At 73.4% G+C, this 57,141-nt stretch carries 49 protein-coding genes and 1 tRNA gene (1 of these 50 only partly in view); 23 read left to right on the top strand and 27 right to left on the bottom strand.

Annotated features, from left to right (window positions below):
• Together aroA and rsgA are read left to right on the top strand one after the other, a co-directional pair.
• Positions 1-685: the 3' portion of a 3-phosphoshikimate 1-carboxyvinyltransferase gene (aroA, locus tag E4622_RS20260; RefSeq protein WP_134742040.1), read on the top strand. 581 nt of this gene lie to the left of the window's left edge; only the last 685 of its 1,266 coding nucleotides appear in the window; its start codon lies off the left edge, out of view; it ends in the stop codon at positions 683-685.
• The gene (gene rsgA, locus E4622_RS20255) at positions 682-1,671 is read left to right on the top strand and encodes a ribosome small subunit-dependent GTPase A (protein ID WP_134742039.1); all 990 of its coding nucleotides are present in this window, start codon (positions 682-684) and stop codon (positions 1,669-1,671) included. Before aroA ends, rsgA begins: the two co-directional genes overlap by 4 nt.
• Before the next feature lie 97 nt (positions 1,672-1,768).
• Here rsgA and E4622_RS20250 read toward each other — a convergent pair whose 3' ends face one another.
• The gene (locus E4622_RS20250; protein WP_134742038.1) at positions 1,769-2,218 is read right to left on the bottom strand and encodes a DUF2231 domain-containing protein; all 450 of its coding nucleotides are present in this window, start codon (positions 2,216-2,218) and stop codon (positions 1,769-1,771) included.
• Positions 2,219-2,253: 35 nt separating this feature from the next.
• On the opposite strand from E4622_RS20250, the gene E4622_RS20245 reads away from it, so the two are divergent.
• From E4622_RS20245 to E4622_RS20230, 4 genes are all read left to right on the top strand, one after another.
• Complete coding sequence (locus tag E4622_RS20245) at positions 2,254-3,144, top strand: inositol monophosphatase family protein (protein ID WP_134742037.1); 891 nt, start codon at positions 2,254-2,256, stop codon at positions 3,142-3,144.
• 52 nt (positions 3,145-3,196) lie between these two features.
• On the top strand, positions 3,197-3,628 hold the full coding sequence (locus tag E4622_RS20240) for a CBS domain-containing protein (RefSeq protein WP_134742036.1): 432 nt from the start codon (positions 3,197-3,199) through the stop codon (positions 3,626-3,628).
• Between the two features lie 45 nt (positions 3,629-3,673).
• Positions 3,674-4,042, top strand: coding sequence for an FKBP-type peptidyl-prolyl cis-trans isomerase (locus tag E4622_RS20235; protein WP_209022030.1), 369 nt, complete (start codon positions 3,674-3,676; stop codon positions 4,040-4,042).
• Positions 4,043-4,179: 137 nt separating this feature from the next.
• Positions 4,180-4,554 carry a fructosamine kinase family protein gene (locus tag E4622_RS20230; protein WP_245156124.1) on the top strand — a complete coding sequence of 125 codons (375 nt, stop codon included), beginning with the start codon at positions 4,180-4,182 and terminating at the stop codon, positions 4,552-4,554.
• 139 nt (positions 4,555-4,693) lie between these two features.
• On the opposite strand, the gene E4622_RS20225 is transcribed toward E4622_RS20230, so the two are convergent.
• Entirely contained in the window at positions 4,694-4,939 is a 246-nt protein-coding gene (locus tag E4622_RS20225; RefSeq protein ID WP_134742034.1) for an RNA-binding S4 domain-containing protein, read from the bottom strand.
• Between the two features lie 5 nt (positions 4,940-4,944).
• Positions 4,945-6,216, bottom strand: coding sequence for a DUF445 domain-containing protein (locus E4622_RS20220; protein WP_134742033.1), 1,272 nt, complete (start codon positions 6,214-6,216; stop codon positions 4,945-4,947).
• A 66-nt stretch (positions 6,217-6,282) separates the two neighbouring features.
• On the opposite strand from E4622_RS20220, the gene E4622_RS20215 reads away from it, so the two are divergent.
• From E4622_RS20215 to E4622_RS20205, 3 genes are all read left to right on the top strand, one after another.
• Complete coding sequence (locus E4622_RS20215; RefSeq protein ID WP_134742032.1) at positions 6,283-6,693, top strand: adenylyltransferase/cytidyltransferase family protein; 411 nt, start codon at positions 6,283-6,285, stop codon at positions 6,691-6,693.
• A 90-nt stretch (positions 6,694-6,783) separates the two neighbouring features.
• Entirely contained in the window at positions 6,784-8,325 is a 1,542-nt protein-coding gene (locus tag E4622_RS20210; protein WP_134742031.1) for an MXAN_6640 family putative metalloprotease, read from the top strand.
• A gap of 96 nt (positions 8,326-8,421) precedes the next feature.
• Positions 8,422-8,985: a cysteine dioxygenase family protein gene (locus tag E4622_RS20205; RefSeq protein ID WP_134742030.1), complete on the top strand. Its 564-nt coding sequence runs from the start codon at positions 8,422-8,424 to the stop codon at positions 8,983-8,985.
• Here the strand turns inward: E4622_RS20205 and E4622_RS20200 are convergent.
• The 6 genes from E4622_RS20200 to E4622_RS20175 all read right to left on the bottom strand — a co-directional run bounded on the left by E4622_RS20200 (position 8,955) and on the right by E4622_RS20175 (position 16,703).
• Positions 8,955-9,908 (bottom strand): lysylphosphatidylglycerol synthase domain-containing protein, encoded by a 954-nt coding sequence (locus E4622_RS20200; protein WP_167736175.1) that lies wholly within the window; start codon positions 9,906-9,908, stop codon positions 8,955-8,957. The genes E4622_RS20205 and E4622_RS20200 overlap by 31 nt on opposite strands.
• Positions 9,901-10,617 (bottom strand): class I SAM-dependent methyltransferase, encoded by a 717-nt coding sequence (locus E4622_RS20195; RefSeq protein WP_134742028.1) that lies wholly within the window; start codon positions 10,615-10,617, stop codon positions 9,901-9,903. Before E4622_RS20195 ends, E4622_RS20200 begins: the two co-directional genes overlap by 8 nt.
• Positions 10,614-12,680, bottom strand: a complete 2,067-nt coding sequence (locus E4622_RS20190) for a hypothetical protein (RefSeq protein WP_167736174.1) — start codon at positions 12,678-12,680, stop codon at positions 10,614-10,616. Before E4622_RS20190 ends, E4622_RS20195 begins: the two co-directional genes overlap by 4 nt.
• Positions 12,681-12,685: 5 nt before the next feature.
• Positions 12,686-13,606, bottom strand: a complete 921-nt coding sequence (locus tag E4622_RS20185) for a glycosyltransferase family 2 protein (protein WP_134742026.1) — start codon at positions 13,604-13,606, stop codon at positions 12,686-12,688.
• The gene (locus E4622_RS20180) at positions 13,603-15,660 is read right to left on the bottom strand and encodes a hypothetical protein (RefSeq protein ID WP_134742025.1); all 2,058 of its coding nucleotides are present in this window, start codon (positions 15,658-15,660) and stop codon (positions 13,603-13,605) included. The genes E4622_RS20185 and E4622_RS20180 overlap by 4 nt, the downstream gene beginning before the upstream one ends.
• An 86-nt stretch (positions 15,661-15,746) precedes the next feature.
• The gene (locus E4622_RS20175) at positions 15,747-16,703 is read right to left on the bottom strand and encodes a YafY family protein (protein WP_134742024.1); all 957 of its coding nucleotides are present in this window, start codon (positions 16,701-16,703) and stop codon (positions 15,747-15,749) included.
• Positions 16,704-16,773: 70 nt separating this feature from the next.
• Between E4622_RS20175 and E4622_RS20170 the strand changes: the two genes are divergently transcribed.
• Positions 16,774-17,463, top strand: coding sequence for an alpha/beta hydrolase (locus E4622_RS20170; protein ID WP_134742023.1), 690 nt, complete (start codon positions 16,774-16,776; stop codon positions 17,461-17,463).
• Here E4622_RS20170 and uvrA read toward each other — a convergent pair.
• Positions 17,456-19,825, bottom strand: a complete 2,370-nt coding sequence (uvrA, locus tag E4622_RS20165; RefSeq protein ID WP_348537016.1) for an excinuclease ABC subunit UvrA — start codon at positions 19,823-19,825, stop codon at positions 17,456-17,458. The genes E4622_RS20170 and uvrA overlap by 8 nt on opposite strands.
• A 252-nt stretch (positions 19,826-20,077) precedes the next feature.
• Here uvrA and E4622_RS20160 point away from each other — a divergent pair, with 252 nt between their 5' ends.
• Both E4622_RS20160 and E4622_RS20155 read left to right on the top strand, forming a co-directional pair.
• Positions 20,078-20,752 carry a GntR family transcriptional regulator gene (locus E4622_RS20160; protein ID WP_134742021.1) on the top strand — a complete coding sequence of 225 codons (675 nt, stop codon included), beginning with the start codon at positions 20,078-20,080 and terminating at the stop codon, positions 20,750-20,752.
• Position 20,753: 1 nt separating this feature from the next.
• On the top strand, positions 20,754-21,794 hold the full coding sequence (locus E4622_RS20155) for a 1-aminocyclopropane-1-carboxylate deaminase (RefSeq protein ID WP_134742020.1): 1,041 nt from the start codon (positions 20,754-20,756) through the stop codon (positions 21,792-21,794).
• A gap of 82 nt (positions 21,795-21,876) precedes the next feature.
• On the opposite strand, the gene galE is transcribed toward E4622_RS20155, so the two are convergent.
• Entirely contained in the window at positions 21,877-22,830 is a 954-nt protein-coding gene (gene galE, locus E4622_RS20150; RefSeq protein ID WP_134742019.1) for a UDP-glucose 4-epimerase GalE, read from the bottom strand.
• A 160-nt stretch (positions 22,831-22,990) separates the two neighbouring features.
• On the opposite strand from galE, the gene E4622_RS20145 reads away from it, so the two are divergent.
• The 3 genes from E4622_RS20145 to E4622_RS20135 all read left to right on the top strand — a co-directional run bounded on the left by E4622_RS20145 (position 22,991) and on the right by E4622_RS20135 (position 28,265).
• On the top strand, positions 22,991-25,834 hold the full coding sequence (locus E4622_RS20145; protein ID WP_167736173.1) for a BTAD domain-containing putative transcriptional regulator: 2,844 nt from the start codon (positions 22,991-22,993) through the stop codon (positions 25,832-25,834).
• A gap of 81 nt (positions 25,835-25,915) precedes the next feature.
• A complete protein-coding gene (locus tag E4622_RS20140) occupies positions 25,916-26,440 on the top strand; it encodes a GNAT family N-acetyltransferase (RefSeq protein ID WP_134742017.1) in 525 nt (174 codons plus the stop codon).
• A 175-nt stretch (positions 26,441-26,615) separates the two neighbouring features.
• Entirely contained in the window at positions 26,616-28,265 is a 1,650-nt protein-coding gene (locus tag E4622_RS20135) for a hypothetical protein (protein ID WP_134742016.1), read from the top strand.
• 84 nt (positions 28,266-28,349) lie between these two features.
• Here the strand turns inward: E4622_RS20135 and E4622_RS20130 are convergent, their stop codons facing one another.
• The 3 genes from E4622_RS20130 to E4622_RS20125 all read right to left on the bottom strand — a co-directional run bounded on the left by E4622_RS20130 (position 28,350) and on the right by E4622_RS20125 (position 32,114).
• Positions 28,350-31,415, bottom strand: a complete 3,066-nt coding sequence (locus E4622_RS20130) for a BTAD domain-containing putative transcriptional regulator (protein ID WP_134742015.1) — start codon at positions 31,413-31,415, stop codon at positions 28,350-28,352.
• Positions 31,412-31,549: a hypothetical protein gene (locus tag E4622_RS22945; RefSeq protein WP_167736172.1), complete on the bottom strand. Its 138-nt coding sequence runs from the start codon at positions 31,547-31,549 to the stop codon at positions 31,412-31,414. Before E4622_RS22945 ends, E4622_RS20130 begins: the two co-directional genes overlap by 4 nt.
• A 121-nt stretch (positions 31,550-31,670) precedes the next feature.
• A complete protein-coding gene (locus tag E4622_RS20125) occupies positions 31,671-32,114 on the bottom strand; it encodes a DUF4406 domain-containing protein (RefSeq protein ID WP_209022029.1) in 444 nt (147 codons plus the stop codon).
• Positions 32,115-32,297: 183 nt separating this feature from the next.
• Here E4622_RS20125 and E4622_RS20120 point away from each other — a divergent pair, with 183 nt between their 5' ends.
• The 4 genes from E4622_RS20120 to E4622_RS20105 all read left to right on the top strand — a co-directional run bounded on the left by E4622_RS20120 (position 32,298) and on the right by E4622_RS20105 (position 35,934).
• Positions 32,298-32,714 (top strand): hypothetical protein, encoded by a 417-nt coding sequence (locus E4622_RS20120; protein WP_134742014.1) that lies wholly within the window; start codon positions 32,298-32,300, stop codon positions 32,712-32,714.
• Between the two features lie 29 nt (positions 32,715-32,743).
• Entirely contained in the window at positions 32,744-33,745 is a 1,002-nt protein-coding gene (locus E4622_RS20115; protein WP_134742013.1) for a proline dehydrogenase family protein, read from the top strand.
• Between the two features lie 219 nt (positions 33,746-33,964).
• On the top strand, positions 33,965-34,537 hold the full coding sequence (locus E4622_RS20110; RefSeq protein WP_134742012.1) for a DUF4865 family protein: 573 nt from the start codon (positions 33,965-33,967) through the stop codon (positions 34,535-34,537).
• The gene (locus tag E4622_RS20105; protein WP_134742011.1) at positions 34,534-35,934 is read left to right on the top strand and encodes an MFS transporter; all 1,401 of its coding nucleotides are present in this window, start codon (positions 34,534-34,536) and stop codon (positions 35,932-35,934) included. The genes E4622_RS20110 and E4622_RS20105 overlap by 4 nt, the downstream gene beginning before the upstream one ends.
• Positions 35,935-35,985: 51 nt before the next feature.
• On the opposite strand, the gene E4622_RS20100 is transcribed toward E4622_RS20105, so the two are convergent.
• The 10 genes from E4622_RS20100 to E4622_RS20055 all read right to left on the bottom strand — a co-directional run bounded on the left by E4622_RS20100 (position 35,986) and on the right by E4622_RS20055 (position 50,866).
• The gene (locus E4622_RS20100; RefSeq protein WP_134742010.1) at positions 35,986-38,505 is read right to left on the bottom strand and encodes a polynucleotide kinase-phosphatase; all 2,520 of its coding nucleotides are present in this window, start codon (positions 38,503-38,505) and stop codon (positions 35,986-35,988) included.
• Positions 38,498-39,910, bottom strand: a complete 1,413-nt coding sequence (locus E4622_RS20095) for a 3' terminal RNA ribose 2'-O-methyltransferase Hen1 (protein WP_134742009.1) — start codon at positions 39,908-39,910, stop codon at positions 38,498-38,500. Before E4622_RS20095 ends, E4622_RS20100 begins: the two co-directional genes overlap by 8 nt.
• 59 nt (positions 39,911-39,969) lie before the next feature.
• Positions 39,970-44,754 carry a DUF4132 domain-containing protein gene (locus tag E4622_RS20090; RefSeq protein WP_134742008.1) on the bottom strand — a complete coding sequence of 1,595 codons (4,785 nt, stop codon included), beginning with the start codon at positions 44,752-44,754 and terminating at the stop codon, positions 39,970-39,972.
• A 1-nt stretch (position 44,755) separates the two neighbouring features.
• A complete protein-coding gene (locus tag E4622_RS20085) occupies positions 44,756-45,157 on the bottom strand; it encodes a hypothetical protein (RefSeq protein WP_134742007.1) in 402 nt (133 codons plus the stop codon).
• A gap of 116 nt (positions 45,158-45,273) precedes the next feature.
• Positions 45,274-45,350, bottom strand: a tRNA-Met gene (locus E4622_RS20080).
• Positions 45,351-45,412: 62 nt separating this feature from the next.
• Positions 45,413-48,394: a UPF0182 family protein gene (locus tag E4622_RS20075; RefSeq protein WP_134742006.1), complete on the bottom strand. Its 2,982-nt coding sequence runs from the start codon at positions 48,392-48,394 to the stop codon at positions 45,413-45,415.
• Positions 48,391-48,996: a PPA1309 family protein gene (locus E4622_RS20070; RefSeq protein ID WP_134742005.1), complete on the bottom strand. Its 606-nt coding sequence runs from the start codon at positions 48,994-48,996 to the stop codon at positions 48,391-48,393. Before E4622_RS20070 ends, E4622_RS20075 begins: the two co-directional genes overlap by 4 nt.
• Complete coding sequence (locus E4622_RS20065; RefSeq protein WP_134742004.1) at positions 48,993-50,072, bottom strand: S16 family serine protease; 1,080 nt, start codon at positions 50,070-50,072, stop codon at positions 48,993-48,995. The genes E4622_RS20070 and E4622_RS20065 overlap by 4 nt, the downstream gene beginning before the upstream one ends.
• A 48-nt stretch (positions 50,073-50,120) precedes the next feature.
• Positions 50,121-50,402, bottom strand: a complete 282-nt coding sequence (locus E4622_RS20060; RefSeq protein ID WP_167736171.1) for a hypothetical protein — start codon at positions 50,400-50,402, stop codon at positions 50,121-50,123.
• 35 nt (positions 50,403-50,437) lie between these two features.
• Positions 50,438-50,866 (bottom strand): molybdenum cofactor biosynthesis protein MoaE, encoded by a 429-nt coding sequence (locus tag E4622_RS20055; protein ID WP_134742003.1) that lies wholly within the window; start codon positions 50,864-50,866, stop codon positions 50,438-50,440.
• A 42-nt stretch (positions 50,867-50,908) separates the two neighbouring features.
• Between E4622_RS20055 and E4622_RS20050 the strand changes: the two genes are divergently transcribed.
• Both E4622_RS20050 and E4622_RS20045 read left to right on the top strand, forming a co-directional pair.
• Positions 50,909-52,240 carry a zinc-dependent metalloprotease gene (locus tag E4622_RS20050; protein ID WP_134742002.1) on the top strand — a complete coding sequence of 444 codons (1,332 nt, stop codon included), beginning with the start codon at positions 50,909-50,911 and terminating at the stop codon, positions 52,238-52,240.
• Positions 52,237-52,845, top strand: a complete 609-nt coding sequence (locus E4622_RS20045; protein ID WP_134742001.1) for an NUDIX hydrolase — start codon at positions 52,237-52,239, stop codon at positions 52,843-52,845. The genes E4622_RS20050 and E4622_RS20045 overlap by 4 nt, the downstream gene beginning before the upstream one ends.
• On the opposite strand, the gene E4622_RS20040 is transcribed toward E4622_RS20045, so the two are convergent.
• From E4622_RS20040 to E4622_RS20030, 3 genes are all read right to left on the bottom strand, one after another.
• On the bottom strand, positions 52,782-53,318 hold the full coding sequence (locus E4622_RS20040) for a M48 family metallopeptidase (RefSeq protein WP_134742000.1): 537 nt from the start codon (positions 53,316-53,318) through the stop codon (positions 52,782-52,784). The genes E4622_RS20045 and E4622_RS20040 overlap by 64 nt on opposite strands.
• Positions 53,319-53,327: 9 nt before the next feature.
• Positions 53,328-54,362, bottom strand: coding sequence for a PHP domain-containing protein (locus E4622_RS20035; RefSeq protein ID WP_134741999.1), 1,035 nt, complete (start codon positions 54,360-54,362; stop codon positions 53,328-53,330).
• Between the two features lie 355 nt (positions 54,363-54,717).
• The gene (locus E4622_RS20030) at positions 54,718-55,512 is read right to left on the bottom strand and encodes an enoyl-CoA hydratase/isomerase family protein (RefSeq protein WP_134741998.1); all 795 of its coding nucleotides are present in this window, start codon (positions 55,510-55,512) and stop codon (positions 54,718-54,720) included.
• A gap of 203 nt (positions 55,513-55,715) precedes the next feature.
• On the opposite strand from E4622_RS20030, the gene E4622_RS22940 reads away from it, so the two are divergent.
• Entirely contained in the window at positions 55,716-55,874 is a 159-nt protein-coding gene (locus E4622_RS22940) for a DUF5679 domain-containing protein (protein WP_091026547.1), read from the top strand.
• Positions 55,875-56,002: 128 nt separating this feature from the next.
• Positions 56,003-56,893, top strand: a complete 891-nt coding sequence (locus tag E4622_RS22935; protein WP_167736170.1) for a hypothetical protein — start codon at positions 56,003-56,005, stop codon at positions 56,891-56,893.
• Positions 56,894-57,141: the final 248 nt, after the last annotated feature.

Here is a 57,141-nt window from a genome sequence, read left to right as displayed (position 1 = left end):
GCCCTCGCTCCCCCACATCGACATGACCGTGGCGATGCTGCGCGAGCACGACGTGGCCGTCGACGACGCCGACGCCAACCGCTGGTCGGTGGCCCCGGGCCCCGTGCAGGCGCTCGACCACCTCATCGAGCCCGACCTGTCCAACGCCGCGCCGTTCCTGGCGCTCGCCGCCCTGTCCGGCGGGTCCGTGACCGTGCGCGACTGGCCCCGCGCGACCACCCAGGCCGGCGACGCCCTGCGCGAGATCCTGACCCTGATGGGCTGCGAGGTCGGCTTCGTCGAGGAGGGGCTGCGCGTGCGCGGACCCGAGCGTCTCCAGGGCATCGACCACGACCTGCACGACGTCGGCGAGCTGGCGCCGGCGGTCGCCGCGCTCTGCGCGCTCGCCGAGACGCCCTCCCACCTGCGCGGCATCGCCCACATCCGGGGCCACGAGACCGACCGGCTCGCCGCCCTCGCCACCGAGCTGGGCGCGCTCGGCGCCGACGTCACCGAGCACGCCGACGGACTCTCGATCCGTCCCGCCCCGCTCCACGGCGGCGTCTTCCACACCTACGCCGACCACCGCATGGCGCACGCCGGCGTGATCGTGGCGGCGGCCGTCGACGGCGTGCTCGTGGAGGACGTCGACACGACGGCCAAGACCTTCCCCGACTTCGCACGGTTCTGGGCCTCCCTGCTGTGACCAACCGCTACTCCGTCGAGGACCAGGAGCACTACGAGCGGCCGCGCCGCCGCACCCGGCCGCGCACGAAGGACCGCCCCACCTACGACGACGCCGTCGAGGGGGTCGTCGTCACCGTCGACCGCGGGCGCTACACGCTGCTGGTCGACGGTCGGAAGGTCATGGCGATGCAGGCCCGGGCCCTGGGGCGCAAGAGCGTCGTGGTCGGCGACCGGGTGCGCGTCGTCGGCGACGTGTCCGGCGACGACGGGGCGCTCTCACGCATCGTCGAGGTCACCGAGCGGCTCACCACGCTGCGTCGCACTGCCGACGACGACGACCCCGTGGAGCGGATCATCGTCGCCAACGCCGAGCAGCTGGTGGTCGTCACCGCGCTCGCCGACCCCGAGCCGCAGCCCCGGCTGATCGACCGGGCCCTCGTGGCGGCGTACGACGCGGGGATGCAGCCGCTGCTGTGCCTCACCAAGGCCGACCTCGCCGACCCCGAGACGCTCCTGCGCACCTACCGCTCCCTGGGCGTGCCCTGGGTGGTGACCAGCCGCGGCGGCGACCTGACCGCCGTACGGGAGAGGCTGCGGGACCGCACCAGCGTGCTCGTCGGCTCCAGCGGCGTGGGCAAGTCGACCCTGGTCAACGCGCTGGTCCCCGAGGCGCACCGCGACGTGGGGATCGTCAACGCCGTCACGGGACGGGGGCGCCACACCTCCACCTCGGCCTACATGCTGCCGCTGCCCGACGACGAGGGCTGGATCATCGACACCCCCGGGATCCGGTCGTTCGGGCTGGCCCACGTGCGGCCCGAGAACCTCATCGAGGCGTTCCCCGACCTCGACGAGATGACCGAGGACTGCCCCCGCGGCTGCACGCACGGCGAGGACGAGCCGGAGTGCGGCCTCGACGTGGCCGTCACCGAGGGCCTGGCCGACCCCGAGCGGGTCGAGTCGTTCCGGCGCCTGCTCGCGGCGCGGAGCGTGCCGGACTACTGACGTTTCACCAAGGTATGCAGCCGAAGCCGCACTTCCTGTGCGAGGCACACCGAGGGAAGTGACACGCGAGCGACATACCTTGGGGAAACGCCGCCGGTCAGCCCTCGATGCCGTACCAGGCGATCTGCGCGCCGGCGTCGCCGGTGAGGTAGACGTAGACGAGGGTGACCACGCCGGAGACGGCGACCAGGCCGCTCATCACCAGGCGGACCGGGCCGGTGCGGGTGTGCCACCAGGCGGCCAGGAACGACAGCAGGGCGAACGCCGTCACGGAGATGCGCAGGACGCCGGCGCGCTCCTCGTGGGTCTCCACGAGCGCCGCGAGCGGACCGCCGTACGTGTTGGCCTCCTCGAGGTCCTCCCCCGAGAAGTAGGCCACCCAGATCGCGACGAAGGCGATCGCCACCGTGGCCACCAACGGCCACCTCAGCCGGTCGCGCCAACGCGGCACGAGGGCGTAGAGCACGCCTGCCAGCGCCGACAGGGGCCCGAAGATGACGGCCGCGTGGACGACGAGCGCGTGCAGAGGCAGTCCGTTGAACTCCATAGATGAACGCTAAACCACTTTGCTGAAAGTAGCCTGTGCGTGTGGCGACCGATTTCACCGACGACCTCCGTCTCGCTCACGTGCTCGCCGACGACGCCGACTCGCTCACGACCTCGCGTTTCAAGTCGCTCGACCTGCACGTGATGAGCAAGCCCGACCTGACCCCCGTGACCGACGCGGACCAGGCCGTCGAGGACGGGATCCGGCGCACCCTGTCGCGGGTCCGCTCCCGCGACGCGATCACCGGTGAGGAGACCGGGTCCACCGGGCACAGCCAGCGCCGCTGGATCGTCGACCCCATCGACGGCACCAAGAACTTCGTCCGCGGCGTCCCCGTCTGGGCCACGCTCATCTCGCTCGTCGTCGAGGAGGAGGTCGTGCTCGGGGTGGTCTCCGCGCCGATGCTCCAGCGCCGCTGGTGGGCCTCGGTCGGCAACGGCGCCTGGACCGGGCGCTCGCTGCTCAAGGCCACGCAGTGCCAGGTCTCCGACGTACGCCGCCTGGAGGACGCCTCGCTGTCCTACGCCTCGCTCCACGGCTGGGACGAGCGCGAGCGCCTCGACGACTTCCTCTCCCTGATGCGGCGCTGCTGGCGCACGCGCGCCTACGGCGACTTCTGGTCCTACATGCTCATCGCCGAGGGCGCCATCGACCTGGCCGCCGAGCCCGAGCTGGAGGTCTACGACATGGCCGCCCTCGACATCATCGTGCGCGAGGCCGGCGGGCGGTTCACCTCCCTCGACGGCACCGACGGGCCCTGGGGCGGCAACGCGCTGGCCTCCAACGGCCACCTGCACGAGGCGGCGCTGTCGTTCCTGGGCTCGCTGCCCGACCACAGCGACGACCCCGAGTGGCGCACGCCCGGATCGGCGTCGGTCTCGGACATCTCCGCCCACCGACGCCCCGACGGCCCGCCCCGCGACTGAGCCCCGGCCGGCACCCTGGTCAGCAGGTCGCGGCGGCAGTAACGTCCGCCACATGCATATCGGCGAGATCCTCCAGGCCAAGGCCTCCACCGAGGTCATCACCATCAAGCCGGACGCGGGTGTCCGCGAGCTGCTGGCGCTGCTCGCCGAGCACAACATCGGTGCGGTGATCGTCAGCGGCGACGGCACGAGCCTCGACGGCATCGTCAGCGAGCGCGACGTCGTGCGCCACCTGCACAGCGACGGCACCGTGATCAACAACGACGTGGGCTCGATCATGACCGGCGACGTCGAGACCTGCGCGCCCGACGACGACCTCGACGGCGTCATGCAGACGATGACCGAGCGCCGCTTCCGCCACATCCCCGTCTGCTCGGAGGGGACGCTGGTCGGCATCATCAGCATCGGCGACGTCGTCAAGCACAAGATCGGGCAGCTGACCTTCGAGCGCGACCAGCTCGACAGCTACGTCCACCAGACCTGAGCCGGCCTGTCGGCGGCGCGGCCCGTGCGGGCTAGGCTGGTCGGCATGGACAAGCCTGAGATCGACTTCTTCGACCCCGAGCCCCCGACCGACCTCGTCGTCACGGACGTGACCACGGGCGAGGGTGCCGAGGCCACCGCCGGCAGCACCGTGTCGGTGCACTACGTCGGGGTCGCGCACTCCACCGGTGAGGAGTTCGACGCCTCCTACAACCGCGGCGAGCCGCTGCAGTTCCGTCTCGGCGTCGGTCAGGTCATCTCCGGATGGGACACCGGCGTGCAGGGCATGAAGGTCGGCGGCCGCCGCCAGCTCGTCATCCCGCCGCACCTCGGCTACGGCGACCGCGGCGCCGGCGGTGCCATCAAGCCGGGCGAGACCCTGATCTTCGTGGTGGACCTGCTCGAGGTCCGCTAGCCCCCCGCTCACCTTCTCCTGCGGAACGACCCCGGCCACCCGTGGTGGCCGGGGTCGTCCTGTATCGGCGGGGTCGCGCCCGGTCGTGTGCCGCAGCGTGCGCCGTGGCGCAGGCTCCGGCACACGACCGTGGGGCCGTGACCGACGAGGAGGCCGCCACCGTGGAGTCGCTCGTGGGTCGGCTCACCGACCTGCTGCCCGACGAGCCCCCCTCCCGCGTGCACGGCGACCTGTGGAACGGCAACGTCCTGTGGGGCCAGGACGGGCAGGTGTGGGTGATCGACCCGGCGGCGTACGGCGGTCACCGCGAGGTCGACCTCGCGATGCTGGCGATGTTCGGCCCGCCCCACCTGCCCCGGGTGCTCGACGCCTACGACGAGGCCGCGCCGCTGGCCGACGACTGGGAGGACCGGCTCGGCCTGCACCAGGTCTTCCCCCTGCTCGTCCACGCCTGCCTCTTCGGCGGCGGCTACGGCGCCCGCGCCGCCGAGACGGCGTCCCGCTACCTCTGAGCACCGCCTCTCGCCGTCCCGGCGGCGGGAGGTTCTGGGCCTTTCCTGTCGCTTCTGGGGCGGAATTTCGGCCCAGAACGTCAGGTTTTTCAGCATCTGCTGAAACCCCTGCAGCGCTCAGCCGCGCAGGCTGGGGGGGCTACCAGGGCAGGTTGTCGGTCGCCTCGCCGTGGGCGACGCGCGCGCTCTGGCCGGCGAGGGTGACCACGTCGCCCTGGGCCAGCTGCCGGCCGCGGCGGGTCTCGACCTCGTCGTTGACGCGGACCGTGCCCGAGGCGATGAGGGGCTTGGCCTCGGCGCCGCTCTCGACGAGGTTGGCGAGCTTGAGGAACTGGCCGAGCCGGATCGACTCGTCGGTGATGGGGACGTCCTGGGGCTCGCTCATGGTGCTCAGTGAACCAGGACCGAGACCGTGTGGATCAGCACCCCGACCAGACCGCCGACGATCGTGCCGTTGATGCGGATGAACTGCAGGTCGCGCCCGACGTGCAGCTCGATGCGGCGCGCGGCCTCCTTGCCGTCCCAGCGCTCGATCGTGTACGTGATGACCGCGGTGACCTCCTCGCCGTAGCGCGAGACGGCGAAGACCGCGAGGTCGCTGGCCCGGGCGTCGATCCGCGCGCGCAGGGAGGCGTCGGTCGAGAGCCGCTCGCCCAGCCCCGAGAGCTCCTGCAACAGCCAGCGGCGTACGGCGCCCTGCGGGTCCTCGAGCGAGCCGGTCAGCACCCGGCGCAGCGCGTCCCACAGCGAGATGCTCGAGCCGAGCACCGACGGGTGCTCCAGCAGGCGGTTCTTGAGCCGCTCGGTCCGGTCCTGGGTGTCGGGGTCCTGGAGCAGGTCACCGGCCAGCTGACGCAGCATCGAGTCGAGAGCCTGTCGCGCGCGGTGGTCGGGGTCGGTGCGGATGTCGCCGACCCAGCGCACCATCTCCAGGTGGATGCGCGAGCTCACCCTCTCGTTGACCCGCTCGGGCGCCCACCACGGCGCCCGCTCGAGGAGGACGTCCTGCACGGTGTCGGGGTTGGCCTCCAGCCAGTGGTGGAGCTCCTCCAGCGCCAGGTCCACGAGACCGTGGTGCAGGTCGTCGTTGAGCGCCTCGGTGAGCAGTCCGCCCAGCAGCGGCGAGATCGGCTCCTCACGGAAGCGCGGGACCAGCACCTCGTGCACCAGGGCCTCGACGTGCTCGTCGCGCACCTGCGCCAGCGCCAGGCGGGCCAGCTCCGCGACCTCGTCCACGACCCGCTGTGAGTTGGCAGGGTCAGCGAGCCAGACACCGGCGCGCTCCGCGACCCGGGCCGAGGCGATGCGCTCGCGGATGATGTCCTCCTGGAGGAAGTTCTCCCCCACGAACTCCTCCAGGCCCTTGCCGAGGTCGTCCTTGCGCTTGGGGATCAGCGCGGTGTGCGGGATGGGCAGCCCCAGCGGGTGCTTGAACAGCGCGGTCACGGCGAACCAGTCGGCGATCGCGCCCACCATCGACGCCTCCGCCCCGGCGTTGACGAACCCCAGCCAGCCGTCCTCGTCGAGCGTCAGGACGTAGACGGCGGCGGCGAACAGCAGCAGCGAGACCGCGACCGTCCGCATGCGTCGCAGCGCGCTGCGACGCAGCGCGTCGGCGGCGGGGTCGCCGACGGCGAGGGCGGGGGCGGCGGGAGTGCTCATCGACACCATCCTCACCCACACCCCGGGTCCGCGGCGGACGCGCCCCCGCGTGCCAGAATCGCGCCCATGTCCTCCCCGGCACCGCGCACGGTCATCACCTTCGGCACCTTCGACGTCTTCCACGTCGGGCACCTCAAGGTGATCGAGCGCGCCGCCGCCCTGGGCGACCGGCTCGTGGTCGGGGTCTCCGCCGACGAGCTCAACCTGCGCAAGAAGGGCCGCGAGCCCGTCTTCAGCGAGGGCGAGCGCCTGGCCATCGTGGCCGCGCTCAAGCCGGTCGACGAGGTGTTCGTGGAGGAGAGCCTCGAGCTCAAGCGCCACTACATCGAGCAGTACGCCGCCGACGTCCTCGTGATGGGCGACGACTGGGCCGGCAAGTTCGACGAGTTCGGGGACATCTGCGAGGTCGTCTACCTCTCCCGCACCCCCGCGATCTCCACCACCGCCCTCATCGAGAAGATCTCGGGCGGCAGCTGAGTGGTTTCGGTCCCCGGCGCGCCGGGGATGCTCGGACAGACCCGTGCCGTCCTCCCCCCGGCGCGGGACATCTCGAATGAAGGAACACCGATGCGCCGCTCCCTCGCCGCCGTCCTGGTCGCCCTCGCCACCACCGTCACGGCCCTGCCCGCGCTCGCCCCGACGGCCGACGCCTCGGCCCCGGCCGCGATCCCCCGCACCACCCCCGGGCAGGACGACCCGGCCCACGACGCGCTGCAGCGCGCCGTGCGCGCCTTCGCCCCCGCCCAGCGCGAGAAGGCGGCGACGGCCCGCCCCGACGCCACCTTGGCCCTGCGCGACCTCTTCGACGCACGCGGGCGTCTCTCGGACGACGACCAGCGGCAGGCCGACCGCCTGCTCGCCCGGCCCACCGACGGGGCCGCCGACCCGTACCAGAACGGCTACTCCGTCCCGGCCACGCGCAAGTGCGCGCGCAAGGTGTGCCTGCACTGGGTGACCTCCACCGCCGATGCACCTCCGAGCACCGCCTGGGCGATGAAGTCGCTGGGCATGATGAGCAAGGTCTGGAAGTACGAGGTCGGCCGACTCGGCTACCGCAAGCCGCCCGCCGACCGCCGGCACCCGAGCGGGCCGAAGTTCGACGTCTACCTCAAGGAGCTCGGCAACCAGTTCATCTACGGCTACTGCGCCCCCGAGTACGTCGTCCCGGGCACGCGTCGCGTCGCCTCGGGCTTCTGCGTGCTGGACAACGACTTCGCCCAGGCGCAGTTCGGTGCGCCGCCCCTGACGAGCCTGCGCGTGACCGCGGCGCACGAGTTCTTCCACGCCATCCAGTTCGGCTACGACTTCCGTGAGGACACCTGGCTGATGGAGTCGACGGCCACGTGGATGGAGGAGCAGTTCGCCGACTCGGCCAACGACAACCGGCGCTACCTGCCCTACGGCCAGGTCGCGCAGCCCCAGGTGTCGCTGGACCTGTCCCAGCCCAACAGTTCCGCGCAGTACGGCAACTGGGCGTTCTGGGAGTACCTCAGCCGACGTCACGGCAGGTCGGTGGTGCAGAAGGTCTGGAAGCAGGCGGGCGCCTACCGCGGGGCCGGACGGCGCGACTCCACGCCGGCTCTCCGGGCGGTCCTGCGCAAGCGGGGCGGCTTCGAGAAGGTCTTCACCGCCTACGCCGCCGCCAACGCCATCGCGGCGCGCGCCTACCCCGAGGGCAAGGCCTGGCCGGCCGCCCGCGCGGCCGCCAAGCTCACCCTCGGCCGCAGCGCCCGCCGGGCCGTCGTCCGGACCCGCGTCGACCACATGGCCGCCAAGCACGTAGTCTTCCGCCCCGACACCTCCCTCAAGGGCAGGAAGTGGCGCCTCCGGGTCGCGATCACGGCTCCTCGCCGGGCCGTCGGCGGCCGCGCCTACCTCATCGTCAAGACCGCCCGAGGCAAGTGGGTCAAGCGTCCGGTCGCCCTCAACCGCAGGGGCCGCGGCGTCACGTCGTTCTCCTTCTCGCGGCGCACCGCCCGCAGCGCCGTCCTGACCCTGGTCAACACCAGCACCCGCTTCCGCTGCCACCAGAACCAGCCCTTCACCTGCGCGGGCACCCCGCGCGCGGACAACCGGCTGTTCACCGTCAAGGCCACCGTCCGGCGCTGAGGCTGTCCGGTCCCACGGGCGAGCCGCTGCATAAAACATTAAGTACAGTGGGTTACTCTTCTTTTCTCAGCACCACCGAGTGGAGGAGAGCCAGCCATGGCCGCAAGCGAGCTGACCATCACCGCCGTGCCGGCGGAGCAGGCGATCGACATCGCCACGGCGGCGGGCCGGCTGACGCTGGCCGACCTCCCCGACCGTGACCTGGACCCCGACGAGCTGGCCCAGCTCGCCGCGAGCATCGCCGCCGACCCGGCCGCCTGGGACCACCACGTCGGCTTCGACGACGACGACCGCGTCTACGCCTCGGTGCACCGTGACGCCCACGTCGACGTGTGGCTGCTGTGCTGGACCCCGGAGAACGACACGGGCTGGCACGACCACGACTCCTCCTCGGGCGCGGTCGCGGTCGTGGCCGGCGAGCTCGCGGAGAACAACCTGACGCTCGCCACCGGTGGCGTCGAGACCCGGATCCCCGCCGGCAAGGTGTTCTCCTTCGGCCCCGACCACATCCACCGGCTCAACGGCGCCGAGCGGGGCTCGATCTCGGTGCACGTCTACAGCCCGCCGCTGTGGCGGATGGGCCAGTACGCCGTCGGCGACAACGGCGTCCTGCGCCGCGTCTCGATGTCCTACGCCGAGGAGCTGCGCCCGATCGAGTGACGGGCCGAGTCCGGCTCGCGAACGTCCGAGCGGCGCTCGGCCAGCCACCAGCCGGCCGCGAGGGCCCCGTCGGCGAGGGTGTGCAGGACTCGCGCCAGCAGGGCGAGCGCGGTGGCCTCCGCCACCCCGGTGGTCGGCGCGAGGAGCAGCACGAACAGGCCCTCGCGCGCCCCGAGGCCGGCCGGTGCCACCACCAGCACCACGCCGGCGGCGTACGCCACCGCGAAGGCGCCGCCGTACGCCGCGAGGTCGTCCCACGGGACGCCCGGCGCCAGCAGGACCAACGCCGCCGAGTAGCAGCCCCACGCGAGCGTCATGAGCGACAGAGCGGCGGCGGTGTCGCCGACCCCGACCCGCACCGGCGCCCCGGCGACCCGTCGGGCCGCCTGCCCGACCACGGGGGGCAGCAGTCCGAGGACCCCGACGACCAGCGCTGCGGCGCTCACCCAGACCGGCCACGGTGGGTCCAGCTCGCCCAGCAGCAGCACCCCCGCACCGAGCAGCACGGCGGTCGCCAGGTGGTAGCCCAGGAAGAGCAGCCCCGCGGTCACCGTCGCCCGGGCAGGGACCGCCCAGCGACGCGCGAGCTGCGCCTGGGCGCCGATCGACCACACCGAGCCCGGGATGTACTTGCCGAGCTGGCCCACGAAGAACGTCGCCATCCCCGGGCTCACGGGCATCTCGGCCCCGACAGAAGCCAGCAGGCGCCGCCACAGGAGTCCGGTCGCGCTGAGCCCTGACAGGACCAGCGCGAACGCGGCCACGGCACCGGGCGCCCAGGTCCTGGCCAGCGCCGCTCCGAGCTCGTCGAACCGTCCCCGCAGCCCCAGCCACGCGAAGGCGACCACGGCGAGCAGGAAGAGGACCCGCAGGACCCACAGCAGCGCGTCGCGCCGCAGGGGCCGGCCCGCCGGGTCAGTCACGGCGGCGCACCAGCGCCGTCCGGGTGGGATACGGCAGGGCCGGCGTCAGGCCGCGCGTCCACTCGACGTCCACCGGCACCGGCGAGGCCGCGATCGCGGCGCGGTAGCGCTCCCGGTCGACGTTGTCGAAGACCAGCATGCCGCCGGGCGCCAGCCGCACGACGGCCCGCGTGAAGCACGCCTCCCGGGCCCTCCCGTCGACCACCACGAGGTCGAAGGGGCCGTCGAGGTCGTCGAGCGCGGCGACGTACTCCGCGAAGTCCAGGCCCTCGAAGCCCGGCTTGCCCGACAGCGCCTGGCCCGCGGCACCGGTGGCGGGCACGGGTGCCACGACCCGCACGGACGCGTTGGCCGGCAGCACCGGCCGCACGATCTCGGCCCAGGACGCGTCGTGCTCCACCGACGTGACCGAGCCGGCCCGGCGCGACAGCCAGGCGGTCGAGGCCCCGGAGCCCCACTCGACGACCCGTGCCTCCGGTCGTGCGGCGAGGAACGTCTCGACCCGGTCGGACGCCGCGAACGTCCACCACGGCACGTCGTGGCGCAGCAGGTCCTCCAGGTCGTAGATGGACAGCAGCGAGCGCAGCCACAGCCCGGCCCGCGAGCGGGCCGCCCACCGGTCCAGGAGCCGCAGCAGCCCGATCGCGCCGAGCGCCCGGCGCAGCGCGCGCACCCCGGCGACGTACGCCGTCTTCCGATCCGCCGTCATGGTCGTCCCTCCGTAGCAGGTGTCGAGCCGGGTGCGGCCAGCGACAGCGCGCTCATCCGCAGACCGAGGACGCCGCCCGAGCGGCGGGTGAGCGTGACCCAGACCGGGTCCGTTCCTGGCGGGACCGGGAGCTCCAGGGCTCCGGAGGCGCCACGCGCCACCGGCACCTCCCGGCCCTCCACCGTGGCCACGAGGTCCGGAGGTCCCTCACCGGTGACGACCAGCACGCAGCCGCTGCGCGCACACGGGGAGGCGGGGCGGAGAAGCAGCTCGGCGACGGGCGTGGTGGCCGTCAGCTCCGCGTCCCCGGGCCACTGCTGCCACCCGTCCAGCGCGTGGCGCCACAGGTCGCCGGCGGCTCCCGTCCCGAAGACGGGGTCGTCGACCCGCGCTCCCGTCGAGGTGAGGAGCGGGACCTCCACGGCACAACGACCCAGCGTGCTCACGACGACCTCGAGGCCGTGCCGCCGACGGCGGACGTCTCCCAGGCGGGTGCAGTCCCCGGGCAGCGGGCCGAGGAACACCGCGTCGAACTCGGTCACCGGCAACGCCCGCGTGACGGGCAGGCCGTCGGGGGCGAGGGGCCCGTTGACCTCCTCGCGGCAGTCGAGGCTGCGGCTCGTCGAGAAGGCCTCCCCCGCGTTGGCGAAGGGCAGGGCCCGGCCCGAGGCCGGGTCCGTCGTCGCCTTGCACAGCAGCTGCCGGTCCAGCGGCGCCGCCTCGAGGAGCTCGGGCAGGCTGACCCGCCAGTAGTCGCCACCGGGGCGCGCGTCAGGGGACGATCCCGGGCCGGCGAGCAGGTCGGCGGCGAGGTTGACGTACGTCGTCTGGTAGGGCTGCAGGGTCACCTGGTCGACCGTCGGGAGCACCAACGCGGCGGCCGCGACCACCGCCGCCGGGCCCCGCAGCCGCACCCTCGGACGGCCGGTCCACCAGGCCATGCCGCACGCCGTCAGGACGGCGAGCGCCGGGATGGCGAAGAGCAGCTGCCGGAGGCCGTGGTAGAGGTCGGACCCCATGACGACGGCGGCGACGGGCAGCGCGAGCGCCTGAGCGCCCACGAGCGCGACCCGCACCGCCGGCACCCGGTCGTGACGGCGTGCGGCCCAGACGACGCCCGCCGCCGCGACCGCGCCCGTCACGGCGAACACCAGCAGCAGGGTCGGCATCTCCAGCGCCAGGTGCCGGGGGACGTACCAGCGGTCCGACTTCGCGCCGCCCAGGAAGCTGGAGGAGGCCTCGCTGGTGCGGGGCAGGGCGCGCAGCGGGTGGCCGAACAGTCGGGGGTAGACGGCGACGAGCGCCAGCGCCGCGACCGTGCACGCCACGACGAGCTCGACCTCGGCGAGCAGCACGGCGCGTCGGGTGGCGCCGGTGAGCAGCAGCCCCCCGGCGGCCAGGGCGAGCACGACCAGCACTCCCGGCCACATCCCGGGCCGGGTGCCGAGCGTCAGGACGAGCCCGGCGACCACGCAGCCCGCTCGCGCCAGCCGCAGCAGCGCCCCTGGCGACCGCGACCCCACGGACAGGAGCAGGCCGAGGGTCAGGACGGTGTGCCCGGTCGCGACCGGCACGTCCTTGACGTTGAACATCGTGTGCCCCGTCCACATCGGGACCGACGCCAGCGCGGCCGCGGCGACCAGGCCCCAGCGCCAGTGGCCCAGCAGCACTCGTCCGGTCGCGGCCACCGCGGCGAGGCACAGCATCCCGAGGAGCACGACCCCGAGGTGCCGGAGGTCGTAGGCGTGCGCCGAGCCGGAGACCTCGCCCCACCCCTCGACGCCCCACAGCACGCACCACGCGTGCAGCAGCAGCATCGTGACCGGCGCGTAGACGAAGGTGTTGGTCCCCTCGCCGCCCGGCCCGGCGCCGTCGTAGTCCCAGTCGAGCGCGTACCAGCCGGTGCCGAAGAGGTTGCGCAGCCGCATCACGTGGATCGGCTCGTCGGTGGTGACGCCCGTGCGCGTCGCGCCGAGCACCGCCAGCACGACGGCGACCGTGATCACGGCGACGGCGACCGCCACGAGCACCCGTGGCGGCGGGTCGGCCCTCGCGCCGCCCACCGGCCTCACGCGCGGTCGCGCTGTCGGGAGTAGACCATCAGCTCCGCGAGCAGACCGAAGAGCACGAGCTGGAGGCCGCCCAGCGCGAGCACGACGGCCGCGATGAGGAGCGGACGGCCGCCGATGGCCTCTCCGGACGCCTTCTCCACCAGCAGGTAGGCCAGGGCGGCGCCGCCCGCGACGAGGCTGGCGAGGCCGAGGCCGCTGAACAGGTGGGAGGGCCGGCTCTCGTAGGTCATCAGGAACCGCACCGTCAGCAGGTCCACGAAGCCGCGCCAGAAGCGGGCGAGGCCGTACTTGGTCCGCCCGTGCAGCCGCTCGTGGTGCTGGACACTGACCTCGGCCACCCTGAAGCCCAGCCAGTGGGCGACGACGGTGAGGTAGCGGTGCAGCTCGCCGTAGAGCATCGGCGAGGCACTGCGCGCGACGTCGGCGCGCATCACCTTGAAGCCGGAGTTGAAATCCTTGCCGGGCGCTCCCGAGAGGCGCGCGGTGACCGCGTTGTAGAGCAGGGAGGTGTTGCGCTTGACGAAGCGGTCGTGGCGCACCGTCCGCGCCCCGGTGACGAGGTCGGCGCCGTCCTCGAGCCGCGCGAGGAGCAGCGGCAGCTCCGAGGGGTCGTCCTGTCCGTCGGCGTCCATCATGACGACCACGTCGGCCCCCGCGGCCAGCGCGTGCTCGAAGCCGCGACGCAGGGCGGAGGCCTTGCCGAAGTTGCGTCCCAGGGACAGCAGCTCGACGGCCGGGTGCCGCTCGGCCAGGTCGATCATCACCTCCCGGGTCTTGTCGGTGGACCCGTCGTCGACGACCAGCACGTGGCCGTCCTCACGGAGGAGCTCGAGCTCACTCAGGATCCGGGGCACGACGACGACGAGGTTCTCGGCCTCGTCCAGGGCGGGCACGACGACCCAGATGGTGGTGGTCATGGCGCTTCTCCTCGGTCGGGCACGGTGGCCACTCGGATGCTGCGGACCCGGAGGCCGAGCGGCCTCCCGGAGGCTCGGGTGAACGTCACCCAGGTGTCGGCGGCGCCGGGCGGGAGCCGCACGGCCACCGACCCGTCGGAGGTGTCGGGTCGGCCGCGGACGCCGCCGACGGAGGCCACGAGGTCGGGCGGCGCGTCGGCGTCCAGCACCAGCCGGCAGCCGCTCGGGGCACAGGTGGGCGGGGCCCTGAAGGTGAGGCTCGCCGACTCCGCGGCACTGTCGATGGCCGTGCGGGTCTCGCGCATCACCCAGCCCTCGGGGGCGAACGCCCACAGGGCCGGGGCCATGTTGTCCTGCGTGGGCCGGGTGAAGGCGACCGGCCGGTCCAGCGGCGCGGGCGCGAGCCGGCACCGCGCGACGTAGGTCATCGAGATCTCGCGGCCGTGCCGGTCGCGAGTGACCTCCGCGAGGCGGGAGCAGTTCTGCGGGAGCTCGTGACCGCGGTCGATGACGACGTAGAACTCATCGTGCGGGAGGGCGTCGCCCAGCGGGAGGCCCTGGTCCCGCCACGAGGAGGAGAGTGGCCCCAGCGGGTCGGTGCGGCAGTCGACGCTGCTGTCGGAGGAGTAGCGACCGGCGAGGAGCGAGGACCGGTCGAGGCCGGCGGCCGCGGGGGTCCCGACCTGCGCCCCCGCCGTGCTGGAGCGGGTCGGGCCGCACACGATCTGCCCGTCCGTGGGCAGGTCCGGCATCAGCTCGGGGACGCTGGCGCGCCAGTAGTCGGAGTAGACGTGGTGGCCGGTGACGTCGACCGCGACGTTGAAGTAGGTGTACTGGTAGGGGAACTGCGTCACCTGGTCCACCACCGGCGCGACTAGCGCCACCACCGCCGCGGCGGCCGCCACCCGCGCCGGTCCGCGGCCGCGGGAGCGCGACCAGGCCAGCACCTGGGCCAGACCCAGCGTGGCGATCACCGCCCAGGCCGGGGAGACGAAGAGGAGCTGGCGCAGCCCGTTGTAGAGGTCAGAGCCCCGTGCGATCGCCACCAGCGGGAGCGCACAGACCTGCACGCCGACGAGCGTGAGCCTGGTCGCGTGCGCCGGCGCGGTGCGCCAGGACCGGACGACGAGCGCGAGCGACGAGACGAGGCCCACGGCGAACAGGACCTGCAGCAGCAGCGGCACCTGGGTCAGGACGTGGAACGGCAGGTAGCCGGGGGCCGCGTCCCGGCCGTCCCGGAAGCTGGCCGACTGCTCCGCGGAGCTGAGCAGGTGGCGGGGGTGGGCGAAGACCTGTGGGTAGAGGGCGAGCAGGACCGCCCCGGCCGCGACGAGTCCCCCGGCCGCCTCCGCGAGCGTGCGCCGTACGCCGCCGGCGCGGCGCGCCAGCCAGGCACCGAGACCGAGGACCACGAGGGCGGTGAGCACCGCGGTCACCATCGCGGGTCGGGTGCCGACCATCAGCGTCGTGCCCGCCGCCAGGACCAGGACCCGCCACCAGGAGCGGCCGGGGGTCGGGGCGACCATCGACACGAGGCCGAGGGTCATCAGGGTGTAGCCGGTCGCGACGGGGACGTCCTTGATGTTGAACATGGCGTGCCCGGTCCACATGGGCAGGGCCAGCAGCACCGCCGCGGTCACCAGCGCCCAGCGCCAGGAGCCCAGCAGGACCCGCGTGACGCCGGCCGCGGCGGCCGTGCCGACGAGTGCGATGACCAGGACGCCGAGGTGTCGCACGTCGTAGGCCGCCGGCGTGGTCGCGACCGAGCCCCAGTCCTCGACGCCGGTGAGGACCCCGAGGCCGTGCAGGAGCAGCATCGTGACCGGTCCGTAGACCAGCGTGTTGGCGTCGCCCGAGGTGGAGCCGCCGCCCTCGACCGCCCAGTCGAGCGCGAACCAGCCGTGGTCGAGGAAGTTGCGCAGGCGCATGACGTGGAACGGCTCGTCCCAGGTGATCCCGGTGCGCAGAGCACCGGCCGCGCCCATCACCACGCCGGCCACGACGACGAGACCGCTGACCCAGAGCAGCGCCCGCGGCGGCGGGGGCGTCGTCACGTCGACAGCGTGACGTCGCCGGAGGAACGGACGGGGAATGTCCGGCCAACAGCGGACCCGGCTGCGGATGAACAGCCGGGCGGGGCTCAGCCGGCGACGGCGGCGGCGAGACGGGCGGCGAGGACGGCCACCGCCTCGCGGAGCTCGGGCCCCTCCTCCACCCGGAAGGCGAACGGCACGCCCGCCAGCCACTCGGCGGCGTACATCGTGGGGTTGCGGGTGCTGCCCACGAGCACGCAGCCGTCGCCGTGCCCCTGGAGGCGCCCCATGGGGCCGCGGACCCACGGCTGCACGTCGGCGGCCGGCGCGTCGAAGACGACGCGCGTGGGGTACTGCCACCCCGTGCCGAGGTGGTGCTCGAGTGCGGCCGCGGGGTCGAGGTCGACCGGCGGCTCGAAGGTGCCCGCGGCCGGCTGGACGGCGTCGATGCGGTCGACGCGGAAGGTGCGGACGGCGTCGGCGCGGTGGGAGTGGCACAGGAGGTACCACCGGCCGAAGCGGACGACCACCGCCCACGGGTCGACCTCGCTCTCCCAGGCGTCGCCGGCGCTGCTGCGGTAGCCGATCACCACGCGCCGCCGCTCCGCGCAGGCCGCGACCAGGGCGCTGGTCGTCGCGGGGTCGGGACGGGCGTCGCTCGCCCGCGGCGATGCCGACGCGTGCTCGCGCAGGGCGGCCGCCTCCCGGCCCACGCCCTCGGGCAGCGCCCGCACCACCTTGCCCAGCGCGGCGGCGACGAGCCCCGCGGAGTCCGAGGAGGTCGACTGCCCGTCGAGGACGGCCATCACCAGCACCAGCGCCTCCTCCTGCGTGAAGCTCACCGGGGGGAGGCGGGTGCCCCTGCCGAGGCGGTAGCCGCCGTGGGGGCCGCGCTCGGACTCCACCGGGACGCCGGCCTCGCGCAGGATGGCGACGTAGCGGCGCGCCGCGCGCTCGGTGACGCCCAGCCGCTCACCCAGCTCCTCGGCCGTCGTGACCGGCCGCGAGCGCAGGACCTCCAGCGCCAGCAGCGCGCGGGCGGTCGGGCTGGTCTCCGAGGCCATCGGGGCAGCCTAGGACGGGTCGTCGCGAAGCGGAAGCCGATCGTCCGGAACCGGCCCTACCGTGGGCGTCATGGACATCATCCTCATCGCCGGTCTCTGGCTCGACGGCTCAGCCTGGGACGGCGTCGTCCCCGGGCTCGAGGCGCGCGGGCACCGCCCCCTCCCGCTCACCCTGCCCGGTCAGGGCGACGGCGCCACGTCGGCCACCCTCGACGACCAGGTCGCCGCCGTGGTCGCGGCCGTGGACGCCGCCGAGGGCAGGCCGCTGGTCGTGGGCCACTCCGCCGCCAGCACGCTGGCATGGATCGGGGCGGACGCCCGCCCTGACCGGGTCGCCGCCGCGGCACTCGTGGGCGGCTTCCCCGGCGCCGACGGAGAGCGCTACTTCGGGCACCTCGAGCCGCGCGACGGCGTGCTCGCCTTCCCCGGCTGGGAGCCCTTCGAGGGGCCGGACACCGCCGACCTCGACGCGCAGGCGCGGGCGCGGATGGAGGCCGCGGCCGTCGACGTGCCCGAGGCGGTCGTCACCGGCCTGGTGCACCTCACCGACGAGCGCCGCTACGACGTCCCGGTCGTCATGGTGTGCCCGGAGTACAGCCCCGACGAGGCGCGCGCCTGGGTGGCCGCGGGCGACCTTCCGGAGCTCGCCAGGGCCACCCGCGTCGAGTACGTCGACCTCGACTCGGGCCACTGGCCGATGTACAGCCGGCCGGCCGAGCTCGCGGACGCGCTCGCCACGGTGGCCGACGGCCTCAGCTGAGCCGCCGCGCGAGGTAGGGCGCGGTGACGCTGCCCTCCGCGCGCGCGACCTCGGCCGGCGTACCGGTGGCGACCACGGCGCCACCCGCGTCTCCCCCGCCCGGCCCGAGGTCGATGACCCAGTCGGCGGTGGCGATCGTGTCCAGGTCGTGCTCGACCAGCACGACGGTGTTGCCGGCGTCGACGAGGCGGTGCAGCTGGCGCAGCAGCAGCGCGATGTCGGCCGGGTGCAGGCCGGAGGTCGGCTCGTCGAGCAGGTAGAGCGCGTGGCCGCGGCGGGCCCGCTGCAGCTCGGTGGCCAGCTTGATCCGCTGCGCCTCGCCGCCGCTGAGCTCGGTGGCCGGCTGCCCGAGCCGCAGGTAGCCCAGGCCCACGTCGCGCAGCGTCTCCAGGCTGCGCGCGGCCGCCGGCACGTCGGCCAGGAACTCCGCGGCGTCGTCCACCGACATCGCCAGCAAGTCGGCCACGGTGTGGTCGCGGTAGGTGATCTCGAGCGTCTCGGCGTTGTAGCGCGCGCCGCCGCACGTCGGGCACGGCGCGTAGGTGCCGGGGAGGAAGAGCAGCTCCACCGAGACGAAGCCCTCCCCCTGGCAGGTCTCGCACCTGCCCTCGACGACGTTGAAGGAGAACCGCCCGGCGGCGTACCCGCGGGCACGCGCCTCGTCGGTCGCCGCGAAGAGCCGCCGCACGGCGTCGAACATCCCGGTGTACGTCGCCAGGTTGGACCGCGGGGTGCGACCGATCGGCCGCTGGTCGACGCGGACCAGGCGGTCGAACGCCTCGAGCCCGGAGGCGTCCTCGACGTCGACCTCGAGCTCGGCCTCCTCGTCGTCGTCGGGCGCGAGCCCGAGGTGCCCGCGCACGAGCTCGGACAGCACCTGCGTGACGAGCGTGGACTTGCCCGAGCCGGACACGCCGGTCACCGCGGTCAGCACGCACAGCGGCACGTCGACCGAGACGTCGCGCAGGTTGTGGCGGGTCACGCCGCGCAGGTGCAGCCAGCCGTGCGGGGCGCGCGGCTCGTGGTCGAGCCGGGGCGCCCGGCCGGAGAGGTACTGGCCGGTCAACGACTCCTCGACCTCCTCGAGGCCGGCGACCGGTCCGGAGTACAGCACCCGTCCCCCGCCCTCGCCGGCGCCCGGGCCGATGTCGACCACCCAGTCGGCGCGCCGGACGACGTCCAGGTCGTGCTCCACGACGAACAGCGAGTTGCCGGCGGCCTTGAGCCGGTCGAGCACCTCGAGCAGCGGCTCGGCGTCGGCCGGGTGCAGCCCCGCCGACGGCTCGTCGAGCACGTAGACCACGCCGAACAGCCCCGAGCGGAGCTGGGTCGCGATCCGCAGGCGCTGGGCCTCGCCCGGGGACAGCGTCGTGGACCCGCGCCCGAGGCTGAGGTAGCCCAGCCCGAGGTCGAGGAGCACCTGGACCCGGGCCACCAGGTCGGAGGACAGCCGGACGGCGACCTCGGTGGTCTCGCCGGACTCCGCCGAGGAGACGGCGGCGCCGGCGTCGGCCAGCTCGGCGGTCGGGCGCAGGTGCTCGACCAGGTCGACCAGCGAGAGCGCGTTGACCTCCGCGATCGACAGACCGGCGAAGCTCACCGCCAGCGCCTCGGGGCGCAGGCCGGTGCCCCGGCAGTCCGGGCACCCTGTGGACCGCATGTAGCGCAGCACCCGCTCGCGCATCCGCTCGCTCTTGGAGTCGGACAGCACGTGCAGCACGTGCTTGCGCGCGCTCCAGAACTTGCCGTAGTAGCCGTGGTCGATCCGGTCCCGCTCGGGCTTGATCAGCACCGAGGGCTGCTCGTCGGTGAAGAGCAGCCAGTCGCGGTCCTTCTTGCTGAGCTTGCGCCACGGCCGGTCCACGTCGATCCCCAGGCCCATGACGATGCTGCGCAGGTTGGCGCCCTGCCAGGCGCCGGGCCAGGCGGCGATGGCGCCGTCGCGGATGCTGAGGTCCCGGTCGGGGACGAGGAGCTCCTCGGCGACGTCGTGCACGACCCCCAGGCCGTGGCAGCGCGGGCAGGCGCCGGCGGCGGTGTTCGGCGAGAACGCCTCGGCCCCCAGCCGGTCGGCGTGGGCGGGGTAGGTGCCGGCGCGCGAGTAGAGCATGCGCAGCAGGTTGGAGAGGGTGGTGATCGTCCCGACGCTCGACCGGGACGTCGGGGCGCCGCGCCGCTGCTGCAGCGCGACCGCCGGCGGGAGCCCGGTGATCTCCTGCACGTGCGGGGCGCCGACCTGCTGCAGCAGCCGGCGCGCGTACGGCGCCACCGACTCGAAGTAGCGGCGCTGCGCCTCGGCGTAGATCGTGCCGAAGGCCAGCGACGACTTGCCGGACCCGGACACCCCCGTGAACGCCACCATGGCGTCGCGCGGGAGGTCGACGTCGACGTTCCACAGGTTGTGCTCGGTCGCGCCACGGACGTGCACGAAGTGGTCGGTCGGGTCATGGCTCACCCACACCGGTACCCGGCGCGGGGTTCCGGACCCGGCAGCGGACCGTCGCGAAGATCTCGTGCGGATGCAGGTCCTCGACGTCGTGCGCTGACCGACCTCCACCTGGCGCGGGAGGCCGACTCGCTTGCTTCCGACCCCTGACTGTGTGCAATATATTGCATGCCCATCCCCCAGGACGCCGTCTCCGTCGACCGCACGCTGCTGCGCGACGACGTCTACCGCCGCCTGCGCGACGCCATCGTCGACGGCACCTTCGCCCCCGGCGAGCAGCTCAAGGACGGGGAGCTCGCGAGCTGGCTCGGCGTCAGCCGCACCCCCGTGCGCGAGGCGCTGCTGCAGCTCGCCCACGCCGGCCTCGTGGTGGCCCAGCCCGGTCGCTCGACGACCGTCAGCAGCCTGGACCTCCGCGCGCTCGCCGAGGCCCGCGACGTGGTCGCGGCCATGCACGAGCTGGCGGTGCGCGAGGCCGCGCCGCGCCTGACCGAGACCGACCTCGCCGCCATGCGCGAGGCCGACGCCCGCTTCCGCGCCGCCATCGAGGCCGGTGACGTCGAGGCCGCCCTGCGCGCCGACGACGACCTGCACGCCGTACCCGTGGCCGTGGCCGGCAACGGTGCGCTGACCCGCGTCCTCGAGCAGCTCACCCCGATGCTCCGCCGCGCCGAGCGCCTGCGCTTCGCCTCCCTGGGTGGGCGCGCCTCGATGGCCCGGCACGCGGAGCTCATCCGGCTGTGCGGCGAGGGCGACGCCCACCTCGCCGCGGCCGTCGCCTTCGACACCTGGCACAGCCTCCCCACGACCGAGCACGCCGCCCACGAGACCGAGGACCACTGACATGCCCCTGACCGACTTCCCGCGCCACCCGCTGACGTTCGGCCCCAGCCCCGTCCACCCCCTCGACCGGCTCACCGCACACCTGGGCGGCGCCTCGATCTGGGCCAAGCGCGAGGACGTCAGCTCCGGGCTGGCCTACGGCGGCAACAAGACCCGCAAGCTGGAGTACCTCGTCGCCGACGCGATCGCGCAGGGCGCCGACACCCTGGTCTCGATCGGCGGCTACCAGTCCAACCACACCCGGCAGGTCGCGGCCGTCGCGGCCCACCTGGGCATGAAGGCCGTGCTGGTCCAGGAGAACTGGGTCGACTGGCACGACAGCGCCGCCGACCGCGTCGGCAACATCCTGCTGAGCCGCGTCATGGGCGCCGAGGTGCGCATCGACCCGGCCGGCTTCGGCATCGGCTTCAAGGACTCGTGGCGCCAGGCGATCGAGGACGTCACCGCCCGCGGCGGCACTCCCTACGCGATCCCGGCCGGCGGGTCCGACCACCGCCTCGGCGGGCTGGGCTTCGCCCGCTGGGCCCAGGAGGTCGAGAAGCAGGAGCGCGAGCTCGGCGTCTTCTTCGACACCGTCGTCGTCTGCGCCGTCACCGGCTCAACCCAGGCCGGCATGATCGCCGGCTTCGCCGCCCTCGAGGAGGCAGGCGGCCCGCGGCGGCGGGTCATCGGCATCGACGCCAGCGCCAAGATCGACGAGACCCGCGACCAGGTCGCCCGGATCGCGCGTGCCACCGCCGAGCTCATCGGCGTCGGGCGCGACCTGCGCGACGACGAGATCGTCGTGCTGGAGGGCTGGGCCGGCGAGAAGTACGGGATCCCGGCGCAGTCCACCCTCGACGCGATCCGCCTCACCGGCCAGCTCGAGGGCGTCATCCTCGACCCCGTCTACGAGGGCAAGTCCATGGCCGGCCTCGTCGACCTGGTGACCGACGGCGAGATCCCGCGCGACTCCACCGTCCTCTACGCCCACCTCGGCGGCCAGCAGGCCCTCAACGCCTACAGCGCCCTCTTCACCCACACGGCGGCGCTGGACCTCTAGCGACCTCGGTGGTCGAGCAGCGAGCGCAGCGAGCGGACGTCGAGACCCCCGCACCTGTCCCGCCGTTCCGACCCGACCGGCGTCACGACGGCAGGGCGTCCCAGGCCGACTGCACCATGTCGCGGAACGAGTGCCGCACCTGCCATTCGAGGTCCCGGGCGGCCAGCTCGGAGTCGGCGACGATGCGGGCCGGGTCGCCGGGTCGCCGCGGCAGCAGGCGGGGTTCGAGCGCTGTCCCTGTCACCTCGCGGACCGTCCTCATGGCCTCCAGGACCGAGGTGCCGGTCCGGCTCCCGAGGTGGTAGACCGGCTCGCAGGGCTGCCGCTCCTCCATGCGCCGGACGGCCGAGGCGTGCGCACGTGCCACGTCGCTCACGTGGACGTAGTCCCGGACCGCGGTGCCGTCGTCGGTCGGGAAGTCGTGGCCCATGATCTGGGGAGCCTCGCCCCTGGCGACGCGCTCCAAGGTCGCGGGCAGGAGGTTGTGCGGGCTGACGTCACGGACGAGAGGCGTGCCCGAGCCGACGACGTTGAAGTAGCGCAGGCTGGTGTGGGTCAGGCCGTGCGCCCGCCCCACGTCGGCGAGCATCTGCTCGCCGACGAGCTTGCTGCGACCGTAGGGCGTCGACGGACCCGTCGGCGTCGACTCGGTCACCAGCTCCACGTCCGGGGCACCGAAGACCGCGGCGCTCGAGCTGTACACGAGCTTGTCCACACCGCGGTCCACCATGGCCGACAACAGCCTGGTCAGCGCCGTGACGTTCTGCTCGTAGGTGTGCAACGGCCGCTCGACCGAGACACCGGCGTACTTGAACGCCGCGAGGTGGACGACCCCTCGGACGTCGTGGTCGCTGAGGACACTGCGCAGGTCCGCGTCGAGCAGCGACTCCTCGACCACGGGGACCCCCTCCGGGACGAACTCGAGTCGGCCGGTCGACAGGTCGTCCAGGACCACGACAGGCCGGCCGTCCTGCCTCAGTGCTCGTACGACATGGGAGCCGATGTAGCCGGCGCCGCCGGTGATGAGCCACGTCATGGCTGGTCCTCTCCTCGAGCTCAGTGCGATACAGCTGCCAGCGTGCCCTCGGGCGCTTGTCGTTCCCTTGTCCCGTGGTCGGAACGAGGCGGCTGGCGAGCGGCCCGTTCCTCTAGCATCCGAGGGTGCTCTCGACCACCCCGTGCACCGGCGTGCTGTGGTGATCCGTGTGCTCGGGCCGTTGGCGGTCACGGACTCGACCGGAGCCCGTCTCGACATCGGCTCGCCCCGCCACCGCGAGGTGCTGGCCGCGCTCTTGGTCGACGCCGGGCGGGTGGTGTCGACCGACGCCCTGCTGGAGCGCGTGTGGGGGGACGGGACGCGCGGTGCCACCACGGCCAACCTGCACGCCGTCATCAGTCGGCTGCGCGGACGGTTGGCCGACTCCCCCGGGGTCGAGGTCGTGACGGCTCCGCCCGGCTACCGCCTCGAGGCCCCCGGCGCGGTGGACGCGGTCACCTTCGAGGAGCGGCTGGCCGCCGCCCGCCAGGCCGCGGCCACCGGCGACCGCCGCGGCGCCCGGGTGCTGGTCCGGGACGCCCTCGACCTGTGGCACGGCCCTGCCTACGCCGACATCCACCGTCCGTTCGCGCTGGCCGAGGCGGCCCGCCTGGACGGTCAGCGGTTGGCGGCGCACGAGCTCGCCGCAGAGCTCGACCTGGCCCTCGGGGACCACGACGCCGCCGTCGAGACCCTGTCTCGTCTCGTCCTCGAGCAGCCGCTGCGCGAGGCGTTCCGGGCGCGGCTCATGACCGCGCTCTACCGCGCGGGGCGGCAGGCGGACGCGCTGGCGACGTACGCCGCCGGGCGCGAGGCGCTGGCCGAGGAGCTCGGCCTCGACCCCGGCCCGGGGCTCCAGGAGCTGCACCAGCGGATCCTGGAGCAGGATCCGGCGCTGCTCGGGCCCGAGCGGTCGGAGCCGGCGGCCGCTCGCACCACCCGTCCGTCGACACCTCATCCGCCGGAGCCTGTCGACCCGGGCCCCGCCCCGCCGCTCACCGCGCTGCTCGGGCGCGAGCGCGAGGTCGAGTACGTCACCGCGCTCGTCGAGGAGTCCGCACCACGACTGGTGACGCTCACGGGCGTCGGCGGCGTCGGGAAGACGCGGCTCGCCCTCGCCGTCGCGACCGCGGCGCGCCCGTCGTTCCCCGACAGCGTCGCAGTCGTCCATCTGGCGGGGCTCACCGATCCCGCCGCCGTCCTACCCGCGATCGGCCGCGCCACGGGGCTGCCTGCCGTGGAGGGTCTCGACGCCTTCGCGGCCGTGGTGCAGCACCTGCGTCCGCGGCGGGCACTCGTGGTGCTCGACAACGCCGAGCACCTGCTCGAGGCCGGCCCCCGGATCGGTCAGCTCGTGGCGTCGTGCCCGCACCTGACCGTGCTGGTGACCAGCCGCACGAGCCTGCGCATCACGGGCGAGTCGGAGTTCCAGGTCTCGCCCTTGCCACTGCCCGAGGCCGGGCACGCAGACCTGACGGCGTCCTCCCCCGCGGTCTCCCTCTTCGTCGAGCGCGCCACGAGCGTGTCCACGCGCTTCACCCTGACCGCGGGCAACGCGATCGAGGTCGGTGCCATCTGCCGGCGGCTGGCAGGGATCCCGCTGGCGATCGAGCTGGCCGCGGCGCGCACGCGGCTGCTGTCGCCCGCAGCGATCCTCGAGCGGCTCGACGAGGTCATGGCCGGCGCCGGCGCCCGCGACCTTCCGGCTCGCCAGCGGACCATGCACGCCACCATCGACTGGAGCTACCGACTGCTCGAGCCCGAGGAGCAACGGGTGTTCCGTCAGCTCTCGGTGTTCGTCGACGGCTTCACCCTCGACGCCGCCCGCGAGGTGGTCTCGTCCTCCGCGCCGGTCCTGACGGTGCTGGAGTCGCTCGTCGAGCAGTCCCTCGTCGTGCCCGACCTCGACCCGGGCCCGCTCCCCCGCTTCCGGCTGCTCGAGCCCGTGCGTCAGCACGCTCACAGTCTGCTCGACCCGACGGAGGCGGCCGCCGTGGACGCCGCCCACCTGACGTACTTCCTGAGGCTCGCGACGGACACCGAGCCGTCGTTCCGCGGGCCCGGGACGGTCGAGGGGCTGGCCCTCGTCGAGCGTGAGCACGCCAACTTCGTGGCCGCGGTCGAGCGGGCCGTCGCGGCCGGTCGCAGTGACCGAGCCGCGTGGCTCTGCTGGGCGCTCTGGCTGTTCTGGTGGCTGCGAGGGGACCTCGCGGAGGGTCGGCGGCTCCTCGAGGCCGTCCTGTCGACGCGCGTCGAGGACGCGGCACGGTTGCGCGCGATGGCGGCCCTGGGCGCCATGACCTTCGCCCAGGGCGACCTCCTCGCCGCTCGTGTCTGGGCGGCGGGTGCGGAGCTCGGAGCGGCCGTCGGCGACACCGAGGGCCAGGGTCACTGCGTCGCAGGCACCGGGCTCCTCGCCCTCGCCGAGGGGGACCTGGCGACGGCGGACCGGCGCTTCGAGCAGGCGACCTTCCTGTGCGAGGAGCGCGGGTGGCTCTGGACCCTCACCCACGTGTGGCGCGGCACCGTCCGGTTGCTGCAGGGACGCCCCGGTGAGGCCGGGTCGCTGCTCGCGGTGGCGCTGGCCGCCGCACGCGAGCGCGAGGACCGGCTCGCGATCTACGTCGCCCTCTTCACGTCCGCTCAGGTGTCCCTCGAGCTCGACGACCGGGTCGCGGCGCGTGCCCAGCTCGCCGAGGGCATCGCGCTCAGCCAGGACACCGGCGACCTGGCGAACCTCGCCTACTTCCTGGACATGCTGGCCGTCGTCGAGTCGCTGGACGGCCGGCTCACCCGGGTGCCCGTCCTCCACGGCAGCGCGCAGCACGTGCGGGAGGTCGTCGGCGCCGACGTCTACGGCTACTACCAGCCCGACGAGGTGCTCCTGGCCCAGGCGTTGACGGGGTCGCGGGAGGTCCTCGGCGACCGGGCCTTCGACGAGGCCGTCGGCACGGGCCGCCGCATGTCTGTGGACGAGGTCGTCGCGTACGCGGGCTCCTCGTAGGCCGGGCACAAGAGAGCCGCAGGCGAACGGCAAGCGCCGCCGTGCACGGTGGACCACCACGACCCCGAGGAGGCGAGAGCGATGACCGAGAGCACGAGCGGACGCCCGACCGCGACCTGGCTGCCCGCCGAGTGGCAGCACCCGCGGCGCGTCGAGCTGGGGACCGGCCACCACCTGCGCCCGATCCAGCCCACCGACGTCGACCTCGACATGGTCGCCGTCATGGGCTCGCGTGAGCGGCTGTGGACGATCTACGGCGCCGCGTGGGGCTGGCCCCCGGCGCTCATGACCCACGAGCAGGACCGCGACGACCTGGCCCGCCACGCGGCGGAGACGGAGGCGCACGAGTCCTTCAACTACGCCCTCTTCGACGCCGACGAGAGCGTCCTGCTCGGCTGCGTCTACGTCGACCCGCCGGAGAAGGAGGGTGCCGACGCCGAGATCTCGTGGTGGGTCGTGGACGACGCGGTCGGCACCGCCGTCGAGCGCGCCCTCGACGAGCTCGTGCCCCGCTGGATCGCCGACGAGTGGCCGCTGGAGCGACCTCGCTACGTCGGGCGCGACCTCACCTGGGCCGAGTGGATGGCCCTGCCCGAGCGCTCCTGACCCCCCGGACCGAGGACCCCCGACCATCCCCCCTGGTCGGGGGTCTTCGCATCTCTGCGGCGCAAGCCAGTCGCAAGAGGTCCTGGCGATGCTGGCCGAGCCAGGGCGACTCGCCCCGGCTCGGCCCACGAGGCCCGACCACGCAAGGGCGTCCTCCGACGCCGAAAGGACCATCATGTTCAACCAACGACTCAGGCCCGCACTCCTGGTGCTGCTCTGCGGCGTCCTCCTGGCCTCGGCCCAGGTCGTGCTGACGCCCCCCGCGCACGCCGGCCAGCTCGGCCTCGTCGTCCAGGTGCAGGGCGCCGGCAGCGTCCGGATCGTCGAGGGCTCCGTCGAGGACGGCGCTCCGACGACCTGCGACCAGACCGACAACCAGGACGCCAACGCGGTCCAGGCCTGCCCCCGTTGGCGCAACAGCGAGGTCTTCGAGGCCTGGCTGTGGCTGCGCGCCGACCCCGCCGACTTCCCCGCCGACAACTGGGCTCAGGGGAACTGGTCCGGCTGCGACAAGACTCGCTACGCACCCGGGACCCTGATCGTGGAGTGCGGCATCGGGTCCGGGGCCTTCACCAGCGACGAGAAGGTCGTGACCGTCCGCTTCCGCGACTATGCCCGGCCGGTGGTCTCCCCCATCACCCAGAGCCGTTCGACCACGCAGGAGCGCACCAGCACCTACTTCTTCTCGACCAGCGAGGGGTCGACCCAGTGCCGTTTCGGGCAGAGGGCCCAGTACGTCGACTGCGCGTCCGGCGTGCAGCACACGTGGCCGGCCGAGGGCCGGCACATGGTCGACGTCCAGGCGACCGACAGCGCCGGGCAGGTCGGCGCGACCGGCACCTCCACCACGGTGGTGGACACGGCGATCACCGGCGGGCCTTCCGCCACGGTGTCGTCGCGTCGGGCGGAGCTCTCGTACAGCACCGTCCAGGGCAACGAGTTCTGGTGCGCCCTCGATCGCGGCCCGTGGAACGCGTGCGGCACCGGCGACCGAGGGACGCTCACCCTCGACGACCTCACGGACGGACCCCACTCCGTCGCCGTCTACGCCAGGATCGGCGACGACCTCGACCTCATCCCGGCCCGCCGGGACTGGACGGTCGACGCCACGGCTCCCGACACCCGGCTCCAGGTGCGACGGCTGGAGGGCGGCGAGGCGGAGTTCGCCTACACCGGCACCGAGACCGGCACCTTCGAGTGCCGGCACACCGTGGGGTCCGGCGCCGCTGAGTGGGGGACCTGCGCACCGGAGGGCACCCGGCTGTCCGGCCTCGTGCCGGGCGAGCACCGCTTCGAGGTCCGTGCGCTGGACGCCGTCGGCAACGCCGACGAGAGCCCGGCGCGCCACTCCTGGACAGTGGCGGGTCCCGGCGACCCCACCGACCCCGTGGACCCGGTGGACCCCGTCGATCCCCACGGCCCGGGCACTCCCGCACCGGGTGCCACGCGACCGGCTCGGCTGGTGCGGGTGCTCGACGGCGACACCGTCACCGTCCGGACCACCGGCGTGCGGCGGCCGATGAAGGTCGACCTCGCCGGCCTCGCCGACCCCCGCAGGACCTGCACGGGGCGAGCCGCACGCCGCGCCCTGGCCCGTCTCCTGCGACCGGGAGCGTCGCTGACGCTGGTCCCGACGAGCCGGTCGCGCCTCACCGGCGCCAGCCCCTGGCACGTGCGCGTCGGTCGCAAGGACCCGGCGCTGGCACAGCTGAGGGCCGGACGGGCCCGCCTCCAGCGAGCCGAGGCGCCGCCGGCGCGGCGCACGGCGTACGCGAGGGCACAGCGTGACGCCAGGCGCCACGAGCGCGGGCTCTGGGGCTGCTGAGCCACCACCAGAAGGAGCGGCCCCTCCCCGATCGGGGAGGGGCCGCTTCGTAGTGGGCTGCTCGCGGTGGTCCGGCGCGCGACCTCAGTCGCGCAGGACGAGGCCCTGGGCGGCGGCGACCGCGCGCGCCGACGCGAGGTCCTCGCCCGGCTCCTCGCCCACGGCCTGCCGCACGGTCGCCCTCAGCCGCAGGAGCTCGGCCAGGTGGAAGCGCTCACCCCGCAGCGCCGACTCCTCGAGCGCCCGGTCCACGACGGCCAGCGCCTCCTCCCCCCGCCCTGCCCGGTGGTGGGTGTCGGCGAGCAGTCCCAGCATCAGGTGACCGAACATGTGCCCGCTGGGCAGAGCGCCGAACGCCGTCAGAGCGGCGCGCAGCTGGGTCTCGGCGGTCGCGACGTCACCGAGCTGGGCGTGCGCGCCTCCGGACGGGATCAGCGCGAAGGCCTCCAGCTGTTCGAACCCGTGGCGACGCGCGGTCTCGGCCGCGCCACGCGCGTGGCGCTCGGCCGACGCCGGGCGGTGCAGCCAGAGGTCCCGCAGCGCCAGGACGATGCCGGCGTACGCCGTGGTGTAGTCGTGTCTCAGCTCCGCGACCTGCTCGGCGGTGTCCTCCGCCAGCGCGTCCGACTCGTCGACGAGGCCCTGGAGCGCGAGCACGACCGCCAGCCACAGCCGGGCCTGGATGCCCGGGTGCTGCAGGAACACGTCGACCGGGAGATCGTCGAGGGTGTCGGCCAGGGCCACGGCGGCCTCGAGGTCGTCGCGCGCCTCGGCGAGCCGGCCCTGGTGCCATCGCGTCTGCCCGCGGGCCGCGTGCAGGGCGAGCCCCAGCAAGGGGTCCTGGGTCCGTCCCACGGCGGCCTCGAGCCGCTCGCAGGTCGCGTCGGCCGCTGCGAAGTCTCCGGACACCAGCGCGTTGCCCCAGGTGCCCCAGAGCGCCGACAGCAGGTGGTCGACGGAGCCGACCCGCTCGGCGAGGTCGAGGGCGAGGCGCCGTTGCTCGGCGACCTCCGGCGCGTTGTAGCCCAGGCGCAGGGTCAGCAGGGAGCCCAGGCGCACGCGGACTTCCAGCTCGCACCGGCCCGCGGCGGCGGCGGGCACGAGCGGCACCAGCTCGAGCGCCTGGCGGATGCTGCGCTCCGCCTCGTGCAGGGCGACCCGGCGCTCGGCGTACGACGCCGCCTGCAGCGCCCACCGGATGCCGGTCTCCGGGGACCCGGCCTCCCCCGCGGACGCGTAGTGGTGGGCGATCGCAGCGGCCCGCACCTCGTCGTCGCCGCGCCGGGACTCCAGGGAACGGGCGACGCGCGCGTGCAGGTGGGCCTTCCGGTGCGGGCCGACACCCAGGACGAGGGTCTCGCGCACCAGGGCGTGCGAGAAGCGCTGCTCCCGGCCGGAGGGCGCGCTGAGCAGGCCGGCCTGGATGGCGTGGTCGAGCACCTCGACGACGTCGAAACGGGGCCGGTCGACCACCTCGGCGAGCACGCCGAGCTCGAACTCGCGCCCGATCACCGACGCGGTGCGCAGCACCTCCCGGTCGAGCTCGGGCAGGTGCCGCAGCCGGCGCTCGATGACGGCCCTCACGCCGGCCGGAACGGGGACGTCGGCGCGCCCGGAGACCCCTCGCTCGTCGGTGAGGAGCCGGGCCAGCTCGGAGACGTAGAAGGGGTTGCCCTCGGTGCGGTCGCGCAGTGCCTCGGCCACCCGCCGGTCGACCGGTCCGTCGACCCACTGCCCGGCGAGCGCCCGCACCTCCTCGACGGTCAGTCCCTGCAGGTCGACGCGCTCCAGGCGCCGGCTCCGGGTCAGGTCGGCCACGAGGTCCGCGCCGGGTCGGCCCGGCCCGTCGGCGGGGTCGCGGATCGTGAGCACCAGGGCGAGGCGTGCCGCACCCAGCGACGCTGCCACGTAGCTGGCGAGCTCGATGGACTCCCGGTCGGCCCACTGGAGGTCCTCGAGGACGAGGACCGCCGGGTGGTCGGCGGTGAGCGCCTCGAGGAACGTCGTGACGGCGTCGTACAGGCGCGTCGGCGCGGCCGCCGGGACCTCGGTCGCCGCCAGGTCGAGGCCCGGGACGTCGGTCAGGAGCAGGGCCGCCGCCTCGGCCCTGCCGGTCAGGGCGCCCCGGACGGCCTCCGGACCGGCCTCGACGGCCAGCGCCGAGAGGGCCTGCTCCCAGGGCCACAGCGCGGGCGAGCCGTGGTGCTCCCAGCACCGCCCCCACACAGCGGGGACGTCCGCCGTCCGGACGACCTCCTCGACGAGGCGGGTCTTGCCGATGCCGGCCTCCCCGATGACCACCGAGACCCGGGGCGCGCCCTCGGTGGAGGAACGGACGGCGGCGGCGATCCTCTGCAGCTCCGAGCCGCGGCCCACGAGGGAGGAGACCGGCGGGGACGTCGGCGCGACGGAGGCGACAGCGCTGAGGTCGGGGTCCTGGTTCAGGATGCGGTGGTGGAGCCGCTGCAGGGCGGGCCCCGGGTCGAGCCCGAGCTCCTCCGCGAGCAGCTCACGGGCGTCGTCGTACGACGCCAGCGCCTCGGTCTGCCGACCGGACCGGTAGAGCGCGAGCATCAGCGAGGCGCGCAGGGACTCGCGCAACGGGTGCTCCGCGACGAGGGTGGGGAGCCTGGTCGCGACGTCCGCGTGCCGACCGACCTCGAGGTCCAGCTCCGCGAGCAGCTCCTGGGCTCCCAGGCGCAGGTCGTCCAGGCGCAGCGCCTCGGCCTCCGAGACCTCCAGGTGCACGTCGGCGTAGGCCGGCCCGCGCCAGCTCGCCAACGCGTCGACGAGCAAGCGCCGGGCCGTCGAGGGCTCGGCGGTCGACCGCGCCTGGGCCACGGCGGCCTCGAAGCGAGGGGCATCGACGGCGTCCACGGGCACGTCGAGCCGGTAGCCGGTGGGCGTCGTCGCGATGGCCCCCGCGCCGAGACGGGCACGCAGCCGCGAGATGATCGCGTGCAGGCTCGCCAGGGAGGCTCCACGCTCGCCCCAGACCCGCTGCAGGACGAGGTCCGCCGGCACCGCGCGACCGGCGTCCACGACGAGGCTGACCAGCACCTCGCGGTGCCGCTTGGGCCCCACCTCCACCAGCCGACCGTCGAGGGTCACCTGCAGCGGGCCGAGCACCCCGATCCGCAGGTCGGTCACCGGAGGGCGGACAGCATGCGCACGTCCAGCTCGAGCTGGTGACGCTGCGCCCGCCGCAGCGCCTGGAGCCGCCTCTGCTTCTGGGCCGCCGTCAGCGTCCGCCAGGTCGGTCCTGGTGGGCTCGCCGTCCTCATGGTCCACCTCGTCTCTCGCCCCGCACGCCACGAGGCGGGGCCCAGCCTCGCCACCAGTGCTTGCGGGCGGCTTGCGTCTCGCTGACAGCCGGCGACGGCCCGGCCGTCACGCCCACGACGCTCATCGCGTCGCCCGCGGGACGTCGGCGACGTCGGTGTAGATCGCAGCACCCTGACTGCGGGCGATCTGCACCATCTCGTCGGCGCCGGCCGAGGGCCCTCCGATCCGGACGACCGCGTCGCAACGGCGCAGGAGCCGCCTTGCGAACGGGTGGAAGATCGCGTCGAACGCGGCGTCCCCGGGTCGCACCGAGCCGGCGAGCGCGGCCAGCGGCAGCGCCATGGCCTCGCCCGTGAGCGGGACGTGGCCGCGCTGGAACAGCTCCAGCGCCGCGGCGTTCATGTCGTCGACGTGCGACTGCAGTCGAGCAGGGTCGTCCCCCGTGCCGGACCGGTAGGGGCCGGCGACCAGGACCAGCATCGGCGAGATCGAGGGCTCGGTGAAGAGCTCCTCCAGGGTCGGGGTCGGGTGGGGGTTCACCGGCGGTGTGGGTGTGGTCGTCATGGGCGTGCCTCTCCTCGGGGTCGTGATCAGGCCCACCGTCGCCGGGTCCGCTTGCTCCTGCCTTGTCCTGTGGGTGCGCAGCCGGACAAGGACCCCCGGACGGAGCGCAAGCCCGCGACAAGGACTGCCCGGCAGGCTCCGGGACGAGGGCGGGCCCTCCGCCCCACGACCGAAGGACACGACATGACCACCCAGCGCACCCGCACCGCCGCGATGACCACCGCGGCCCTCGCCCTCGTCGGAGCGGCGACCGCCACCGACCTCGTCTCGGCACGCGCCGACGCCGGCGCCGCGGCGCCGGGCACCCGCATCACCGTGGCCGCCTCCGACGGTTCGGTCCACCCCGGTGAGCAGCTCGTGCTGACCGGCCGGCTGGCGCAGGGCTCCACCGGCCTCCGCGGCTCGGTCCGGGTGTACGGACGCAACGCCGCCGGGTGGTACCCGCTCACGGGCGCCCAGGTCCGCACGGCCTCCACGGGCGGCTACCGGGTGCGGGTCGTCCTGTCCTCCACGGGCGACCGCACGCTCAAGGTCGTGGGCGACCCCGACGCCCGAGAGCTGCGCAACGCCTCGGCGAGGGTGCGCGTCTCGGTCCGCTAGTCCCCACCCCTGCTCGAGAGGAACGACCCATGACCACGCACGCCCTCACCCATCCCCAGACCGCAGCGGAGCCGACGGAGGACGCCCACCTCGCCAGCGCTCGCGCCCTCCGGCTGCTCGCCCTCGACGAGGCGACCAAGCGGCGGGTGATGTCCGAGGCCACCCTCGCCGCCCTGGCTCGCCAGGTGGCGCACCGCTACCTCGCGGGCGAGACCCTCCCCGAGGCGCTCGACCGGGCCCGGGACAGCGTCCGGCGCGGACACGCAGTGAGCCTCGAGCTCGTCGGAGAGAGCGTGCGGGACGCCGACGAGGCCCGCAGGGCCACGGAGGTCTTCGTGTCCATCGCCGAGCAGATCCGCCTCACCGGGCTGCCGAGCACGATCTCGCTGGACCTCACCCACCTCGGCCTGCTGGTCGATCGCGAGCTGGGTCACCGGCACGCCGTCCGGGTCGCGCAGGCGGCGCGGGACGCCGGCACCGTGCTGATGCTCTCGGCGGAGGGCTCCGAGCGCACCGACCTCGTCCTCGACACCTACGAGCGGCTCTCGGAGACCTGTCCCGGAGCGGTGGGAGTGACGCTCCAGGCCCGGCTGCACCGCACCCCCGAGGACCTCGCTCGCGTGCTCGGCATGCCGGGGCGGGTCCGCCTGGTCAAGGGCGCCTTCGAGGAGCCCGAGCACGTGGCCCACCCCCGGGAGAGCGAGGCGCTGCACCGGGCGTACCTGCGTCTGGCGGACGTGCTCGTCACCCACGGCGGGCCGGTCTCCCTCGCCACCCACGACGACCTCCTCCTCGACGAGCTCGTCCGTCGCCACGGAGACGCCCTGCGCGGCGACCAGGTCGAGTTCGAGATGCTGCTCGGGTTGGGCGATGCGGCGCTCGAGCGGCTGCGCCGCGACGGACACCGCACCCGTGAGTACGTCGTCTTCGGCAGCGAGTGGTGGCTCTACGTGCTGAACCGCATCTCCGAGCGCCCGGAGCGGCTGCACACGGCGCTCGCGGACGCATCGGCACGCACGCAGGAGCGGTAGCCGCCCACCGGCAGGCCGCGACCACCAGCACCTCGTAGCCACCTCCCCCACGCCCGTCGCGCCCACGGCGTCCTTGCAGCCCGAGCACCACGTCCGTACCCGTCACCACGCGCGCCGCCGACGGCCGCGCCTGTGCGTCGGCGACCTGCGCGGCTCGCGCTGCGTCGACCCGTCAACCCGTCAACCCGTCAACCCGAGAGGACCATCACCGTGTTTGCGATGCACTACGACATCCGCCTACCCCGCGACTACGACATGCACCTCGTCCGAGAGCGCGTCGCCACGCGGGGCCACCTCCTGGACGAGCTCCCCGGCCTGGGGATCAAGGCCTACCTCGCGCGCGACGTCACCGCGGGAGCACCCTGCAACTCCTACTCGCCCCTCTACCTGTGGCACGACACCGGCGCGGCGTCGACGTTCCTCTGGGGTCGAGGGGGGTTCGCCGGCATCGTGCGCGACTTCGGCCGGCCCCCGGTCCGGACCTGGCTGGGCGGCAGCTTCCGCCGCAGCGGCGACCCGTCGGCGCCCCGCCACGCCACCGTCTCGACCGCGCCCCTCGCGGTCGGCACCTCCCTCGAAGACACCGCAGCCCGCAGCGAGGCGTGGTGCGAGACCACCACCGCACGGCCCGGCGTGCACTCCGCCGCGTCTCTCATCGACACCAGCACCTGGACCCTCACCCAGCTGGTCCTCACCACGACGCGGGTGCCGGCGCAGGACCTCCACGGCGGCGCTGCCGAGGAGTTCGAGGTGCTCCACCTCTCCGCGCCCGGCATCGGCGCCCTGCGGTGAGCACCGGAGACCGACGCGGCACGGTCCTCGCGGGAGGTGACCGCGACGAGGACCACCGGCCCGGGCGTGCCGCTTCGCTGGCACTCAGCCTGAGCATGTTCCTGATCCTCTGCGAGGGCGGCGCTCTCAACCTGGCGGTCCCGCGCATCGCCGGCGACCTCGCCGCGTCCACGGCCGGGCTCGAGTGGATCGTCAACGCCTACGTGCTGCCGCTCGCCAGCGGCATGATCCTCGCCGGCGGGCTCGGCGACCGTATCGGCAGGGACCGCCTGCTGAAGTCCTCGCTGGCTGGGTTCGCACTCAGCACCGGGGTGTGCGCCCTCAGCCCCGACCTGACCGTCCTCATCACCGCCCGCGCGGCCCAAGGTGTGTGCGCGGCCGGCGTCCTGCCCATGATCCTGGCCCTGGCCGTCAGCAGCTACCCCGACCCGGCCACCCAGGCCCGGGTGGTGAACACCATCGCCGTCGCCGGCAGCCTCGGCCTGGTGACCGGACCGGTCCTCGGCGCGGTCGTGACCGAGGCGCTGGGCTGGCGGTTCGTCTTCGTCGTCGTCCTTCCCCTGGCTCTGATGGCAGCGGCCGCGTCCCGACACCTGGTCGACGTACCGGCGCCGCTCGGCCGCCGGCCCGCTGCGACGGGACTCGCGCTGGGTGTCCTGGGACCCGTGCTCCTCATCAGCGGACTGGTCGAGCTCTCCACCCGGGGACCGCGATCCGTCGTCGTCCTCGCGCTCCTGGCTGCCGGACTGGGCGCGGCGACGGCGTTCGTCCTCCTGGAGCGGCGGACGTCTCGGCCCGTCATCCCCGGGACCCTGCGCCGGGAGCCGGCGTTTCGAGCCGCCGTCGTGGCCGGCTACGCCTTCCAGTTCGCCGGGTTCGGGCTCCCGTTCATGCTCGCGCTGCACCTGCAGAGGAACTGGGACCTCGACCCGATCGGGACAGCCATGGTCCTCGCCCCGTTCTCACTCGTGACCATCGTCGGCACCACCACCGTCAACCCCCTCCTCGCCAGGCGCGGCCAACCGTTCATGCTGAGGACCGGCATGTCCATGGCGTTGCTCGGCACGCTCGTCACGCTGGGCGTCGCCGGGCCCGGCACCTGGCCGATCCTGACGATCGGCACCGTCCTCGTCGGCCTGGGGAGCAGCATCTACTCACCCAGCCTGAACCACGTGGCCACCCGCAGCGGGGGCGACCACCCGGGCCTCGCCTCCGGGGTCTACTTCACCGCCCGCCAGATGTCGATGGCCACCGCGGTGGCGGCGCTCGGCGCCCTGGTCCTCAGTCCGCACCCGGTCGCCGGCCTCCGCACCGGAGTCGTCATCTCCGCCATCCTCCTGACCGCCAGCCGGGTCCTGATGGCCCGGGCCGGCCAGACCTCGGACGACGAGCGGTGAGGAGCCCAGGGTCTCGCCGAGAGGACGCCTTGCTCACCGCGCGGGCTTCGCTCAGAGCCGCGGGTCGACCGGCTCGGACTCGAGCGCGAGGACCGCGAAGACCGCCTGGTGCACCTTCCACAGCGGCGCGCGGTCGACGAACGCCGTGAGCGCCTCCAGGCCGAGCCCGTGCTCGCGCTGGGCGAGCTGACGCTTCTTGCCGAGGTGGCGCTCGCGGAGCACGTCGAGCGAGTCGGTGTAGTCGGGTCCGTAGATGATCCGCAGGTACTCCCGCCCGCGCACCTTGATGCCGGGCTGGACACGACCGGTGGTCAGGTGGGCCGGCTTGACGACCATGCCCTCCCCGCCGGCGGCGGTCAACTCCAGCCACCAGTCGGTGGCGGCGTCGCGCTCCGCTGCGGAGGAGAGGTCCACGAAGCGGTGGCGCGTCGGCGTGACCAGGTCGCCCTGCAGCTTCGCGAGCTCCGCGAGGTGCCACTCGTGCGACTCGGTGAGCGCGAGCGCCCGTCCCTCGGCGGCCAGGACCTGGAACGGCGCGAGCGTGACGCCGTCGAGCCCGTCGGTCGGGTGGACGTAGGCGGCGTAGGCGTCGCGGAACGCCTCGGCGTTGACCAGGCGGCGCTCGACCCGCTCGAGTCGCCCCCCGACGTCGAGGCCGCGCGCAGCGGCCCGCTCGAGGACCGAGCGCGCCTCGGGCAGCACGTGACGGGCAGCGGCGCCGACCGAGGCGTACTGGGCCTGGATCAGGTCGAGCGCCTTGACCGACCACGGCAGCAGCTCGCAGTCGAGGGCGAGCCAGTCGGTGTCCAGCGAGTCGAACAACGGCGCGGCCGTCTCCCGCAGCCGGTCGATCAGGTCGGTGGTGTCCGCGAAGAACGGGCGGCCCGTGCGGGTGTAGACGACGCCGGTCGTGCCGTCGCCGATGCCGAAGCGGCGTTCTGCGGCGTCCGCGTCCCTCGCGATCACCGCGACGGCGCGTGACCCCATGTGCTTCTCCTCGCACACGACCCGCGTGACACCCCAGCCGGCGTACTCGTCGAAGGCCTGCGCCGGGTGCTCCAGGAACCCGTCGACCTTGGACGTGGCCACCGGTGACATGGTCGGCGGCAGGTAGACCAGCCAGCGCGGGTCGACGGCGAACCGGCTCATCACCTCGAGCGCGGCCGCGGCGTTCTCCTCCGGGATCTTCACCTTCCCGGCGTGCGTCGTCTCCAGCCACCGGGTGCCCGCGACGTCGCCGATCCTGAGCACCGAGGCCTCGCGGTCGCCGGCGGCCGGCGCGAGCGGTCGGACGGGCTCGTACCACTCCTGCTCCGCCGGGACCGAGACGATCTCCCGCTCGGGGTAGCGCAGCGCGGTGAGCTCGCCACCGAAGACCACCCCGGTGTCGAGGCAGATGGTGTTGTTGACCCACTCGGCCTTCGGGACGGGGGTGTGTCCGTAGACGACCATGGCCTTTCCGCGGTAGTCCTGCGCCCAGGGGTAGCGGACGGGAAGGCCGTAGTCGTCGGTCTCGCCGGTGGTGTCGCCGTACAGCGCGAAGGAGCGGACGCGCCCGGACGACCGGCCGTGGTAGGCCTCCTTGAGCCCGGCGTGGGCGACGACGAGCCTCCCGTCGTCGAGGACGTAGTGGCTGATGAGGCCGTCCATGAACTCCAGCGCCTGCGTGCGCAGGTCCTCCGGGCCGGCCTCGAGCTGCGCGAGCGACTCGGCCAGACCGTGGGAGACGGTGACCTTGGAGCCACGCAGGGCGCGGACCAGCTTGGCCTCGTGGTTGCCTGAGACGCACAGCGCGGTGCCGGCGGCCACCATGCCCATGACGAGGCGCAGGACCCCGGGGGTGTCCGGGCCGCGGTCGACGAGGTCGCCGACGAAGACCGCCTGGCGTCCCTCCGGGTGCGAGGCACCGACGGCGGTGTCGCCGTCGTAGGTCAGCTGCCACCCCAACGTGGTGAGGAGGGTGCGCAGCTCGGAGGCGCAGCCGTGGACGTCGCCGACGACGTCGAACGGGCCGTGGACCTCCCTGCGGTCGTTCCAGGGGCGCTCGCGGACGATCTCCACCGCCTCGGCCTGGTCGGTGCCGGGCAGCACGTGGACGCGGCGGAACCCCTCCTTGGTGAGCCGTCGCAGGGACCGCTTGAGGTCGCGGTGCTGGCGGGCGACGACGTGGTCGCCGAAGTCGCGGTCCGGCCGCTGCTTGTTGCGCGCGATCGCGACGGGCTCGGGGACGTCGAGGACGATGGCGTCGACCAGGACGTCGTGGCTCCTGGCGAGCGCGACCAGCGCCGCTCGAGCGCTCTGCTGCACGTTGGTGGCGTCGACCACGGTGAGCAGCCCGCGGCGCAGCCGGGTGCCGACGATGTAGTGCAGGACGTCGAAGGCGTCCGGGGTGGCGGACTGGTCGTTCTCGTCATCGGAGACGAGGCCGCGGCAGAAGTCGCTGGAGATGACCTCGGTCGGCTTGAAGTGGGTGCGCGCGAACGTCGACTTGCCGCTGCCCGAGACGCCGACCAGGACCACCAGGCCCATGGCGGGGACGACGACCTGTCGGGTGGTGGGTGCCTCAGTCATCGGACCCCTCCGCTCGTGTGAAGACGGCCATCTGGGTCGGCGAGCCCCACGTGTCGTCCACGTCGCCGACGCCGTGCAGCTCCACGGCGTAGCCGTACGTCGACCCGACGTGCTCGGACCACTCGGCGAGCTCGGCCCGGGTCCACTCGAAGCGGTGGTCGGGGTGTCGCATGCCGACGAGGTCGTCGTACAGCACGTTGTACTCGGCGTTGGGGGTGGTCACGACGACCGCACCCGGCCTGGCCGCTCCGAACACGACGTGCTCGAGCGCCGCCAGCCGGGAGGCGTCGACGTGCTCGACGACCTCCATGAGCACGGCGGCGTCGAAGCCGGCGTAGCGGTCGTCCTCGTAGGTGAGGGCGCCCTGGAAGAGCTGCACCCGCTCGGCCTGACGCTCGCTCATCCGGTCGAGGTGCAGCCGGCGGGAGGCGTGCTGGAGCGACCGGGTGGACACGTCGGAGCCCGCGACCCGCGTGAACGACGGCGTCTGCACCAGCCGCGCCAGGAACTGCCCCGGGCCGCAGCCCAGGTCGATGACCGAGCGCGCGCCGAGCTCGAGCAGCACCCGGTGCACGGCGTCGTGGCGCTGGGCGTTGAGCGGGACCCGCTTCTCAGCGGGCTGCAGGGCCTCTTCGTCCTCGGCCGGCTCCACGGCCTCCTCCACCTCGTCGCCGAGCTCGGCGAGCCGGGCCAGTGCGACGCGGGTCAGGGCACCACGGCGGCCGAGGTAGCGGCGGGTGATGAGGTCGGCGTCGGGATGGGTGGTGAGCCACCCCTCCCCCGAGCGCAGCAGCTTGTCGACCTCGTCGGGGCCCTGCCAGTAGTGCTTCGACTCGTCGAGGACCGGCAGCAGCACGTGCAGCTGGTTGAGCGCGTCGGCCAGCCGGACGACGCCGCTCAGGCGCAGCCGGACGTAGCGGGAGTCCCCCCACTCGGGGAACGCGTCGTCCAGCGCGACGGGCTCGGCCTCGACCGTCCAGCCCAGGGGCTCGAAGAGCCGGTGCGCGATCGCCGGTCCCCCGCGGCACGGGAGCACCGGGACCTCGATCTCCAGCGGGATCGCGGAGTCGGCGAGCTCCTGCCGGGAGTCGCAGCGGCCGCTGCGGGCGGTGCTGAACACGTCGGCCATCGCCACGGAGAGCAGCGACGACGCCGCGTAGGAGCGGTCGTTGACGTACTGAGCCAGGCTGAAGTCGGGAGCGTTCCTCCCGCGTGACCGGGCCAGCCGGACCGGGTCGACGTCGAGCAGGAGTGCGACGGTGCACCTCTGAACGGTGGCCTCGGGGTAGAGGACCGTCACGGTGCCGAACGACTGCGTGAACTCCTGCACGCGGTCCGGGTGCTTGTGCAGGAGGTAGCCGAGGTCGGTCGCCGGCTGGTGGGTGGTCGTGACGGTCAGGAGCACGCGCTCAGTCTGCCGGAGGGAGTCGATCCATTTTCCGGCACGTACGGTCGGTCCGCCGGCTATCCGACCAGCTGCTGCAGGATCGTCGGGTCCTTGATCTTGTCGTCGCGGGCGAGCAGGACGACCTTGGCCACGAGCTCCGCGGTCCGCGGGTCGTCGTCCGCGAACGGCAGGAAGACCCGGCCCCGGTGCTGGGCGGAGACCGGGACGATGCACACCGCGTTGCCCGGGATCCGGTGCACGACACCGGAGCCCAGGTGCACCGAGTAGGTGCCGAGGCGGCCCTTGATCCGTACGTGGTGGCCGCCGACCTCGACGTTGGTCATGTCGAGCATGGAGGCCGTCTCGTCCACGAGGCGGCGGCGCACGTCGATCGACGACTCGGAGGCCTCGGGGTCGAGGCCGCTCGCGTGCGCCACGGAGACGACGAGGTCCAGGTCGCGCATCGTCTCGGAGAACACGCGGGCGGGGACGTCCGCGAGAGGAAGCGGCCGCCAGTGACCGGCCGGGTGGAAGGTGATGTCGTCCATCGTGGCGTCCTCGACCTCGGTGGGTGAGCCCCACCCGTTGACGAGATGACACCAGGCGGTGAGCTTCTGCTGGTGGAAGGTCCGCGAGAAGCCCTGCTCGAAGTCGGCCACCCACCCACGTGAGGTGAAGATGCCACCGGCCCGTCGAGCCTCGACCTGGTGGCCGGCGTACCTGTGCGAGCTGACGCCGGCCTCGTCGCGCTCGTTCTCGTTGAGCGTGTAGAGCTCACGGAAGAGCTGCTTGAAGGGCTGGCGTCGCCCGGCGGACATGAGGTCGTGCTGGAAGTCCGGCCACTCCCCCGAGGACAGCAGGTCGACCGGGTGCGCGACCCGTAGGCCTCCGACGGCGCGGCGCTGGGTCCCGTCGGGTGCCGACAGCGTGGCGCCGTCCCGAGGGAGCCCGACGATGCCCTCGTCGTCGACGAGGACGAGGTCGCGCAGCATCGGCGCGAGGATCGGGTGCCGGAGGAGGTCCTCCAGCTCGTCGGGTTCGAAGGCGTCCCCCAGCACGCACGCCGACTCCAGCGAGCTGCGCATGCGGCGGACCTGCTTGCGGAGCGAGGTCGCCCGGTCTCGGAGCTGGGCGACCTCCGGGACCTTGGCGCTCTTCGCCGGAACGGACTTGAGTGGTCTGCCCGCTCGGTGGACCGTCAGCTCGGGTGCCCCGGCGGCGTCGATGGAGAGCGCGACGACGAGGTCGCCGTCCACCGCGGTGACGGGTCCCTCCGCCAGGTCACGGACCGCTTCCGCCTCCATCGCCCACACCAGTCGCTGGGGGTCACGGAACCCTGCGGTGCGGGCGAGGTTCTCCAGGCCGACCTCGACGGCGGTGGACTCGGAGGCCCGACGCTGCGAACCGGAGGTGCGATCGGAGGCGACGAACCCGCGCAGCAGCTCGTACCGCCTCAGCAGGGCCGTCTGGTCCTCCAGCGGCAGGAGGCCCAGAGCGCGGACCGAGTCCTGGTGACGCTTGTCCCGAAGGCGCCGGACGACGGCCGTCTCGTCGACCCTTCCGAGTAACGCCTGGGCGAAGAGGTCGGCGCGCTTGTGTCCTCCCGAGGACGAGGCGTACTTGGCAGCCTTGAGGACCTGGTCGAACCGCTCTTCGCCGAGCGTCGCCACGACATCGTGGAACCATCGGACGTCCGCTGCCCCGTTGACGAGGTCGGTCGGCTCGAGGGGTGTGCGTTGGCTGACCTCGGTGGCCCACTGGGCGCGGATCTCGGCATCCACGGACCAGCTGTCGTCCTTGGTGTGCGCGTGAACCCACCACACGGCGGACTCGAGTCCGTCCCATCCCAGGCGCAGCTCCATCAGCCGGGACCACTGCGGGGCGTACACCGCGGTCTCGATGAGCCGCTGGTCGGGGATCCTCGCATCGCCGGCGAGCCGGCCGAGCTCGTCCGCGGTGTCGTCGGCGAGTGGCTGGTTGACGCGGATGAGGTGGGACAGACTGCTCTCCCGCGAGGGGGTCCAGGCGTAGGCGCGGGCGAACGGCCGTCTGCCCAGGGCAGTCAGGCACTGCACCAGCTGGCGAGCGCCATAGGTGGTGCGCAGCCCGTGGGCGGTCTCGGAGAGCGAACCCGGCAGGTCGCCGCGAGCGACCTCGGCGGCGATGACCGCGGACCGGACGTCGGCGACGATGTCGTGGACCTGTTCGTGGGCCGCCCACGGCTCGGGCCGCAGCCCGGTGAGCGCCCGGAGAGCGTCCTGTCGCGGCGCGTGGGAGTACCCGTGGGTGACGATGGGAGCGGCGACGAGGGCGTCGACCACGTCCGCCCTCGTTGCGGCACCCCGACGGAAGGCCTCGACCAGGATCCTCGCGGGAGGCGGCCATCGGTCCGGTTGGTCAGGCACCCGCACGGTCCCACCAGCGCCGCCGTGCCAGGTGCGAGCCTCGACCTCGACCTGGGGGCCGTTCCAGCGGTCGATGGTCCCCTCGGGCTCATCGATGAACCGGAGCGCCCTCCAGAGCCTGGCCACCTGGTCATCAGTGAGGCTGGCGGGGTCGACGAACTCGGATCTGCCGCTGAACAGACCGGCGAAGGCGCTGCGCTCGTCCGTACCCAGTGGGTTGCCCCATCGATCGTGCTCGACACGTCGTCCGCGCCGCTCCATGACCTCGGCCGGACCCCGCAAGCCGTCAACGGGAAGTGCTGCGGCGGCAGTCTCCAGGAGCTGCAGCACGGGCTCGGACCACGAGTCGCGCCTGGCGTGTTGAGCGATCGCTCGGAACGCCTGCCACTGGAGGGCGTTGACGTCGGCCTTCGGGAGCTCCGAAGCCACCGGCCCGACGACGGTCCGGGTGACGTCGACCGCCCACCGCCGGTTGACCCGCGGAATGTAGGAGAGTAGAGCGAGCTCGACCCCGCCGTCGGTGAGCTGCGGTTCGATGCGTTCCCACCAGGGCCCGAGTATCTCCGGCAGGGGTAGGGCACCGTCCTTGCCGGCATGTATCCACCGGACGTTCGCGAGGAGCTCGACACCGCCGTGGCTCTGGACCTCCACGTCGGCGTGCTCGGCGAGCCAGCCGGTCAAGGAGGTCCACGCGAGCCGGAACCGGTCGTGGTGGTGCTGCCACGAGCTGGCGGGGAGCACCGCAGGGCGTTGCGCGGGCGTGCGGTCCGACACCTCGAACCTGAGGCCGGCCGGTATCTCCTGCGCTGCCGCATTGCCTCGTGCGGGAGCACCGCCGAGCTCGTCGGCTGCCCTCCTCTGCTCTGCTGTGCCGGCCGCAAGCCGCTCGATCGACGCTGCCAGGCCTCGCGCATCCTGCTTGCGCAGGATCGTGAGGGAAGTCGTGCGGAGGTCGGAGGCCTTGCGAGTGAGGGCGTCCTCGAGGAGTCGGGCCTCGACGTCGGACACCTCCGGGAGCGACCGCAGCGCGCCGCTGACGGTGTCCCGCACCGCCGTGGAGCGGTCGGAGACGAGGGAGAACAGGGCGGCGCGGTGCGCGACCGGGTCCTTGGCGTACTCGCGTGCCGCGATGCTGCGTCCGTCTGCGGAGGCGGCGGCCACGAGCGTCGGGTCGAGGGGCCGCCCACCGGAGTGGCAGACGAGGATGTCCGCCGCGAGGGTGCCACCGACCTTGCGGGGCAGCGTCCCGATCAGACCGGTCTCGACCTCCTGCAGCTTGCCCAGCGTCCGGACGCGGGCGTGGAGGTCGGCCCGCACCGGTTCCGGCATCGGCACCCGGGAGTCGTCGCTGCCGTACCGATGAGCCGGCCAGGCGGTGACGGCCGCGGCGTAGACCGGCAGGGAGGAGTCGGTGACCGCACGAGCCAACGCCTCACCGGCGGCAGGCGTGGCGACGTCGCTCAGGAGCCGGGCGGCCGCCAGCCTGGTCCGGTCGTCCGGGCTGGCGAGCAGGGCGTCCGCGGCGGTGATCCCCGCGTGCACGTCCCGGACCGCCAGGGACCAGGCCCCGAGGAAGGCGACGACGGGTTCGGCATCGAGCAGGGCGGTCGGCCGGGGAGGCTGCCGGAGGAAGTCGCGGATGGCGACGACCGCGTCGGCCACCTGCTTCTCGTGGCGGACGGTGAGGTCCTCGCCGATCCAGACACCGAGCGCTCGGACGGTCCCGGCGAACCTCGCCAGCCGATGCTCGACGACGACGTCGAGGATCCGCGCGAACGCCTCCGGATGCGCGACGTCGGCCGCCTCCAGGATGGTCTGGCGCAGGCCCTCCGAGCGTTGGGCGGCGACCAGGAACCGCTCGACCTCGGCCCACCCCGTCGGTTCCGGCGAGGACAGGAGCGCCACGAACGCCGAGTGCGACGGCCCGCTGATGTCGTGGTGACCCTGCAGGCTGGTGACGAGGACGTCGAGGACCTCGCGGTTGCCGCGGGCGATGGCGGAGGCGAAGAGCGAGCCCAGGGGGACGTACTGGCCGAGATGGAGCGCCCACGCCGCCTGCCACTCCAGCGGCTGGGGGTACTGCACCGAGTGACGCAGGAACTGACCGAGCTCCGCCCATCGGGCGGCCAGCGAGTCCGCCTTGTCGGGTGAGCGGTAGGCGCGTCGCTGCCAACCACGCTGGTAGGGCTCCTGCGTCGACCACTCCCACCAGTACGCCAGGTGTCCGCCGAGCTCGGGGCTGACGGCGTGGAGCACCTTCTCGCGCTTGGCCAGGCTGAGCTCGTCGAGCCGCTGCGCAACGGCCCGCCAGGGCCGGCGGGAGTCGACGAGGCTCGACACGATGTCCGTGGCGAGTCTGGGTGCCAACAACTTGTGGACACGCAGGCCCCTGGCCCGGTCGCTCTCCGAGGCGGCGTACTTCGCCATCTCCGCGCGGGCGACGTCCCCCGACAGCACGTCAGCCCCCGGCCAGGGCCACGAGACGCACCAGTCGCAGCGTCGAGTCGGGACGGACCACGACGGGCGCGTCGATCTCCTCCACCTGGAGGCCGTCGACGAACACGAAGACGAGCCCGTCGGTGAACGCCTCGACTGCCCGCTCGATGGCCTCGGCCTCGGGGGGCGGGGCCGGCACGGCACGGTTCTCGCGGCCGTAGACGCCGGTGTCGACACCGCGGGCGAGGTCGGCGGGCGTCAGGACCTGCAGGGTCCTGCTGGAGGTGCGCCGCTGCTCGTAGGCGGCCAGCTCGTGCCGGACGAGCTCGGACAGGAGCTCGCGGAGGGTCCCGTTCCCGAGAGGAACCTGGACGTGCAGCGACTCGGTGTCCCTGCTGCCGACGATCTTGGTCTCGACGATCACGGGGCCCACTCTGGCATCTGCCCGGTCGCGTCGGGCCGAGTCCGGCCCATGTCGTCCAGCGAGGGAACTGCGTCACATGACTTCAGGCCCGGAATCGTGGATTCCGGGCCTGAAAGTGGTAGCGGGGGCAGGATTTGAACCTGCGACCTCTGGGTTATGAGCCCAGCGAGCTACCGAACTGCTCCACCCCGCGTCGCTGAACAGAACGTTACCGGACGGGGTGAGGCGGTCCAAATCGGGTCACTCGGCGGGCGTCTACTCGTCGGTGCCACCACCCGCGGCACCGCCACCGTCGCGCACCGCGGCGAGGTCGATCGCGTCCTGCACCAGACGTGCGGCCAGCTGGTTCTGCCGCTGGTACTCCGCCAGGTTGCCCCCGGCCAGGGCCGTCTCGGCGGCCGTGAACGCCTTCTGGGCCTGGTCCAGCTTGTCGCCGATCTGCTCGTCGATCGTGCCGGTCGGCTGCTCGGGCTCGCCGGACCCTTCGGGCGGTGTCGTCCCGGGGTCGGGTTCGGCGCTCGTACCGGGAGCGGCACCCAGCGCGTCGCGCAGACCGTCGAGCATGGTCTTGCCGATCCCGACCTTGCCGCCGTAGGACACCAGCACGTACTGGAGGATCGGGTAGGCGGCGCTGGACCCGGCGCGCACGGCGTAGACCGGCTCGACGTAGATCAGGCCGTCCTCGACCGGCAGCGTCAGGATGTTGCCGAACAACGGCGGCGACTGGCCGGTCTCGAAGTCGCGCAGCTTGTCGCGGACGTCGGGGTCGGAGCTGAAGTCGTTGGCGATGTTGCCGGGGCCCTGGGTCGTCTGGTCGGTCATCTCGCGCACGGTGATCTTGCCGTAGTCGTCCGAGGTGGCGTCGCTGTTGACAGACACGAAGGAGGCCAGGTTGTTGCGGCCGAACGGCACGAAGGTCGACGTCAGCGACCAGGTCTCGTTCGTCGTGGTGGTCTCCTCGCCGGCGGTCTCGTCCACGAAGAGCCGATACGGGGGCAGCAGCTTGTTCTTGGTGCGGCTGTTGGGGTCCTCCGGCACCGCCCAGCGGTCGTCACCCTGGTACCACGCCGGTGCGTCGGTGATGTGGTAGCGGGCGTACTGGAAGCGCTGGACCTTGAACAGGTCCTCGGGGTAGCGCAGGTGCTGCATCAGCTCGTCGGAGATCTCCGAGCGGTCCTGGACGGTGTCGGGGAACGCACTCATCCACGCCTTGAGGATCGGGTCGGACTCGTCCCACTCGTAGAGCGTGACCGTGCCGTCGTAGGCGTCGACCGTGGCCTTGACCGCGTTGCGCATGTAGTTGATCTCGTCGGTCGGCAGCGTCGCGAGACCGGTGTCCTCCTGCAGCGAGTCGTCGGTCATCTCCTCGAACGACTCCCGCTGGGCACTGGCGTAGCGGTCGGTGGTCGTGTAGCCGTCGAGGATCCACACCACCTTCTCGTCGACGATCGCCGGGTAGGCGTCCTCGTCGATGGTCAGCCACGGGGCCACCTTCTCGACGCGCTCGCGCGGCGTGCGGTTGTAGAGGACCTCGCTGTTGCCGTGCACGCGACCCGAGAGCAGGAAGTTCGGCTCGCCGAACTTCACGGCGTACATCAGCTGGTTGAACGTCGAGCCGATGTCGACGCCGCCCTTGCCGTCGTACGTCGTGGTCTCGTCCTCGTCCTCCGTGCCGCTGGAGAGGCTGAGCTCCACGCTGCCGGAGTCCTTCTTGGCCTTCCCGACGACGGAGTAGTCCGGGCTGTCCTCACCGAAGTAGATCCGGCTCTCGTAGCCGCCGGTGAGCTCGCTCAGGTCGTCCTGTCGGGTCCCGTCGGAGTTGACCTGGTTGCCCTCGGCCCACTGGATCTCCGTCTGGGGAGTGTTGTCGTCGGCGCCGCGCTGGTTGGCGTACGCGGCGATCACGCCGTTGCCGTGGGTGTAGACCGTGTGCAGGTTCGACCAGTTCTTGTCGCCGTCGTTGATGCCCTCCTGGTCGAGCTCGCGCACGCCGAGCACGAGGGCACGGTCGACGCCGTTCTCCATCTGGTAGCGATCCACGTCGAGCACGTCGGCCACGGAGTAGTAGTTGCGGCCCTGCTGGTTCTGCTCGAACGTCTCCCGCACGAGCTGGGGGTCCACCAGCGGGACCGACGAGGTCTCGGCCGTCAGGCGCGACAGCTTCTCCTTCGTCGCCGAGGCGCTGCTGGTGTAGGGCTCGCTCTCCACGTCGGTGAGGTCGTACGCCGCACGGGTGGCGTCGATGTTGGCGGCGATGTACTTCGCCTCCTTGTCGGCCTCGGACGGCTTGACCTGGAACTGCTGGACGATGCCGGGCCAGATCATGCCCAGGAGCACCGCCGAGAGGGCGAGCAGCGCCAGACCGACCGAGGGCAGCGTCCAGGTGCGGCGCCACACGTTGAGGAAGAACAGCACCGCGCAGATCACGGCGATGCCCATGAGGATGCTCTTGGCCGGGAGGATCGCGTGCTCGTCGGCGTAGGTCATGCCGGTGATCAGGCGTCCGGACTGGTTCACCAGGTCGAAGCGGTCGAGGTAGTAGTCGCCGGCCTTGACCAGCACGAAGAGCCCGAGCAGCACCGAGAGCTGCACCTGGGCCGCGCCGGAGAGGCGGTCGCGGCTGACCTGCAGGCGCACGCCGCCGTAGAGGTAGTGGGTCACGGCCGCGGCGAGCAGCGCGATCACGATCGTCGCCATCGTGAAGTCGACCAGGTAGTGCAGGAACGGCAGGTCGAAGACGTAGAACCCGATGTCGCGCTTGAAGAAGGCGTCCTTGCTGCCGAACTCCTGGGAGTTGCGCCACAGCATGTAGTTGCGCCACTCCCCCGCGCCGGAGGTGCCGGCGAACAGGCCGAGCAGCAGCGCGACGCCCACGACGATCCAGGTGCGGATCGGGGTCACGGCGTCGCGGTAGCGGTCGAGGCCGCCCTGCTCGGGCGACGACGGGCGGAACAGCGGCCGGAAGCGGAAGGCCAGCACGACGTTGACCGCGACGACGATGCCCATGAACGCGCCGAAGGCGACGAACAGGCCCGCGCGCGTCCAGAACAGGGTGGTGAAGACGCTGCCGTAGCCGGCCGAGCGGTACCAGAGGCGGTCGGTGTAGATCGCCGCGAACGTCGTCAGCCCGAAGAAGCAGACGATGAGCACGATGCCCGTGATGACCAGGGCCCGGGAGCGCCGCGAAGCCTGTGGCGGGGCGGGGTCTCGGGGGTCGTCGTCGAACAGCTCACTCACGGGTTCTCCTCGGGTTCTGCGGGTACGTCGGCGGGCGCGTCGGCCCGGTCGTCGGCGGGGTCCTCGTCCAGGGTGGCCTCGAGCAGCGCCAGCAGCGCGGGCACCAGGTCGATGCCCCCGACCACGGACTGGTCGTCGTCGTGGGCGCGCAGGCGCAGGGCGCAGTACGTCGACCCGTGGCGGGTGACGCCGGCGACGATGCGCACGTCCTGGCGCTCCGGGTGCTCGCGCGCGAAGCGCTGCGCCTCGGTCTCGTCGTCGGGGATCTGCTCGTCCGCGTCGGGAGGCAGCACGAGCCGCTCGACGACCGCGGCGCAGCCGATCACCTCGGGGGGCCAGCTGATGGACTCCAGCGCACGCTCCAGCTCGACCTCGGGGCTCAGCTGGTCCTGCTCGATCGCGGTCAGCGAGCCCTGCTCGGACGAGTGGTCCAGCCCCATCGCCGCGGCGAGCGCCGGCTCGTGGTCGACCAGGCGCGCGGTGTCGACCAGGGCGTAGAGCCGAGCCGGCTGGTCCCAGCCGCCCTGGGCGAGGTGTCCCTCGATCTCGAGGATCGCGGAGGCCAGCGCCGGGTCGGCGTCGAGCGGGTCGGTCAGGGTCATGCGGCGTCCTTGCACGAGGGGAGGTCGGCGTCGGGGTCGGCGACCCAGTCCTGGATGGCCCCGAGCGCCTCGTGCATCGTCGTGGCCCGGACCAGGCGCATGTCGTCACCGGGGTCGGCCCCCAGCGCCTCCTTGCAGTTGTCGGTCGGCACCAGGAACAGCTGGGCGCCGTCCTCGCGGGCGCCGGCGATCTTCTGCGGGATGCCGCCGATCGGGCCGACCTTGCCGTCGGGCGCGATCTCGCCGGTGCCGGCCACCGTCTTGCCGCCCGTGAGGGAGCCGGGCGTGAGGGTGTCGTAGATCGCCAGCGAGAACATCAGCCCGGCGCTGGGTCCGCCGATGTCGGGGTCGATGTTGACCCGCACGTCGAAGGGGAAGGCGTAGCCGTTGCCGGGCGTGATGCCGATCAGCTTCTCGCCCTTGACCGTGCGTGGCTCGACCGTGACGTCGAGCTCGGTGCGGTCGCGGCGCACCCGCAGGTCGATGCTGCCGCCCTTCGGGGTGGCCTGCACGGCGTCGTAGAGCTGCTGGGCCTTCACGAGCTTCTCGCCGTTGACCTCGAGCAGGAGGTCGCGCGGCAGCAGCTTGCCCTCGGCCGGCATGCCCTGCTCCACGAAGGTGACGTCCACCGCCGGGGTGAACTTGAGGCCGAGCTCGCGCATGGCCACCGCGATCGCCGCGTCCTGCGAGGTCACCATGGCCACGGCACCGTCGCGGTCGTTGGAGGCCTGGGTCTCCTGCTCGTCGTAGATCGCGTCGTAGGGGTAGACCGCGTCGTCGTGGTCGACCCACGCGTCCATCAGGTCGTAGAGGTTCTTGCGGCAACCGCTCCCGCAGTGACCGTCGTCGTCCTTGGGCAGGGAGACCAGCACGGTGGTCATCCGCAGCTCACCGTCGTCGCGGTAGGTCTTGTGACCGTCGACCTGGATGATCTCCGCACCGTCGGCCTCGGCCAGCACGTCGACGGTGTAGCCGGGCCGGTAGGTGACGTAGTCCAGCGGCAGGAACGCCGCCAGTGCGAGCAGCACGAGCACCAGTGGTCCCGCGATCATCGCGGCCATCAGGCGCTGGCTCATGGCGCCACCCTCTCACCCCGGCCAAGGCTCCGTGCGCCCGGATCTCAGTCAGGAGACGCGGCGCTGAGGGGGCTCCTCGACCGGATGCGCGCGCGGCGTCGGGGGTGTCGCACGCGACGGTCGGACGGCGACGCCGGTGCTGCGGTCGCGCTCGGGGGCCGGCGCGGCGTACCTGGTCGTGCGCGGCGGTCGCTCCAGCGCCTCCCCCAGCCGACGGACGGCGACCTCGCGGTCGACCTCCCCGCGACCCTCCCGGCCCAGCCAGCCGACCCAGAGCATCGCCACCACGGTGACGACGGCGGGCGGCACGAGCCAGAGCAGGATCTCCACGTCCTCGAGGGTACGGCGGGCCGGCGGCGAGCCCCCTACGGCGCGCCGACCCACTCCTCGGTGCCGTCGCCGAAGACCTGGTGCTTCCAGATCGGGACCTCGTCCTTGAGCGTGTCGATGAGGTCGCGCGAGGCGTCGAAGGCCTGGCCCCGGTGGGCGGCGGCCGCGGCGACGACGACGGCGACGTCGCCGATGTCGAGGTGGCCGACCCGGTGGACCGCGGCGATGCCGTGCACCTCGTGCCGCTCGGCGACGCGGTCGCAGACCTCGCGCAGGCGCTCGAGGGCGCTGGGGTGCGCGGAGTAGTCGAGGCCGGAGACCCCCTTGCCGCCGTCGTGGTCGCGGACGCGGCCGATGAACACGGTCACGCCGCCGTCGGTGGGGTCGTCGAGGACGCCGGTGACCTCCTCGACGCTCAGCGGCGTGTCACGGAGATCGACCAGACGGACAGCGGGATGGGTCACACGACGACCATACGACTTGCCGGACGGCGCTACCGTGGGGTCATGAGCACAGGATCTGGAGGCGGCTCCGGCGAGGGCCCCGAGGACGGCGCCAACCCCTTCAAGGGCACGCCGTTCGAGCAGTTCTTCACCGGTGCGGGCGCCTTCGGCGGCGTCGGCGGGCCCGGCGGCGCCGGGATGCCCGACCTGAGCCAGATCTTCGGCCAGATCCAGGCGATGATGCAGCCCTACGACGGCGCCCTCAACTGGGACGTCGCCCAGGACGTCGCCCGCAAGACCGTGGCGCAGCAGCCCGACCCCTCGCCCACCCAGCGCCAGCAGGACGCGGTGGCCGATGCCGTGCGCCTCGCCGACCACTGGCTCGACGCCGTCACCGAGATCCCCTCGGCCGTCACCTCGACGGCGGCCTGGAGCCGCGCCGAGTGGATCGTCTCGACCCTCGACGCCTGGAAGGTGCTCGTCGACCCCGTCGCCGAGCAGTCCGTCACGGGCCTGGCCAAGGCGCTCCCTCCGGAGGCGCAGGCGGCCGCCGGCCCGCTCGTCGGGATCCTCGGCAAGGCCATCGGCGCGATGCTCGCCAACCAGGTCGGCTCCGGCCTGGGCAGCCTGGCCGGTGAGGTGCTCACCGCCTCCGACATCGGGCTGCCGCTCTCCGCGCCCGGCCGCGCCGCGCTGGTCCCGGCCAACGTCGCCGCCTTCGCCGAGGGCCTCGACGTCACCGAGGACGACGTGCTGCTCTACCTCGCCCTGCGCGAGGCGGCCCACCAGCGCCTGTTCGCCCACTCGCCGTGGCTGCGCGAGCACCTCGTCGGTGCCGTGACCGCCGTCGCGAGCGGCGTGGAGATCAACGTCGAGGGTCTGCAGGAGCGCATCCAGGAGCAGATGAGCGGCATCGATCCCCAGAACCCCGAGTCGATGCAGCAGCTGCTCGAGGGCGGGCTCTTCGACATGCCGCCCTCGCCGGCGCAGCAGGCCGCGCTGGAGCGCCTCGAGATCGCGCTCGCCCTCGTGGAGGGCTGGGTCGACGAGGTCGTCGGCCAGGCCACCGCCGAGCGGATGCCGTCGGCCCAGCGCCTGCAGGAGGCCGTACGCCGCCGCCGTGCCGCGGGCGGCCCCGCCGAGGAGACCTTCGCGGCTCTCGTCGGGCTGGAGCTGCGGCCCCGCCGCCTGCGCGACGCCTCGACGCTGTGGGGGTCGCTGCGCCAGCGTCAGGGCGTCGAGGCCCGCGACGGCGTCTGGCTGCACCCCGACCTGCTGCCCACCGCCGCCGACCTGGACGACCCGCTCGGCTTCCGCGAGGACGCCGCCGCACCCGAGTCCCTCACGGAGGACGACTTCGACGCCGAGCTGCGCAAGCTGCTCGACGGCGAGTGACGCTCCACGCCGACGCGCTGGCCGCCCTGCGCGGCTGGACGGCGCCCTCCTCGGACCAGGAGGCGCTCCGGCAGCGCTACGTCGCGCACCTGGAGGCCCATCCCGACGGCCTCGCCCGCGACTGCCGACCGGACCACCTCACGGCCAGCACGCTGGTCGTCAGCGCCGACCACACCCAGGTGCTGCTGACGCTGCACGCCAAGGCCCGCCAGTGGTTCCAGCTCGGGGGCCACTGCGAGCCGGGGGACGCGACCCTGGCGGGGGCCGCGCTGCGCGAGGCGACCGAGGAGGGCGGGCTGGCGACGCTGCGGCTCGACCCCGTGCCGGTCCAGCTGAGCGAGCACGCGGTGCCCTTCTGCGGCCCCGACGGCGACGTGCACCACCTCGACGTGCGGTTCGTCGCGGTGGCGTCGCCCGACGCCGTACCCGAGGTCAGCGAGGAGTCGCTCGACGTCGCCTGGTGGCCCGTGACGGCGCTCCCCGACCCGGGCAGCGACCTGGTCGAGCTCGTGCGGCTCGGCCTGGCCCGCGCGGCGAGCGGTCAGTCCACGTCGGCGCCGGGCGGCGGGTCGAGCCGCGCCGCCGCCGACCAGCCCTCGAGGTAGCCCTTGGCCTTGTCGGCCTGCGGGTAGCGGTCGACCCAGGCCCAGAAACCGGCATCGTGCCCGGCCTCGATGAGGTGGGCGAGCTCGTGGACGAGCACGTAGTCGATCACCCAGCCGGGCATGCCCTGGAGCCGCACCGAGAGCCGGATCGTGCGGTCCCCCGGGGTGCAGGAGCCCCACCGCGTGTGCTGGTTGTCGACCCAGCGGACCGACTCCGGCTCCGCGAGACCGCCGAGGTAGCTGTCGCTGAGGCGCCGGGCGCGCGCCACGAGGTCGTCGTCGCTGAGCCGGCGCTTCTGCTCGGCCCGCTCGATGCGCTCCACCATGGTGCGGACCCACTCGGCCTCCTCGGCGGCGCTCAGCGAGGCCGGCACGAGGACGACGATGCGGTGGCCGTCGCGGTAGGCCGAGACCGTACGGCGGCGCCGCTCGCTGCGGCGTACCTCCACCTCGGGCGCCTCGGGGTCCGTCATGGCCCGAATCTACTGGCGCGCCCACTCCAGGAGCCGCTCCCGCGGCCACGTGTTGACGATCCGGTCGGCCTCGATGCCCGCGGCCTCGGCCCGCTCGCAGCCCAGGACGAGGAAGTCCAGCTGCCCCGGGGCGTGCGCGTCGCTGTCGATCGAGAACAGGCAGCCGCTGTCGCGGGCGAGCTCCAGCAGCGCCGTGGGCGGGTCGCGGCGCTCGGGCCGCGAGTTGATCTCGACCGCCACGTCGTGCTCGGCGCACGCCTCGAAGACCGCCTCGGCGTCGAACTCCGACTGCGCGCGGGTGCCCCGTCCCCCGGTCACCAGGCGGCCGGTGCAGTGGCCCAGGACGTTGGTGAAGGGGTTGCGCACCGCCCCGATCATCCGGCGCGTCATCGCGGGCGCGTCCATCTTCAGCTTGGAGTGCACACTCGCGACCCGCACGTCCAGGCGGCCCAGCATCTCCTCGGTCTGGTCGAGCCCGCCGTCGTCGAGGATGTCGACCTCGATGCCCTTGAGCAGCGTGAAGCCGCTGCCGGCGAGGTGGTCGTTGACCGCCTCCACCACGCCGAGCTGGCGGGTGAGCCGATCGACGCTCAGCCCGTGCGCCACCTTGAGGCGCGGCGAGTGGTCGGTGAGCACGAGGTAGTCGTGGCCCAGCTCGATGGCCGTGATCGCCATCTCCTCGATCGGTGAGCCGCCGTCGGACCAGTCGGAGTGGGAGTGCAGGTCGCCGCGCAGCCGGGCCCGCAGGTCGACACCACCGTCGGTGAGCGGGCCGGCCAGCTCGGCCTCGGCCGTCGCCAGCCGCTCCGGCAGCTCCCCGCGCGCTGCGGCGGTGATGACCCGGGCCGAGCTCGCGCCGACGCCGGGCAGGTCGGTGAGCGTGCCTTCGTCGACGTGGCGCGCGAGCTCGTCGGCGGGCAAGGGCAGGATCGCGGCCGCCGCCCCGCGGAACGCCTTGACCTTGTAGGTGTCCTCGCGGGCGCGCTCGAGGAGGAACGCGATCCGGCGCAGCGCGGCGACCGGGCCGGCGGCGTACGCGGTCATGGAAGGGCTCCTCTCGACGAGCGGTGGTCAGGATCTTTTCGTCCACACCCGGTGGATGACCATTGTCCCAGGTCAGGACCGCGTGACCGCGGGTCCCGGGCGTGTCCTCCACAGGCCAGTCCCGGCAGATCGCCGTGTTTCCACCGGGGACGGGCAGTTCTCCACAGAGTTATCCACAGCGTTGTCCACAAGCGGCGACGCTGGACCGTTGACCGCCGGGCTCCGGGTCCCTAGCGTTCGGGACGGACGAGGCCCCCGGGTCGCGGACCGACATTGGCAAGGGGAAGGCGAATGTCGCGACGCGACGCGGGGGCCTCTACCTCTGCCCCGCGGTCGCCCCGCCGTCGTCCCCGCCTCAGCGACCGGTGAACTCCGGCGCCCGGCGCTCGCGGCTGGCGCGGATGCCCTCCTGCAGGTCCGCGGTGGCCAGCGTCACCGGCTGGGCGAGCGCCTCCCACTGCAGGCAGGACTCGACGTCGGCATGACCGCCGTCGGCCAGCGCGAGCTTGGTGAGCCGGCTGGCGATCGGCGCGGTGGCGGCGATCCCGGCGGCCGTGGCCAGCACGTCGTCCAGGAACGTCTCGCGGTCGTGCACCGCCGACACGAGCCCGAGCCGCTGCGCCTCGTCGGCCTCGACCACCCGGCCGGTGAGCAGCAGGTCACGCGCGGCGGCCGGGCCGACGACGTTCGGCAGCAGGTGGGTGGCGGCCATGCCGGGATGCATCCCCAGCTTGACGAACGGCACGCCCAGCTTGGCGCCGGCGGCCGCGTAGCGCAGGTCGCAGGCGAGGGCCACGCACAGCCCCGCGCCGATGGCCGCGCCGTTGACCGCCGCGATCGTCGGCACCTCGAGGCGCCGGATCGACAGCCAGGCGCGGTAGAAGCCGATCATCCGGGTCCGCAGCCGGTCGACGGTGGCGTCCGGCTCCCCGGCGATCCACGAGGTGTCGCCGCCGGAGCAGAAGGCCGTGCCCTCGCCGGTCACGACGACGGCACGCACGGAGGGGTCGGCGGCCAGCTCGTCGATCGCGGCGACCCAGGAGGAGGTCATCTCCTCGGACATCGCGTTGCGCCGGTCGGGCTGGTCCAGGACGAGGAGCGCGACCCCCGACGAGGGGCGCTCGAGACGGAGGTGGGTGAGGTCGGCCATGGCCGCACCCTACTGAGCGGGGTCGGGGGGCCGTCCCAGGCGGTGGCGGCCCGCTCTCAGGCGCGCGGAGCGCCTGCTGCGTCGGCGCGGCGCGGTGCCGTAGGGTCGAATCGGTTCGGCAGCACCCGCTGCCGGGCTTCCGGCGGGCTTCCCCATCATCCCCGTCGCGACGACCGAATGAGTGACTAGGCAAGGAGGCCGTCATGGCGGAGACCTGGAGCGGCGAGTTCTACTGCGTGAAGTGCAAGGAGAAGCGCGAGGCGGAGGGCGAGGTGAGGGTGAACGACAAGGGCACCCGCATGGCGAAGGCCGTGTGCCCCGTCTGCAGCACCAACCTGAACCGCATCCTCGGCAAGGCGTGATCGACGGCTGACACGCCCCACACGCTGAGCGGCGGCGCCCTCCCCTCGGGGACGGCGCCGCCGCCTGGCGTTCCGGGCCTGTGGAGGAGCCCGGCGGCGGCTCCCCGTTCGGTGCGAGGGTCGCAGGCATGGCTGCTCCTCTCATCCCCGGCCTCCCCCGCCGCCCCGCATTGCGACCCGGGCTCGCCGTGGCCCGGCACGACGACGCGCACCTGCGCGTCGGCACCGACGCTCCCCACCGCCTGGTGGTCGCCGACCGCCCCGCCGTACGCCGCCTGCTCGACGCCCTCGCCGACGGCCGGCCGCTGCCCGAGCTCGAGGGAGCGGCGTGGCTGGCGCTGCGCGGCCTGCACGACGCCGGCCTGCTGGTCGACGCCGAGGCCCTGGAGCGGCTCCGCCCCGACGACCCCGCGCGCGCGGCCTGGACGCAGTTCGGTGCCTCGGCCGCGGCCCGGCTCGAGGCCCGGCGGCGCGCCCGGGTCGGCGTCTGGGCGGGCCCGGACGTCGCCGACGCCGCGACCCGGCTCCTGCGGCAGGTGGGGGTCACTGTCTGCCGGCCCGGCCAGGACGCCGACCTGTGGCTCGTCGCCTCCGAGGGTGAGCTGACGCGCGCCGCCCTGGACGACCTCGTGCGCGACGGCACCCCGCACCTGGTGCTCGCGGCGAGCCTGGGCAGCCCGCGTCTGGGACCCTTCGTGGTGCCCGGCACCACCGCGTGCCTGCGCTGCGTCGACGCCGGGCTGGCCGAGGACGACCCGCGGCGGGCCCTGGTCATCGAGCAGGTCACCCTCGACCCGGGCGCCCCCGGCCCCCCGCACGACCCCGTCCTGACCCACTTCGCCGTCGGCTGGGCCGTGCGCGACCTGCTCCGCTACGTCGAGGGCGACTGCCCCTCCACCTGGTCCACCACCATCGACCTCGGCCCCACCGATCTCCCCTCCCCCCACGCCTGGCCCCGCCACCCCCACTGCGGCTGCGCCTGGGACCAGCTCCCCGCCGACCTCCTGCTCGTCCAGTAGCCGCTGCGCGGGGCGGGTCTCGAGACAGGCGTCAGCGCGCCTTCCTCAACCCCGAGCGTCGCCACGCTGAGCCGAGAGCCAACCGCAACCACCTCCATCCCCACCCCATTCCGGCCAATCGCCCGAGTGCGTGGGGTGGGCAGGGCGCGGAGGAGCCGGAGGCGACAGGGCCACGGCGCCGGTGTGGATGGGACTGGCCGCCCGGAGCGACGAAGGAGCGGAGGGCTGGTTTCCGGCGCCGTGGCCCT

Source organism: Nocardioides sp. 503 (assembly GCF_004522095.1).
Classification (GTDB): domain Bacteria; phylum Actinomycetota; class Actinomycetes; order Propionibacteriales; family Nocardioidaceae; genus Nocardioides.
This window is presented reverse-complemented; position numbering and strand designations above follow the sequence as displayed.

Bases quoted from the DNA above. Each gene is read 5' to 3' on its own strand.
- E4622_RS20100 (WP_134742010.1), bottom strand. From the start codon at position 38,505: ATGACTGAGGCACCCACCACCCGACAGGTCGTCGTCCCCGCCATGGGC.
- E4622_RS22945 (WP_167736172.1), bottom strand. From the start codon at position 31,549: ATGAGGACGGCGAGCCCACCAGGACCGACCTGGCGGACGCTGACGGCG.
- E4622_RS20140 (WP_134742017.1), top strand. From the start codon at position 25,916: ATGACCGAGAGCACGAGCGGACGCCCGACCGCGACCTGGCTGCCCGCC.
- E4622_RS20035 (WP_134741999.1), bottom strand. From the start codon at position 54,362: ATGACCGCGTACGCCGCCGGCCCGGTCGCCGCGCTGCGCCGGATCGCG.
- E4622_RS20170 (WP_134742023.1), top strand. From the start codon at position 16,774: ATGGACATCATCCTCATCGCCGGTCTCTGGCTCGACGGCTCAGCCTGG.
- E4622_RS20040 (WP_134742000.1), bottom strand. From the start codon at position 53,318: ATGACGGACCCCGAGGCGCCCGAGGTGGAGGTACGCCGCAGCGAGCGG.
- E4622_RS20250 (WP_134742038.1), bottom strand. From the start codon at position 2,218: ATGGAGTTCAACGGACTGCCTCTGCACGCGCTCGTCGTCCACGCGGCC.
- galE (WP_134742019.1), bottom strand. From the start codon at position 22,830: ATGACGTGGCTCATCACCGGCGGCGCCGGCTACATCGGCTCCCATGTC.
- E4622_RS20210 (WP_134742031.1), top strand. From the start codon at position 6,784: ATGCGCCGCTCCCTCGCCGCCGTCCTGGTCGCCCTCGCCACCACCGTC.
- E4622_RS20185 (WP_134742026.1), bottom strand. From the start codon at position 13,606: ATGACCACCACCATCTGGGTCGTCGTGCCCGCCCTGGACGAGGCCGAG.
- E4622_RS20050 (WP_134742002.1), top strand. From the start codon at position 50,909: ATGAGCACAGGATCTGGAGGCGGCTCCGGCGAGGGCCCCGAGGACGGC.
- E4622_RS22940 (WP_091026547.1), top strand. From the start codon at position 55,716: ATGGCGGAGACCTGGAGCGGCGAGTTCTACTGCGTGAAGTGCAAGGAG.
- E4622_RS20240 (WP_134742036.1), top strand. From the start codon at position 3,197: ATGCATATCGGCGAGATCCTCCAGGCCAAGGCCTCCACCGAGGTCATC.
- E4622_RS20225 (WP_134742034.1), bottom strand. From the start codon at position 4,939: ATGAGCGAGCCCCAGGACGTCCCCATCACCGACGAGTCGATCCGGCTC.
- E4622_RS20195 (WP_134742028.1), bottom strand. From the start codon at position 10,617: ATGACGGCGGATCGGAAGACGGCGTACGTCGCCGGGGTGCGCGCGCTG.
- E4622_RS20070 (WP_134742005.1), bottom strand. From the start codon at position 48,996: ATGACCCTGACCGACCCGCTCGACGCCGACCCGGCGCTGGCCTCCGCG.
- E4622_RS20205 (WP_134742030.1), top strand. From the start codon at position 8,422: ATGGCCGCAAGCGAGCTGACCATCACCGCCGTGCCGGCGGAGCAGGCG.
- E4622_RS22935 (WP_167736170.1), top strand. From the start codon at position 56,003: ATGGCTGCTCCTCTCATCCCCGGCCTCCCCCGCCGCCCCGCATTGCGA.
- E4622_RS20030 (WP_134741998.1), bottom strand. From the start codon at position 55,512: ATGGCCGACCTCACCCACCTCCGTCTCGAGCGCCCCTCGTCGGGGGTC.
- E4622_RS20110 (WP_134742012.1), top strand. From the start codon at position 33,965: ATGCACTACGACATCCGCCTACCCCGCGACTACGACATGCACCTCGTC.
- E4622_RS20160 (WP_134742021.1), top strand. From the start codon at position 20,078: ATGCCCATCCCCCAGGACGCCGTCTCCGTCGACCGCACGCTGCTGCGC.
- E4622_RS20125 (WP_209022029.1), bottom strand. From the start codon at position 32,114: ATGACGACCACACCCACACCGCCGGTGAACCCCCACCCGACCCCGACC.
- uvrA (WP_348537016.1), bottom strand. From the start codon at position 19,825: ATGGTGGCGTTCACGGGGGTGTCCGGGTCCGGCAAGTCGTCGCTGGCC.
- E4622_RS20215 (WP_134742032.1), top strand. From the start codon at position 6,283: ATGTCCTCCCCGGCACCGCGCACGGTCATCACCTTCGGCACCTTCGAC.
- E4622_RS20220 (WP_134742033.1), bottom strand. From the start codon at position 6,216: ATGAGCACTCCCGCCGCCCCCGCCCTCGCCGTCGGCGACCCCGCCGCC.
- E4622_RS20115 (WP_134742013.1), top strand. From the start codon at position 32,744: ATGACCACGCACGCCCTCACCCATCCCCAGACCGCAGCGGAGCCGACG.
- E4622_RS20120 (WP_134742014.1), top strand. From the start codon at position 32,298: ATGACCACCCAGCGCACCCGCACCGCCGCGATGACCACCGCGGCCCTC.
- E4622_RS20155 (WP_134742020.1), top strand. From the start codon at position 20,754: ATGCCCCTGACCGACTTCCCGCGCCACCCGCTGACGTTCGGCCCCAGC.
- E4622_RS20065 (WP_134742004.1), bottom strand. From the start codon at position 50,072: ATGAGCCAGCGCCTGATGGCCGCGATGATCGCGGGACCACTGGTGCTC.
- E4622_RS20175 (WP_134742024.1), bottom strand. From the start codon at position 16,703: ATGGCCTCGGAGACCAGCCCGACCGCCCGCGCGCTGCTGGCGCTGGAG.
- E4622_RS20135 (WP_134742016.1), top strand. From the start codon at position 26,616: ATGTTCAACCAACGACTCAGGCCCGCACTCCTGGTGCTGCTCTGCGGC.
- E4622_RS20235 (WP_209022030.1), top strand. From the start codon at position 3,674: ATGGACAAGCCTGAGATCGACTTCTTCGACCCCGAGCCCCCGACCGAC.